The organism is Streptococcus phocae, assembly GCF_001302265.1.
Taxonomy (GTDB): domain Bacteria; phylum Bacillota; class Bacilli; order Lactobacillales; family Streptococcaceae; genus Streptococcus; species Streptococcus phocae.
Genome location: NZ_LHQM01000008.1, coordinates 1 through 56,535 on the forward strand (window position 1 = coordinate 1; position 56,535 = coordinate 56,535).

The window sequence follows — 56,535 nt, forward strand, 5'->3', positions numbered from 1 at the left end:
TTGTCGTTACAGATGGTTTATCGTTCTAAAAGGTCTGTCCAAGAAGAATTGTTCTCATTTGGAGCAATTTCATAACCAAGAACAGCTTTATGATCATCAGGTGTAATCCCCAATGCAATATGGACACATTCTTTACTGACTGTTCCACGTCTAAGAAGAAGATGCGTCCCATCAAGAAACAGTAAAGAATAATTGACTTCCAAAGAACGCTCATGAAAAACAGTGACGTTTTTCTGAGTCACCTTTGATATATTAGAAATAGTGGTTGGGCTATAGTGATGACCATACATCTGTTCGATGGTATCACTAATTTCTCGTGTTGTTACACCAGTCTGTTAGAGCTTAATCACCATTTCTTCTAAATAATCATCACGTCATCCATAAGAAGGCACTATATCTGGGCTAAACTCACCATTTCGATCTCTAGGAATCATCAAATTTACAGGACGATACTTAGTCTCAAAGCGACGAGAATAGGTGACATTAAAGCTATTACCAGTATTGTAACCTTCTTTTTCTAGGGTTCATAGCCTAAAAAAGTTGACAACTCTGCTTGTAATAGCTCATTTATCACTGTCTCTAAAGATGATTTAAAAAAGTCATCTATATCTTGTTTTTGTGCTAGGAAGCGAACTAAATCTGTGGTAAACTGAGTCGTAGGAATAAATCCTTTTCTAGTGAAGTGTCGCAACTCTACTATACAGGTTTTATTCCTTTTTGTGTTTACACAAGATATTTTACACTACCTTAAAAAATTAACAAAAAACTGTATTATAAAATCAAGGAATCTTATCTAGTGACTAGGTATTCTTATCAATTAACTACATGCTCAAAAAAATTTGTGATATAATTTAACTTAATATCATATAGAAGAGAGATATAGTAGGTTTTGACAATTAAAGCAGTTTTTTTCGACATTGATGGTACCCTTCTCAATGATCGTAAAAATGTCCAAAAAACGACTCAAAAAGCCATTCAACAATTAAAAAAACAAGGCATTATGGTTGGTCTAGCGACTGGTCGTGGGCCTGGTTTTGTGCAACCTTTTTTAGAAAATTTTGGATTGGATTTTGCGGTGACCTACAACGGTCAGTACATTTTAACCAGAGATAAGGTCTTGTATCAAAATCAGCTGCCCAAGTCACTGATTTATAAACTCATTCGCTATGCTAGTGATAAAAAACGTGAGGTTTCTTTGGGGACAGCTTCTGGTCTGGCGGGTTCTCGGATTATCGATATGGGAACTAGCCCTTTTGGGCAATTGGTGAGTAGTATTGTGCCTCGGAGCTGGGTTAAAACAGTGGAGAGCAGTTTTAAAAACTTGATTCGACGTTTTAAGCCACAAAGTGTCAGTAATTTGGTGACCATCATGAGAGAGCCGATTTATCAAATTGTTTTGGTGGCTTCTGCAGGAGAAACCGCTAAGATTAAAGAAAAGTTTCCTCACCTAAAAGTGACGCGGAGCAGTCCTTATTCGCTTGATTTGATTTCGATGGGCCAATCAAAGGTTAAGGGCATTGAGCGCCTAGGAGACATGTTTGGTTTCGAACTGTCTGAGGTCATGGCCTTTGGTGACTCAGATAATGACTTGGAAATGTTGTCAGGGGTAGGGATAGGCGTTGCCATGGGCAATGCAGAGACTGTGGTTAAAAACGGTGCTCATTTTACCACGACTACCAATAATAATGATGGCATCTCAAAGGCTTTGGCACACTATGGCTTGATTCATTTTGATGTGGAAAAAAGCTTTAAAAGTCGAGATGAAAACTTTAACAAGGTTAAAGACTTCCATCGTTTGATGGATGGGGATACAATTGAAACCCCTAGGGGCTATTCTCTGGCGGAAGCGTCGCGTCGCACAGACTTTAAGGTTGAAGAGCTGGTGGAATTTTTATACGCGGCAAGTCATGGCGATAAAAACAGCTTTACCCAGTCTTTAATGGATTTGCACGGAGCTATTGATAAGGCGGCTAAAAAGGTTCAGTCAAAACCACATTCAGAGTCACCTTTAGTGGGACAAGTAGATGCCCTGGCTGACCTTCTTTATTTCACCTATGGCTCTTTTGTGCTAATGGGAGTGGACCCACAACCAATTTTTGAAACAGTACATGAAGCTAATATGGGCAAGATATTTCCTGATGGCAAACCCCACTTTGACCCTGTGACACATAAAATTCAAAAACCTGAACATTGGGAAGAACTCTATGCTCCAGAATCTGCCATCAAAAAAGAACTGGATAGGCAATTGCAAAAATCTCTTCAACGTTTAGAGACTTAAAAAAAACCTTTGGTACATGTACCAAAGGTTTTTAGATTAAAGTGTTTTGTCTTGGTCACGAACAACCAGCAAGTCAACCTTGGCATGGCGAAGGATGTACTCAGATGAAGAACCAATCAACAAACGCTCAAAGGTATTGAGTCCTGTTGCCCCAACCATAATCAGGTCGATATGTTCTCTCTCAGGAATCTCGGTTGCAAGTAGAGTTTTAGGATTGCCAAATTCAATCAGTTGTTTGACCTTGCTCAGCCCTGCTTGCCGAGCTTGTTTTTCAAATGCGTCTAAAACCTCTTTGGCTTCTTGGCTGAGTCGATCATAGACGTAAGTGTCAAAAGTAGCGACACTTTGTAGGGCTCGTGTGTCAATAACGTGTGTTAGCAGTAAGCTAGCATCGTTACGCAATGCAATCATGACCCCTTTGTTAAAGGCTAGTTCGGATTCGTAGGAACCGTCAATTGCAACTAGGATGTGTTCGTATTTTTGTGGCATGTGTTTGCCCTCCTTTGAAAAATTGGTGGCATGATGATTATATCTCTATTATACCTTTTTTAGTGTTTTTTTGAAAGCGTTTCAGTGTCTTTTCTGAAATACTTGGTCAGAGCATTTCAGTGGTCTAATTCTTTCTATTTTAAATTTTTTGGTTTATAATATGGGATACGAGGTAAATAAGGACTATGAAAATAATCAATAAATCATCAAAACTGGACCATGTGGCCTATGACATTCGAGGGCCAGTCTTGGATGAAGCTAATCGCATGATAGCAAATGGAGAAAAAATCCTTCGATTAAATACAGGAAATCCAGCAGCCTTTGGCTTTGAAGCGCCAGATGAGGTGATTCGTGACCTTATTTTGAATGCTCGCCATAGCGAAGGTTATTCAGATAGCAGAGGGATCTTTTCAGCACGAAAAGCCATCATGCAATATTGCCAACTCAAGGGGTTTCCCGAGGTCGATATTGATGATATCTATCTAGGAAATGGGGTATCAGAGCTGATTTCAATGTCCCTGCAGGCCTTGCTTGATAACGGAGATGAGGTATTGATTCCGATGCCGGACTATCCACTGTGGACGGCTTGTGTCAGTCTTTGTGGAGGAAATGCCGTGCATTACATGTGCGATGAAGAAGCTGAATGGTATCCTGACATTGCTGATATTAAATCAAAAATCACCAAGCGTACCAAGGCTATTGTTATCATCAACCCTAACAACCCAACCGGTGCCCTTTATCCTAAAGAGGTTCTAGAAGAAATCGTAGCCATCGCAAGAGAGCATCAGCTCATTATTTTTGCAGACGAAATTTATGACCGTTTGGTGATGGATGGCGGTGAGCATGTGGCGATTGCTAGCCTGGCTCCTGATGTCTTTTGCGTTTCCATGAATGGGTTGTCAAAATCCCATCGCATTGCAGGTTTTCGGGTGGGCTGGATGGTCTTGTCAGGACCCAAAGAGCATGTTAAAGGCTATATTGAAGGAATTAATATGCTAGCCAATATGCGCCTTTGCTCAAACGTTTTGGCGCAACAGGTGGTCCAGACATCGCTTGGGGGACGGCAGTCTGTGGACGAATTGCTCTTGCCAGGGGGGCGTATCTTTGAGCAACGTAATTTTATGCACAAGGCGATTAACGACATCCCGGGACTATCAGCAGTTAAACCTAAGGCTGGTCTCTACCTTTTCCCAAAAATTGATCGCAACATGTACCGAATTGATGACGACGAAGAGTTTGTGCTCCAACTCCTAAAACAAGAAAAAGTCATGTTAGTGCATGGACGAGGGTTTAACTGGAAAGAGCCAGACCATTTCCGCATTGTTTACCTGCCAATCATCAAAGAACTAGAAGATGTTCAAGAAAAAATTACCCGAGTGCTCAAACAGTACAAACGCTAAACTGAAGCGTTGAATTAGCTAGATAGGAGGCAGGATATTGTCTCCATCTCTAGGAATTGACGGCTATCGTCAGAATTGTAGAAATAATAGACAATTTTCTGATAATTCCTTGCAAAAACCAGGTCGATTTGGTATAATTGCAGGGCAAATAATCCAAAGGAAACTAAAAACATGCCAAATTTGTTAGAGAAAACTCGCAAAATAACGTCTATCTTGCAGCGTTCTGTAGATAGTTTAGATACTGAATTACCCTATAATGCTATGGCTGCTCGTCTAGCAGATATCATTGATTGCAATGCTTGTATTATCAATGGTGGCGGAACCTTGTTAGGTTACGCGATGAAGTACAAAACCAATACTGACCGCGTCGAAGAATTTTTTGACGCAAAGCAATTTCCAGATACTTATGTCAAGGCTGCTAGCCGTGTTTATGACACTGAAGCCAACTTGTCTGTCGAAAATGAATTAACCATTTTCCCTGTAGAATCAAAAGACATCTATCCCGATGGACTCACGACCATTGCACCTATTTATGGTGGTGGTATGCGCCTAGGTTCATTAATTATTTGGCGAAATGACGAAGAATTTAATGACGATGATTTGATTTTGGTTGAGATATCAAGTACAGTAGTAGGCATTCAATTATTAAACCTTCAAACTGAAAATCTGGAAGAAACCATTCGCAAGCAAACCTCTGTTAACATGGCGATTAGTACCCTGTCATACTCTGAAATGAAAGCTGTAGCAGCTATTCTCGGGGAGCTCGATGGTAATGAAGGGCGTTTAACCGCTTCGATTATTGCTGATCGCATCGGCATTACACGCTCTGTTATTGTCAATGCTTTACGCAAACTGGAAAGTGCAGGCGTTATTGAAAGCCGTTCTCTGGGGATGAAGGGAACTTACCTCAAGGTCATCAATGAAGGTATTTTTGACAAGTTAAAAGAATTTTAATCACATCAGTAGATTTCCTAAAAGGGCAGAGGCTTAGTAGTAGCACTCGCCCTTTTAGGTTTTTTAATAGGTAAAAACATGTGTCTTGACACCTGTAATGTCTATTGATACAATAGACAAATAAAAGCGTTTGTAAGGATGATACCTAAAGGAGAAAAAAGATGAAAGCATTGATTTCGATTGACTATACCCATGATTTTGTAGCTGATGATGGAAAACTGACGGCAGGGGCCTCTGCTCAGGCGATTGCACAAGAAATAGGAGAAATCACAGAAAAAGCTTTTAATAAAGGTTACTATATTTTCTTTACGATTGATGGGCATGAAGAGGGCGATCGTTTTCACCCAGAGACAAAACTTTTTCCACCTCACAACATCAAAGGCACACAAGGGCGTGATTTGTTTGGGCCTTTGGGACAAGTCTATGACACTATCAAAGATGATGACAAGGTTTTTTGGATGGATAAACGTCACTATTCGGCTTTTTCGGGGACAGATCTTGAGATTAGGCTACGAGAGCGCCGTGTTAGCACAATTGTTTTGACAGGTGTTTTGACCGATATCTGTGTCCTTCATACGGCTATTGATGCGTATCATAGAGGTTATGAGATTGAGGTGGTGACCTCAGCGGTTGCTAGTCTTTCCGAAGAGAATCATCAATGGGCTCTTAATCATTTGAAAAACGTCTTGGGTGCTCGTTTAATCACTGAACTAACAAACTAAAAACAGAAATCCTTGGATTTCTGTTTTTGTGTTGCGTCGCTTTTTATTTTTTGATGATTAAATTAATGGCTTGGTTAATGCGCTCTTCTTGGCGTTTGGGATCTGCCTCAGGATTTTCGATAATCTGAGTGATTTTCTGAGCGATGACCAAGCCCATAGTGCTATTGATACTAGATCGAATAGCTGTTAGTTGGGTCATAATATCAAAGCATTCCTGATCTTCTTCAATCATTTTCTGGACGCCACGTAGTTGCCCCTCAGCTCTTTTTAAACGATTAATAATATCTTTTTTATCTTTTTTCATAAGTTACCTCATTTGTGTTGGCTTTATTATACTGAGCGAGGTCGTCTTTGTCAAATATAGTCAATCTTTTTTGTTGACAGCTTACTGGCAGCGTGTTAATCTTTATATACCCATAGGGGTATAAAAGAAAAGGAAAACTGACTATGTTGAAAAAATTATTAGCCTTGTTAGGTGCTAAGCAAGAGAGTATCTCAACTCAAGAATTACAGGAATTAGTGAAACAGAAAAAAATTCAGCTTTTAGATGTTCGCAGTAAGGCAGAGTATCAGGCAGGACATATTAAGCAGGCCAGACATTTTCCGCTTAATCAGATTGGGACCTATAAGAGCCCGAAGGGGGATCCTCTCTATCTGATTTGCCAATCGGGCATGAGAAGTCAAAAAGCTAGTCGAATTTTAAATAAGATGGGATACCAGACTATTAATGTCAAAGGTGGAATGGCTGCTTGGACGGGGCCGGTCAGTCAAGCTAATACTTAGGAGGATGATGACAATGACAACAATTATGATTATCGGTGGTGTAGCTGGGGGTATGTCGGCTGCGACACGTTTGAGACGATTGATGGAAGATGCTCATATTATTGTGGTGGACAAAGGCCCTTATGTTTCTTTTGCCAATTGCGGGCTACCTTTTCACTTATCTGGAGAGATTAGTAGCCGTGATAAACTCTTAGTTCAAAGTGCCGAAGGCTTGACGAATCGATTTGGCTTAGATGTGCGTCCCGAAACTGAGGCGCTGGCTATTGACCTTAAGGGCAAGCAAGTCACTTTAAAGCATGATGGAAAAGTTTACCAAGAAAGCTATGATCAGCTAATTCTATCACCGGGAGCCAAGCCTTTTATTCCTAAGATGGAGGGATTAGAGCAGGCTCGAAATGTTTATACTTTGCGTAATATTCCTGACTTAGATCATATTATGACAGCCTTAGCAGATAAGGATGAGGGGATGGTTACCATCATAGGAGCAGGATTCATCGGACTTGAAATGGCAGAAGCATTGACAAAGAGAGGCTTTCAAGTCACCTTAGTGGAAAAAGCACCACATGTGCTACCGCCTTTAGATCAAGAAATGGCAAGTTTCATTCAAGAAGCATTGAGTCGCAATGGCGTTAAGGTTGTGACAGGACAGTCGGCTAAAGCTTTTAAAGATCAAGGGAAATTGATCATTTTAGAGGATGGCAGTCACCTTCAGTCGGATTTGACCATCTTATCGGTTGGTGTGGAGCCTGAAAACACCTTGGCTAAAGAGGCGGGGTTGGAATTGGGGCTAAGAGGGGGAATAGTAGTAAATCACAATTACCAAACCAGTCAAAAAGACATTTATGCTGTTGGGGATGCGATTATAGTAAAGCAGGAACTAACTGGTCAAGATGCTTTGATTTCTTTAGCTAGTCCAGCTAACCGACAGGGTCGACAAGTAGCAGATGTTATTGCTGGCTTAGCAAGGCCAAATAGAGGCAGTATCGGTACGGCTATTGTCCGTGTCTTTGATTTATCTGCTGCTTCAACTGGTTTGAGTGAGCGACTTGCTCAACAGAATTTTGATGACGTGGCTGTGGTTCATGTTCGTGGAAATGATCATGCCAGCTATTTTCCAGGTGCAAGTCCTATCACTCTAAAACTGATTTTCAATGCTAAAACAGGTGCCCTTTACGGAGCACAAGCAGTTGGGGCCAAAGGTATTGATAAACGCATTGATGTCTTAGCAACAGCTATTAAGGCAGGCTTAACCGTTGCTGATTTGCCAGAACTGGAGCTGACTTATGCCCCGCTATTTGGATCTGCCAAAGATCCTGTCAATATGGTAGGATATGCGGCCATGAATGTGATGGAAGGACTTAGCCGCTCCATTCAATGGTATCAGCTTCAAGATGAATTAGCATCAGGTAAGGTATTGTTAGATGTCAGAACAGATCAAGAGGCTGCACAAGCTCCTTTTGAGGGAGCTCTAACTATTCCGCTAGATGACTTAAGACAAAGAATGGATGAGCTTGATAAGAGCAAAACTTACATTGTGAGTTGTTACAGTGGCTTAAGATCCTATTTGGCAGAGCGACTTCTAAGACAGGCAGGTTTTGATGTTGTTAATTTAGATGGCGCTTATGCCTTATATCGCAGCGTTTATCCAGAAAGGTTTAACTAAAATGAAAACAATCAAAATGACAGCTTTTGAAAAGAGCTGTGAGAAAGAAACTCTATCGATTATTGATGTGAGAGAAGCAGATGAATATGCCTTAGGCCATGTTCCAGGTGCTACTAATATGCCCTTATCTCGGTTTTTACAGGAATATCAGTCTTTAGATAGAACGGTTAAGCATTATATGATTTGTCAATCCGGAGCACGCTCGAATCAAGCAGCAGTTTTCTTAAATGAAAAAGGCTATCAGGTTATCAATGTCCAAGGTGGAACCTCTGCTTGGACTAAAGCGTTGGAAAGGTGAATTTAGAAAGCTTGCTTTGGGCAGGCTTTTTTTATTTTTGAAATAAAAAATTCATTAGTCGTCATTTATCGCTTGAAATAATCATTTTAAGGTTATATAATATATCATATAAAATAAATAGTATATCATAATAAAGGCGGTGACCCTTATCCAATTAAGTAAAAGACAAGAAGCTATTATTGACATCGTTAAGGAAAATGAGCCGATAACTGGCGAGCACATTGCCGATATGTTAGAGGTAACTCGGGCGACCCTACGCTCAGATTTGGTGGTTTTGACTATGCTTGGGATATTAGATGCCAAGCCCAAGGTTGGTTACTGCTATCAGGGAGAAGGAATACTACCAGCTAGCCAGTCGACAATCCGAAACACACGGGTATCTGATGTTATGGGAGTTCCTCTCATAGCCTATCAAGAAGACTCGGTTTATGACGTCATTGTCAGCATCTTTATGGAAGACAGTGGAGGCGTTTTCATTTTAGATAAGGACCATTACCTTTGCGGTATTGTCTCTCGAAAAGATTTGCTCAAAGTCGCTATTGGTGGAGGTGATTTGAATAAAATGCCTGTAGGGATGATTATGACCAGAATGCCAAATTTAACGACGGTTATGGAGTCTGATTTAGTGGTCGATGCAGCTGAGCAGTTGGTCAACCGAGAGGTTGACAGTTTACCTGTAGTACGACTGGACAAACAAGACCCCATGAAAATGACGGTGGTTGGCAAGTTGTCAAAAACAATCATGACACGTCTGTTTTTGGAATTGTAGGAGGGCTATTGACATGGAAGATCAATTATCCATTTTTATCATCTCGGATTCACTAGGTGAAACAGCAAGAGCCCTTGCTAAGGCTTGTATTTACCAATTTCCCAACCACGATCATTGGGACTTCAGGCGGTTTTCTTACATTAACAGCAAGGAACTCTTAGACAAGGTTTTTGAAGAGGCTAGCCAACAGACAGCCTTTATGATGCTAAGTCTTGTCGACGAAGAGCTGACCAACTATGCTGAAAAAAGGTGTCAAGCAGAAGGATTTGCCTATGTTGATTTGTTAACCAATGTGATTAAAACCATGGCTGACCTTTCTGGGGACAAGCCTTTAGGGCAACCTGGTATGCTGCGTAAGCTAGACAACCAGTACTTTAACCGAGTCGATGCTATCGAGTTTGCGGTTAAATATGACGATGGCAAGGATCCAAGAGGCATTTTAAAAGCAGATGTGGTTATCTTGGGAGTATCACGGACCTCAAAGACACCTCTTAGCATGTATTTGGCAGATAAACAAATCAAGGTGGTCAATATTCCCTTGATTCCTGAGGTGCCTATTCCTAAAGAGCTACGCGAGATACCAGCTAAGCGAATTATCGGCTTAACCAATTCACCTGAGAAATTGAATCATATTCGCAGCGAACGCCTTAAAGCGCTAGGGGTTTCAAGCGCAGCGAATTATGCTAAAATGGAGCGCATTTTGAGCGAGTTAGACTACGCTGATCGGGTGATGAAGGACTTGAAATGTCCAGTAATTAATGTGGCCCATAAAGCCATTGAAGAAACAGCAACAATTATTATTGATATTTTGAAATCAAACGGTCTAAGGACCGTCAAAGATTATGACATGTAATTAAGGGGGCAATATCATGGAAATGACATTTGTGTATCGTTTTGACCAAGGCGACAAGAGTATGCGTTCTTTACTTGGAGGTAAGGGAGCCAATTTGGCAGAGATGACGGCTATTGGCTTGCCTGTGCCACAAGGGTTTACAATCACCACAGAAGCCTGTAAGGATTATTATGCCAAAGATGAACAGATGAGCGAGCTTCTTTTGGAGCAGATTGATCAGGCTGTCAAGGACTTGGAAGAGTTGCAGGGCAAGGTGCTAGGAAGTGATCAAAACCCGCTGTTAGTTTCTGTTAGGTCAGGTGCAGTCTTTTCGATGCCTGGAATGATGGACACGATTTTAAATCTAGGGCTTAATGACAAGAGTGTGCTAGGACTCGTATCTGCGACAAACAATCCACGCTTTGCCTATGATAGCTACCGCCGTTTTATCCAAATGTTTGCAGATGTGGCGATGGGAGTTCCTAAATACAAATTTGAGATGGTTCTTGATCGGATCAAAGAAGCCAAAGGGTACCAATTTGATACGGATTTGACCACAGACGATTTGATGGGGATTGTCGAGGAGTACAAGTCTATCTACCTAAGTGAAATTGGCAAGGCTTTTCCTCAGGATCCTAAAGAACAACTCTTGCTATCGGTTGAAGCTGTTTTTCGCTCATGGCACAATCCAAGAGCAAAAGTTTATAGACAGTTAAATGACATTTCAGATACACTGGGGACAGCTGTTAACATTCAAACGATGGTCTTTGGTAATATGGGGCAAGACAGCGGAACAGGGGTTGCCTTTACTCGAAATCCTTCAACTGGAGACCATCAATTGTTTGGCGAATACCTGATCAACGCTCAAGGTGAAGATGTGGTCGCAGGGATTCGTACCCCACAAAACATTAGCTGTCTACAAGAAGATATGCCAGCTATCTATGACCAATTTTTAAAGATTACACAGTTGCTCGAAAAGCATTACAAGGACATGCAAGACGTTGAGTTTACTGTTGAAAAAGGCAAGCTCTACATGCTTCAGACCCGAAATGGGAAGCGTACTGCTAAAGCAGCCATTAAAATTGCAGTAGATTTGGTCAATGAGGGGTTAATCTCCAAAGAAGAAGCCATTATGAGGATTGCGCCAAATCAACTAGACCAGCTCTTGCACCCAACATTTGATGAGAAGGCTTGTCAAGAGGCAACCTTGTTAGCTAAAGGGCTACCAGCATCTCCTGGAGCAGCATCAGGTCGAGTTTATTTCCACGCCGATGATGTTGTTCAACATGCTAAATCAGGAGAAGCGACATTATTAGTGCGACAAGAAACCTCTCCAGAAGACATCGAAGGCATGGTAAGTTCGTCAGGAATCTTGACTGCTAGAGGTGGAATGACCTCACATGCAGCCGTTGTAGCTAGAGGTATGGGCAAGACCTGTGTTGCAGGATGTAGCCAGCTAAGGGTTGATGAGGCTGCAAAGACCATTGAAGTCAACGGCATGGTTATTAAAGAAGGTGACTATCTATCTATTGACGGCAGTAATGGAAGCGTTTACTTAGGTGAAATTGCCATGACTTCTGTCCAGGTGGATCAAGATTATAAGACCTTTATGGATTGGGTTGATGAAGCGCGTGATATCATGGTCAGAAGTAATGCCGATAACCCACGTGATGCACAAAAAGCCATTGAGTTTGGAGCGGAAGGAATCGGCTTGTGTCGTACTGAGCACATGTTCTTTGAAGAAGATCGTATTCCAGCTGTTCGTGAGATGATTTTGGCAGACAGCAAAGAAGCCCGTGTCGTGGCACTTGAAAAACTGTTACCTTTCCAACGTGACGACTTTTATAATATTTTCAAAGTTCTAGACGGAAAAGGTTGCAATATCCGCCTATTAGACCCACCACTCCATGAATTTTTACCACAAGAAGCAGCTGCCATAGAAGCTCTGGCTAGTCAATTGTCTGTATCTGTGGCACATTTGAACAAACGCATTGTGGACTTGGCAGAATTCAATCCAATGCTTGGTCACCGAGGATGCCGTTTGGCAGTAACCTATCCTGAAATTTACCAAATGCAAGCAAGAGCCATTGCTCAAGGAGCTATCCAAGCCATGCAAGAAGGCATTTCCGTTAAGGTTGAAATCATGGTGCCTCTTATTGGAACTGTCAAGGAATTGGCGCTCTTGAGACCGTTGATTGATGATACTGTACAGGCTGAACTGGCTCAGGCAGGGCTTGAGATGGATTATACAATTGGGACAATGATTGAAATCCCAAGAGCTTGTGTCACAGCAGATGAGATTGCCCAACATGCTGATTTCTTCAGTTTTGGTACAAATGATTTGACGCAAATGGGCTTTGGTTTTTCTCGTGATGACGCAGGTAAGTTTTTAGGAGACTATGTAGACCAAGGTATTTTAGAGAAAGATCCTTTCCAAACCCTAGACCAAAAAGGTATTGGCAGGTTATTAGGTATGGCAGTAGAATTGGGACGTTCTGCTAAACCAGACCTCAAACTAGGTATCTGTGGAGAGCACGGCGGTGACCCAGCATCTATTGAATTTTGTTACCGCCAAGGCTTAGACTATGTTTCTTGCTCGCCGTTTAGAGTACCTCTGGCAAGATTATCCGCCGCTCAAGCAAGCATCAAAAAACAAGGCAAAGCCTCATAATCACTAGACCCCATTAATAAGACTCCCCAAAGCTATTGCACCAAGCAAGCTAGGGGAGTTTTTTGTGCCTAGAGCTGGCGGACTTGGTGGCTATACTGTGGTAAATGCGTGCAATTGTGGTATAATAATTTAGACTATGTCAAATTGATATCATGGCTATCTTAGATAGTTATTGAGGCAAATTACTTGCTGATAATCAATTTAATAAACCACTATATCTTGGATGGGAGAATTCATGAAAATTTCTGAAGAAGAAGTTCGCCACGTGGCGACTTTATCAAAACTATCGTTTTCAGAAAGTGAAACAACAGAATTTGCAACGAGTCTATCAAAAATCGTTGACATGGTTGAATTGCTTAATGAAGTTGATACAGAAGGTGTTGCTATTACAACAACAATGGCCGATAAAAAAAACATCATGCGAGCTGATGTTGCTGAGCCAGGAACAGACCGTGATTTGCTCTTTAAAAATGTTTTGGAAAAAGAAAATCATTTTATCAAAGTGCCAGCTATTCTAGATGATGGAGGAGATGCCTAATGTCACTTAACCAAAAAACAATAGAAGAACTGCACCAACTCCTTGTAGCCAAGGAAATTTCTGCAACCGAGTTAACCAAGGCCACTCTTGAGGATATCAAATCCCGCGAAGAAGCTATTGGCTCTTTTATTACGATTGCTGAAGACGCAGCGCTCAAACAAGCAGCGGACATTGATGCTAAGGGCATCGATGCTGAGAACCTCATGTCAGGGATACCTCTAGCAGTCAAGGATAACATTTCGACAAAAGGGATTTTGACCACAGCAGCATCAAAAATGCTATATAACTATGAGCCTATTTTTGATGCGACAGCTGTTGCCAATGCCTATGCTAAAGACATGGTTGTAATCGGAAAAACCAATATGGATGAGTTTGCCATGGGTGGTTCGACAGAGACGTCTTACTTTAAAACAACTCATAACGCATGGGACCAAAGTAAGGTTCCAGGTGGCTCATCAGGTGGTTCAGCCACAGCTGTTGCCTCAGGACAAGTACGTCTGTCCTTGGGTTCAGACACGGGTGGCTCTATCCGACAACCGGCTGCCTTTAATGGTGTGGTAGGACTTAAGCCGACCTATGGAGCAGTATCTCGCTTTGGTTTGATAGCCTTTGGCAGTTCGCTTGACCAAATTGGGCCATTTGCCCCAACGGTTAAGGAAAACGCTCAACTGCTCAATGTCATTGCTAGCAGTGACACCAAAGACGCTACCTCAGCTCCAGTGCAGATTGCTGATTACACGTCAAAAATCGGTCAAGATATCAAAGGCATTAAAATCGCTCTGCCAAAAGAATACTTGGGTGAAGGAATTGATCCAAAAATCAAAGAAACCATCTTAGACGCAGCCAAGCAATTTGAAAAAATGGGTGCCATTGTAGAGGAAGTAAGCCTTCCGCACAGTAAATATGGTGTGGCAGTTTACTATATTATAGCTTCTTCAGAAGCCTCTTCTAACTTGCAACGTTTTGATGGCATTCGCTATGGTTTTAGAGCAGAAGATGCCAATAATTTGGATGACATTTATGTCAAGACCCGTAGCCAAGGCTTTGGGGATGAGGTTAAGCGCCGTATCATGCTAGGAACCTTTAGTTTGTCATCTGGTTATTACGACGCCTACTTCAAAAAAGCAGGTAAAGTCCGTACCTTAATCATTCAGGATTTTGAAAATGTCTTTGCAGACTATGACCTTATTTTAGGTCCAACAACGCCAACGCCTGCTTTTGGCCTAGAAACGCTTAACCATGACCCTGTTGCCATGTATTTAGCTGATTTGTTGACCATTCCTGTTAACTTGGCAGGCTTACCAGGGATTTCGATTCCTGCGGGATTTGTAGATGGCTTGCCTGTTGGCTTGCAGCTAATCGGACCAAAATATTCTGAAGAAACCATTTACCAAGCTGCTGCAGCCTTTGAAGCTGTTACAGATTACCACAAGCAACAACCGATTATTTTTGGAGGTGACAAGTAATGAATTTTGAAACCATTATTGGGCTTGAAGTCCATGTCGAGTTGAATACCAATTCAAAGATTTTCTCACCTTCATCAGCCCACTTTGGCGAAGACCCAAATGCTAACACCAATGTGATTGATTGGTCTTTCCCGGGAGTGCTTCCTGTTATTAACAAGGGAGTGATTGATGCAGGGATTAAAGCGGCCCTAGCCTTGAACATGGCTATCCACAAAAACATGCATTTTGACCGCAAAAACTATTTTTATCCTGATAACCCTAAGGCCTATCAAATTTCACAATTTGACGAGCCAATTGGTTACAATGGCTGGATTGATATTACCCTCGAAGACGGCTCAACCAAGAAAATCCGTATCGAGCGTGCCCACTTAGAAGAAGATGCGGGTAAAAACACTCACGGGACAGATGGTTATTCTTATGTTGACCTCAACCGTCAAGGGGTTCCCCTTATCGAGATTGTTTCCGAAGCAGACATGCGTTCTCCCGAGGAGGCTTATGCTTACCTTACTGCCCTTAAAGAAATCATCCAATACACAGGCATATCGGATGTCAAAATGGAAGAAGGGTCTATGCGTGTAGACGCCAACATCTCACTACGTCCTTACGGTCAAGAGAAGTTTGGAACCAAAACAGAATTGAAAAACCTAAACTCGTTTTCAAATGTTCGCAAAGGGCTTGAATTTGAAGTAGAGCGTCAGGCAAAAATCTTACGCTCAGGTGGTGTGATTCGCCAAGAAACTCGCCGTTACGATGAGGCCAACAAAGGCACCATCTTGATGCGTGTCAAAGAGGGTGCGGCAGACTATCGCTATTTCCCAGAACCAGACCTACCATTATTTGAAATTGATGATGCTTGGATTGACGACATGCGAGCTGAATTACCAGAGTTTCCAAAGGATCGTCGTGCGCGCTACGTCGCTGAGTTGGGGCTATCAGACTATGACGCAGCTCAATTAACAGCAACCAAAGCTCTTTCAGATTTCTTTGAAAAAGTAGTAGCCCTCGGAGGAGATGCCAAGCAAGTCTCAAACTGGCTACAAGGTGAGGTTGCTCAGTTCTTAAACGCTGAATCAAAAACAATCGACCAGATTGCTTTAACCCCTGAAAACCTAGTAGAGATGATTGCGATTATTGCTGATGGCACGATTTCATCTAAGATTGCCAAAAAAGTCTTTGTTCACTTGGCAAAACAGGGTGGCTCAGCGCGTGCCTATGTTGAAAAAGCAGGGCTCGTTCAAATCTCTGATCCAGAGGTCTTGATTCCAATCATTCATCAAGTATTTGCTGATAACGAAGCAGCTGTCGCTGACTTCAAATCTGGAAAACGCAATGCTGACAAAGCCTTTACTGGTTTCTTGATGAAAGCGACGAAAGGTCAAGCAAATCCACAAGTTGCTCAAAAACTATTGGCACAAGAGCTAAAAGGGCTTTTAGAGTAATCTAAGCCTGGCACTAGTGTCACTACAAACAAAACAAGGAGACTCGTATGATTTGGTCATTAATTGTCGGAGCTATCATTGGTATGATAGCAGGTAAAATCACCGAAAAAAGCAACTCTATGGGGTGCTTTACCAATATTGCTGCAGGGCTTATTGGCTCAGCGATTGGTCAACAACTGTTCGGCTATTGGGGTCCTCAACTAGCTGATATGGCAATCTTCCCATCTATTTTGGGAGCAGCTATTGTGATTATTGTTGCATCTGCTATTTTTGGCAGAAATTAACACAAGATGTTGACATAAAAACCTTTAGAGAAGAACTCTAAAGGTTTTTATGCACTATTCAGCTAAAACAATCATTTATTAGAAGTGGACATTGTGGTTCGAGACTGATAATGGCTTTCTTTTTATAGTTGTGATAAGATTTAAGGTGTATGAAGAGGTTTTTCGGGAACGAAACAGCGAAAGAAACCTGTTTTTGCAAGTGTTTTCGTTTAATGCTATAATGATAAGAAGACTTTGGAGGTTAAAATGACAAAAACAAGACTATATATTGCTAGACATGGCAAAACAATGTTTAACACCATTGGTCGTGCGCAAGGTTGGAGTGACACCCCTCTCACCACCAAAGGCGAAGAAGGCATTCGCGAGTTGGGCTTGGGGCTAAAAAAAGCAGGTCTGTCATTTAAATCAGCATTTTCAAGTGATTCGGGTCGTACCATGCAGACAATGGAGATTATACTGCGAGAGTCGGAACATCGATTCATCCCTTACACGAGAGATAAGCGCATCAGAGAATGGTGTTTTGGTAGCCTAGACGGCGCCTATGATTCTGAGTTGTTTTTAGGGGTTTTACCACGGACAAAAGCGTTCCAAAATAGAGACAACATCCGAGATGTCCCTTATCCAGAGCTTGCCCAGAGCATCGTTGATGTTGATACAGCAAATTGGGCTGAACCATGGGACGTGTTGCGCAAGCGCATTTATGAGGGTTTTGAAGACATTGCCTTGTCTCTTCAAAATTCAGGCGGAGGCAATGCCATTGTAGTCAGTCACGGGATGACCATTGGAACCTTTGTTTGGTTGATTGATCCAAATTACGACAAACAATACATTGATAACGGCAGTGTGACGGTTGTTGAATTTGAAGATGGTCAGTTTACCATAAAAGCCGTTGGGGACATGAGTTACCGTTATCAAGGTAGGGAGATTATTGAGTCAATAGCAGATGAAAAATAAAGGATTAAAACTACTACTACAAGGACTTGTTGTCTTATTATTTGTGTCAGGAATCTATTTATTTGTCGCGCCAGAAAGGCCTGCCGCAAAACCAATCACAAAGGCCAAGCCAAGGCAGACCAAAGTGGCAAAAAAAGCCAAAGCCATTGATCGTTTGCCAGATGTGTCTATCGATGATTGGCAACTGGTCTTAGTCAATCGCGACAATACAATAGAAGAAATTTCTCCTGAATTAGCTGATATCAATGGCATTTCTGTTGATAAGCGTATCGAACAAGACGCAGCAGATTTTCTCGCTGCTGCTCAAACGGTGGACCCACAAGAACATTTGATTTCTGGCTACCGATCAGTCGCCTATCAAGAACAACTCTATCAGACTTATATCGATAGAGAGCTTGCGAGTAATCCCAACCTGACCAAAGAAGAAGCTGAAAAGCAGGTGCAAACCTACTCTCAGCCACCAGGAGCCAGTGAACACCACACGGGTCTTGCCATTGATATGAGCAATGTTGACAGCCTCAACGCTAGTGATCCAGCTGTGGCTAAGGAAATCGAGCGCTTGGCACCTCAATTTGGGTTTGTGCTACGTTTCCCAAAAGGTAAAAAAGAAGTCACCGGAGTTGATTACGAGGATTGGCATTACCGCTATGTGGGCAAGGCATCTGCCAAGTACATGGTTGACAACAATCTCACATTAGAAGAGTACGTCGAGCAGTTAAAGGAGAACAAATGAGAAGCCGACTTAAATTATCTTATTTTTTAGGGCTTATGTTCTTCTTTGTTGTCATGATTTTAGCTCCCTTGATTGCCAACGCTAGACCCCTTGTAGCCAACCAAGACATAAAGGTCGGTTATTCTGAAGCGGCTTTCACCGCATTATTAAGCAAAGAGGTTAAGCCACTCGCACAAGCATACGGCATTAAGCCGTCTGTTTTGATGGGACAGGTTATTTTGGAGACAAACTATGGCAAAACCTTGCTCGCATCTAGGTACCATAACCTTTTGACCCTCCCGGCAAGACCTGGTCAAGCTTCAGTGGTTTTGAGGCGGCACAAGGACTCTACTCGGCAAGAAGCTTTTGCGGTATACCGAAATAGAGACGCTGCGCTCAGAGATTATTTGCTGTCATTGCGCCTAGGAAAAGGCGATAACAAAAAACTCTATCAGCACTTAGCAAGAGAAAAAAATTACAAAAAAGCAGCTAATGCTCTGCAAACCTATCGTTATCCAGAAGACACGACTTACGCAAACCGATTGATTCAGGTCATTGAATCAGAAGGGCTAACACGGTACGATTCAAAAAATTAGCACTCTTAAACAAAGAGTGCTAATTTTTTGAGTTTTTCCCTTGACATGTGTCTGTGAAAGGGTATAATAGAATTATCAGTTAGCAGTCTTACACATAGAGTGCTAAAAGAAAGGGAGTGATGAGTTTGTGATTACAGAACGTCAAAACGATATTTTGAACCTAATTGTGGAGCTGTTTACGCAGACTCACGAACCAGTAGGCTCAAAAGCCCTGCAATCACTAATTGCTTCTAGTAGTGCAACGATTAGAAATGATATGGCAAAGCTTGAGAAAATGGGACTTCTCGAAAAAGCCCACACCTCAAGTGGACGTATGCCCAGCCCGGCAGGGTTCAAATATTTTGTAGAACATTCTCTTGATTTGGATAGTATTGATGAGCAAGATGTATATCAGCTGATCAAAGCCTTTGATTTTGAGGCCTTCAAATTAGAGGATATCTTGCTAAAGGCGGGTCGTATCTTGTCAGAGATGACAGGCTATACAGCTGTTATTTTGGATGTTGAGCCTGCTAGACAAAAACTGACTGGTTTTGATATTGTTCAACTGTCTAATCACGACGCTCTAGCTGTCCTCAACATGGACGGTTCAAAACCCCTTACCGTACAATTTGCGGTCCCTAAAAACTTTTTGAGTCGTGATTTATTGGCTCTAAAAGCCATCGTTGATGAGCGGTTAATTGGACGAGCGGTAATTGACATCCACTACAAATTGCGAACAGAAATTCCGCAGATTGTCCAAAAATATTTCACCGTGACAGATAACGTCTTAGATTTATTCGAATATCTCTTTGAGGGGCTCTTTCGAGAAACGGTTTTTGTATCAGGAAAAGTTGCTTCCCTAGATTATGCAGGGTTAGCAACCTATCAATTTCTTGACGACGAAGAGCGCTTAGCTTTGTCCATCAGACAAAGCATGTCTGAAAACGAGATGGCAACTGTACGAGTGGCAGATAGCAGTGAGTCGGCCTTAGCAAATGTCACCTTGCTGACCTATAAGTTTTTAATCCCTTATCGTGGATTTGGTCTATTAAGTTTGATTGGTCCAATTGATATGGATTATCGTCGCAGTGTCAGCTTGATCAATGTTATCGGGCGTATTTTAGCTATCAAGCTAAGGGATTACTACCGCTACCTTAACAGTAATCATTATGAGGTTCACTAATGATTTAACCTCATGGTCACAATATATCAGAAAGAGGTAACATCTTGTCGAAAAAACATGAAGATGATTTAAACAAAGAAACCCTTCACGAAGAAACAGTTTCTGAAACAGTAGCATCAACTGGGGAAACCGTTAGTGAAGCACCAGAAAAAACAGAATTAGAATTAGCAGTTGAGCGTGCCGAAGAATTTGAAAACAAATACCTTCGAGCGCATGCTGAAATGCAAAACATTCAGCGCCGTTCAAACGAAGAGCGCCAAAGCTTGCAACGCTATCGCTCACAGGATTTGGCTAAAAAAATCTTGCCAAGTTTAGATAACCTAGAGCGAGCGCTAGCCGTTGAAGGTTTGACAGAAGATGTCAAAAAAGGCTTAGAAATGGTACGAGAAAGCTTAATTCAAGCCCTCAAAGAAGAAGGCATCGAAGAAGTAGCTATGGAAACCTTTGACCATAATTTGCATATGGCTGTTCAAACCTTGCCAGCAGATGATGACCATCCAGCAGATAGCATCGCAGAAGTTTTCCAAAAAGGCTACAAGTTGCATGAGCGTCTTTTGAGACCAGCTATGGTGGTGGTTTACAACTAGGGCAGCATCAGACAATCATGGTTTGAGGCTAAGATCACATCCCTTTGACATCTGATTAGAACTAACCATTTCATAAAAATGGTCCGAAATGACCTAAAACTATAAACACGAAATAACTTAAAAGCGAAAGGCTTGTCACCATGGTGGCGGTCTAACAAGATATGCATTATAAAAAACGAATATAAAGAGGAAATAAATATGTCTAAAATTATCGGTATTGACTTAGGAACAACTAACTCAGCAGTAGCAGTTCTTGAAGGAACAGAATCAAAAATCATTGCAAACCCAGAAGGTAATCGCACAACTCCTTCAGTAGTGTCATTTAAAAATGGTGAAATCATTGTTGGTGACGCAGCAAAACGCCAAGCAGTTACAAACCCAGATACAATCATTTCTATTAAATCAAAAATGGGAACTTCTGAAAAAGTTGCTGCAAACGGTAAAGAATACACACCACAAGAAATCTCAGCAATGATTCTTCAATACTTGAAAGGCTATGCGGAAGATTATCTTGGTGAAAAAGTAACCAAAGCTGTTATCACAGTTCCAGCTTACTTTAACGACGCACAACGTCAAGCAACAAAAGATGCAGGTAAAATTGCAGGTCTTGAAGTTGAACGTATCGTTAACGAGCCAACAGCAGCAGCGCTTGCTTATGGCATGGACAAAACAGACAAAGACGAAAAAATCTTGGTATTTGACCTTGGTGGTGGTACCTTTGACGTGTCAATCCTTGAATTAGGTGACGGTGTCTTTGATGTTCTTGCAACTGCAGGGGACAACAAACTTGGTGGTGACGACTTCGACCAAAAAATCATTGATTTCTTAGTTGCAGAATTCAAGAAAGAAAACGGTATCGACCTTTCTCAAGATAAAATGGCTCTTCAACGCTTGAAAGATGCGGCTGAAAAAGCTAAAAAAGACCTTTCAGGTGTGACTCAAACACAAATTTCATTGCCATTTATTACTGCTGGTAGCGCAGGCCCTCTTCACTTAGAAATGAGCTTGTCTCGTGCTAAATTTGATGACTTGACACGTGATCTTGTGGAACGTACAAAAACACCAGTTCGTCAAGCCCTTTCAGATGCAGGCTTGTCATTGTCAGAAATTGACGAAGTTATCCTTGTTGGTGGATCAACACGTATCCCAGCTGTTGTTGAAGCGGTTAAGGCTGAAACAGGTAAAGAACCAAATAAATCAGTTAACCCTGACGAAGTTGTAGCGATGGGTGCAGCTATCCAAGGTGGTGTCATCACTGGTGATGTTAAAGACGTTGTTCTTCTAGACGTGACACCATTGTCACTTGGTATCGAAACAATGGGTGGTGTCTTTACCAAATTGATTGAGCGCAACACAACTATTCCAACATCTAAATCACAAGTCTTCTCAACAGCAGCAGACAACCAACCAGCCGTTGATATTCACGTTCTTCAAGGGGAACGCCCAATGGCAGCAGATAATAAAACTCTTGGACGTTTCCAATTGACTGATATCCCAGCTGCTCCTCGTGGTATTCCACAAATCGAAGTGACATTTGACATCGATAAAAACGGTATCGTTTCTGTAAAAGCTAAAGACCTTGGTACACAAAAAGAACAACACATCGTTATCAAGTCTAATGACGGTCTTAGCGAAGAAGAAATCGACCGCATGATGAAAGACGCAGAAGCAAACGCAGAAGCTGATGCAAAACGTAAAGAAGAAGTTGACCTTAAAAACGAAGTTGACCAAGCTATCTTTGCAACTGAAAAAACCATCAAAGAAACTGAAGGCAAAGGTTTTGACACTGAGCGTGACGCTGCACAATCAGCTCTTGACGAGCTTAAAGCAGCCCAAGAAGCTGGCAACCTTGATGACATGAAAGCGAAACTTGAAGCTCTTAACGAAAAAGCTCAAGCACTAGCTGTTAAAATGTATGAACAAGCTGCAGCAGCACAGCAAGCTGCTCAAGGCGCTGAAGGCGACCAAGCAGCTGACTCATCACAAGGTGATGATGTTGTTGATGGCGAATTCACTGAAAAATAACATTAAGATGCAAAGACCGTTACATCGAAACGAGCGTCCTAGCTCCTAAGCAGAAAGCCAGAGGTTGACTCCCAACCTCTGTTTTTCGCTAACAATGACCAGCTAACGGTAACTCAAAGAAACGAAACCTCTATTATATTGTTTTCGTTGACTAATTTTACAGAAAGGAATACAAGTGTTCGCAACCGAACACGGGCTAAGAACACAAGCAATTTTTTTGCTTGTGTTGGCTTAATGCCCTTTGTATCTTGATTTATGAACAATACAGAATTTTATGACCGTCTGGGGGTATCTAAGGATGCCTCTCAAGACCAAATCAAAAAAGCTTACCGCAAAATGTCTAAGAAATACCATCCAGACATTAACAAAGAAGCAGGTGCCGAACAAAAATACAAGGATGTCCAAGAAGCTTACGAAACCTTGAGTGATTCTCAAAAGCGTGCAGCTTATGACCAATATGGCGCAGCCGGAGCTCAAGGTGGCTTTGGCGGTGGTGCCGGCGGTTTTGGTGGCTTTGATGGAGCTGGCTTTGGCGGTTTTGAAGACATCTTTTCTAGCTTCTTTGGTGGAGGCGGTGGTATGCGAAACCCCAATGCCCCTCGCCAAGGAGACGATTTGCAGTACCGTGTCAACCTGTCTTTTGAAGAAGCTGTTTTCGGTGTTGAAAAAGAGGTCAGCTATCACCGTGAAGCGACTTGTTCGACCTGTTCGGGGTCAGGCGCTAAGCCAGGCACTAGTCCAATTACCTGCCGTAAATGTCATGGGTCAGGTGCTATCACTGTTGATACCCAAACCCCTCTTGGCATGATGCGTCGCCAAGTAACCTGTGACGTTTGTCATGGTAGTGGTCAAGAAATCACAGACCCATGCCAAACTTGTCATGGTAGTGGTCACGAAAAGAAAAAACACACAGTATCTGTTAAAATCCCTGCCGGTGTAGAAACAGGGCAACAAATTCGCTTGCAGGGTCAGGGAGAAGCTGGATTTAATGGTGGGCCTTATGGTGACTTGTTTGTCATTTTAAATGTTTTGCCAAGCAAAAAGTTTGAACGTAATGGTTCAACCATTTATTATAGCCTCAACATTTCCTTTGTCCAAGCAGCACTAGGAGATACGGTGGATATTCCAACCGTTCATGGCGATGTTGAAATGTCCATCCCAGCAGGTACTCAAACAGGGAAAATTTTCCGACTCAAAGGAAAAGGGGCTCCAAAACTTCGCGGTGGCGGACAAGGAGATCAACATGTTACGGTAACTGTTGTGACACCTACTAAGTTAAACGATCAGCAAAAAGAAGCCCTTAAGGCCTTTGCCCACGCTGGTGGTGAAAAATTGCATCAACCAAAGAAAAAAGGTTTCTTTGACAAGGTCAAAGATGCCCTAGAAGATATTTAATAACACGTTGTCAAAGGTTAGCTTATGCTAGCCTTTTTTTGAGCTGTTAAGCACAGAAAAACTCCTAAACCAAATGATTTTTTAAAAAATAAGGCTATTTTTTCATTTTTTTCTTGCGCAATTCATCATTCTGTTGTAATATAGTGTCATAATTAATTTGATTATCAAATCATTTCACTATGAAATGATTTTAATGTCAAATAAATTGTCAGAAAAGAGGACAGACATGACATTTCAAAATATCATTTTTAGTGTTGAGGATGATCTTGCAACTGTGACCTTGAATCGCCCTGAAGTCTCTAACGGGTTTAACATTCCAACGTGTTTAGAGCTGTTAGAAGCGATTAAGCGCGTTAGTGAGGATGCCTCTATTCGCTTTTTAATGATACAGGCAAAAGGAAAGGTTTTTTCAGTTGGGGGTGACCTGACTGAGATGCAAGCTGCTGTTGAAAGAGATGACGTGCAATCCTTGGTTAAGATTGCTGAGCTTGTTCAAGAGATTTCATTTGCCATTAAACAGTTACCAAAACCCGTCATTTTATGTGCGGATGGTGCTGTGGCTGGCGCAGCATTTAATATGGCGCTAGCGGTAGATTTTTGCATCGCAAGTTTTCAAACCAAGTTCATTCAAGCCTTTGTTAATGTTGGTTTAGCACCAGATGCTGGAGGGTTATTTTTACTGACACGTGCTGTTGGGTTAAACCGTGCGACGCATCTCGTGATGACCGCAGAAGGCGTTACAGCCGAGAAAGGCTTGGAAGATGGCTTTGTCTACCGAGCTGTTGAGTCAGATAAGTTAGAAAAAACTTGCCTGCAACTCTTAAAACGGTTAAGACGAGGATCGTCAAATTCTTATGCTGGGATGAAGGCCTTAGTTTGGCAGAGCTTTTTCAAAGGTTGGGAAGACTATGCGCACAAAGAACTTCAAATCCAAGAAGAGTTAGCTTTTAAGGAAGATTTTAAAGAAGGTGTCAGAGCCTATGCTGAAAGACGACGACCAAACTTTCAGGGGAAGTAAACAGGTTTGTTTGCAAAATGCTTTGATGTTTGATATGATTTGACTATCAAAGCTTATTGCTAGGAGGTGTTTACTTGGAATATCAAAAGATTAACCAGTATTTAGTTGATATTTTCAACAGGATTTTGGTCATTGAAGAAATGAGTTTAAAGACGAGTCAATTTAACGATGTCTCGTTAAAAGAAATGCACACTATTGAAATTATTGGTGATTATGATCATGTGACGCCAAGCGACATTGCTAGAGAACTCATGGTAACATTAGGGACTGTAACCACTAGTTTGAACAAACTAGAGGCCAAAGGCTACATCAAACGCACCAGATCAAATTCAGACCGCAGAGTTGTCTATTTGTCTCTGACTAAAAAAGGCAGACTCTTAGACCGCCTACATGCTAAATTTCATAAAAACATGGTAGGTCATGTGCTGGCTGATATGACGGAAGCGGAGATGAAAGCTCTGATGGGTGGTCTTGGCAAACTACACCGATTTTTGGAGGATTTGATTTAATGGTTTTTTCAAAAATCAGTCACGTTGCCCACTATGCCCCAAAACAGGTTGTGACAAATGATGACCTGTCACACATCATGGATACCAATCATGACTGGATTTCATCACGAACAGGGATTGAAGAGCGGCGCATTTCTAAAAATGAGCAAACCAGTGATTTAGCCATACGAGTGGCAGAGCAGTTGTTGACCCAGTCGGGACAGACAGCAGAGGCGATTGATTTTATTATCGTGGCGACCATTAGCCCTGATTCTAGTATGCCATCAACAGCTGCCAAGGTGCAAGGAGCCCTGGGGGCTCATCGCGCCTTTGCCTTTGACTTAACTGCTGCATGTAGTGGTTTTGTCTTTGCCTTGGCAACGGCAGATAAGCTTATCTCTTCAGGTACTTATCAAAGGGGCATCGTCATTGGAGCTGAGACCTTGTCCAAGGTCTTAGATTGGTCTGATAGAGGGACTGCAGTTCTATTTGGTGACGGAGCTGGTGGTGTGCTTTTAGAGGCTACCAATGACAAGCACTTTTTAGTGGAGTCCCTGCACACCGATGGGGCTAGAGGTCTCGCCTTAACATCTGGTCAAACCAAACTAGCCTCCCCTTTTTCTGATGAGCAAGAAGAGATAAGCCCTTTTATTCAAATGGACGGGCGAGCGATATTTGATTTTGCCGTCAGAGATGTCACTCAGAGTATTTTAGATGCTATTACAGAGTCAGGTCTTGCCAAAGACGATTTAGACTATTTGTTGTTGCATCAGGCTAATCGTCGCATTTTAGACAAAATGGCTAAAAAAATGAGCATGCCGAGGGAAAAGTTCCTAGAAAACATGATGTTTTACGGAAACACTAGCGCAGCTAGTATTCCTATATTGCTATCAGAAGCCGTTCAAAAAGGCCAACTAAGGCTAGGTTCTGGTCAGCATATTTTATTGTCAGGCTTCGGTGGAGGTTTGACATGGGGCAGTCTAATTGTTAAAATCTAGTTATATTATGTGCTTGGCGCATTTATAAAAAATTATATTTTTTAAGGAGAAATAAAAATGGCAGTATTTGAAAAGGTACAAGAAATTATCGTTGAAGAACTTGGTAAAGATGTTGAAGAAGTGAAATTAGAAACAACTTTTGACGACCTAGATGCAGATTCATTGGACGTGTTCCAAGTGATTTCAGAAATCGAAGATGCCTTTGATATCCAAATCGAAACAGAAGAAGGTTTAAACACTGTCGGCGATTTGGTTTCTTACGTTGAAGGCAAAATCAAATAAGGCCTGAAAAAAACGTATGAAGCGCTTAGTGATTAACGCACCTGCTTGGCTATTGTTAGCCTAGGCAGTAAGTAGCTCATAAGTATTAGTCAAACCACTAGGGTGAGACTAGATCCATTAAGAGGTCTAGCTCGCTCTTTCTTCTTGCTAAGATAGTTTGATTATCAAATTATTCTCCTTATCGCTCACATAGAAGGTTATTATGAAAACACGTATTACAGAATTACTTAATATTGAATACCCCATTTTCCAAGGAGGCATGGCCTGGGTGGCTGATGGTGATTTGGCAGGTGCGGTCTCAAACGCTGGAGGCCTTGGGATTATTGGCGGAGGAAATGCCCCAAAATCCGTTGTCAAAGCTAACATTGACCGAGTTAAAGCCATTACGACGAAACCGTTTGGGGTCAACATCATGCTCTTATCTCCTTTTGCAGATGACATAGTTGACTTGGTCATTGAAGAAGGCGTCAAGGTGGTCACAACAGGTGCTGGAAATCCAGGGAAATACATGGAACGTTTGCACGCGGCTGGTATTATTGTTATTCCTGTAGTGCCAAGTGTGGCTCTGGCAAAGCGCATGGAAAAACTAGGTGTTGATGCCATTATTACCGAAGGGATGGAAGCTGGAGGTCATATTGGTAAATTAACAACCATGACTTTGGTCAGACAAGTCATCGAAGCAGTATCGATTCCTGTCATTGCCGCTGGAGGAATTGCAGATGGTCGTGGTGCCGCTGCCGCCTTTATGCTAGGAGCTGAGGCTGTCCAAGTAGGCACTCGATTTGCAGTGGCCAAAGAATCTAACGCGCATCAAAATTTCAAAGACAAAATTTTGAAGGCAAAAGATATTGACACCGTCATATCTGCTCAAGTTGTGGGGCATCCTGTGCGCTCCATTAAAAACAAGCTGACCTCAGCTTATGCAAAAGCAGAAAAAGAATTTCTAACCGATCAAAAAACCGCTGATGACATTGAAGAAATGGGAGCTGGCTCCTTGCGAAACGCAGTTGTAGATGGTGATGTGGTTAACGGGTCTGTGATGGCTGGGCAAATTGCTGGCCTAATCAAGGCTGAAGAAACGTGCGATGTGATTTTGCGCGATATCTACTACGGTGCAGCAGACATCATTCAAAAAGAAGCCAAGCGTTGGCAAGATGTCTTATCAGACTAAGAAATAATTGAGGACAAGTATGGCTAAAACAGCTTTTTTATTCGCTGGTCAAGGCGCTCAAACAGTAGGCATGACGAGAGATTTGTACGATAACTTTTCTGTTGTACGAGAAACGTTTTCACAGGCTAGTCAAATCCTGGGCTATGATTTACGACACTTGATTGACACTGAACCAGAAAAATTACACCAAACAGCCTACACTCAACCAGCTATTCTGACCAGTTCAGTTGCCATTTATCGCCTGTTAAAAGAGCATCAAAAGACACCAGATATGGTGGCTGGGCTTTCTTTGGGGGAATATTCGGCATTGGTAGCATCAGAAGCTATTTCCTTTGAGGATGCTTTACGACTAGTGGCAAAAAGAGGTCAGTTTATGGCAGAAGCCACCCCAGCTGGTTCAGGTAAAATGGTGGCAGTTATGAATACTGATGCCCAACTCATCGAGCAGGTCTGCCAAGAAGCTTCCGAAAAAGGAGTGGTATCTCCAGCCAACTACAACACACCAGGACAAATTGTCATTGGAGGAGAGACAGAGGCAGTCAATAGAGCTGTTGAGCTCCTAAAAGCCAAAGGCGTCAAACGTTTGATTGCCCTTAATGTGTCTGGTCCATTTCATACGGCTCTTTTAGAAAGTGCCAGTCAAAAATTAGCTGTCGAGCTAACCAAGGTCACTTTTAGCCCGTTTGCCATTCCTTTGGTCGGCAATACTGAAGCTAAGGTCATGGAACATGATCGTATTGCGGATCTATTAGTGAGGCAAGTCATGGAACCTGTTCGCTTTTATGATAGCGTTGCGACCTTGAAAAATAAGGGTGTTGAGCGCATGGTTGAAATTGGACCTGGAAAAGTATTGACAGGATTTGTTAAAAAAATTGATAAGGCTCTGCCTTGCCAAAGTATTGAAGATATGGCAAGTTTACGCTTGTTTTTGGAAAAGTAGAAAGGAACCGTCATGGAAATTAAAGGAAAAAATGTATTTATCACAGGATCGTCGCGAGGAATTGGCCTTGCCATTGCCCATCAATTTGCACGTTTAGGGGCAAATGTTGTTTTAAACGGTCGCTCAGCGATTTCTGAGGAGTTACTAGCTTCTTTTAAGGAGTATGGTGTCAAGGTTATTGCGATTTTAGGTGACGTGTCAGATCATACGGATGCCAAACGCATGATTAGCCAAGCTACTGAAGCCCTTGGTTCTGTTGATGTTTTGATCAATAATGCAGGCATTACAAATGATAAACTGATGCTCAAAATGACCGAAGAAGATTTCGAGCGCGTCTTGAAGATTAATCTGACAGGGGCTTTTAACATGACCCAGTCTGTCTTAAAAGCGATGATAAAAGCGCGTCAAGGTGCAATCATTAATATCTCTAGTGTAGTTGGTCTAGCAGGTAATGTTGGCCAAGCCAACTATGCCGCTTCTAAGGCAGGATTGATTGGATTTACCAAATCAGTTGCTCGTGAAGTGGCTGCGCGTGGCATTTGTGTCAATGCTATTGCACCAGGATTTATTGAATCCGACATGACAGGGGCAGTTTCTGAAAAAATGCAAGAACAGATTCTCAGTCAAATCCCAATGAAGCGTATCGGCAAAGCACAAGAAGTTGCACAGGTAGCAAGTTTCTTGGCTGGACAAGATTACATCACAGGTCAGGTGTTAGCCATTGATGGCGGCATGACCATGCAATAAGATAGAGGTGCTAAAATGACAGTTAATAGAGTAGTTGTAACAGGTTATGGCCTAACATCCCCGATTGGTCACACGCCAGAAGCTTTCTGGTCACATTTAAAAACAGGAAAAATTGGTATTGGTCCGATTACAAAATTTGACACCGCTGATTATGCAGTCAAAAATGCTGCTGAAATCCAAGATTTTCCATTTGACAAATACTTTGTCAAAAAAGATCTTAATCGTTATGACATGTATTCGCTATATGCTTTGTATGCCTCTTTAGAGGCTGTTCAGCATGCAGGTTTAGACATCGACGCCATTGATTCAGATCGCTTTGGTGTGATTGTAGCGTCAGGTATTGGAGGGATTCAAGAAATTGAAGAACAAGTCATCCGCTTGCATGAAAAAGGACCAAAGCGTGTTAAGCCAATGACATTGCCAAAGGCTCTGCCGAATATGGCAGCAGGGAACGTGGCGATGGCCTTAAAGGCTCAAGGCGTCTGCAAATCAATCAATACAGCTTGTGCCTCATCTAATGACGCTATTGGCAATGCCTTTCGTGCCATCAAATTTGGCTTGCAAGACATCATGATGGTGGGTGGTGCGGAGGCAGCTATCACAAAATTTGCCATTGCTGGTTTCCAAAGTTTAACAGCTCTCTCAACCACACAAGACCCTACTCGAAGCTCAATTCCATTTGACAAAGATAGAAACGGCTTCATTATGGGAGAAGGTTCAGGTATGCTAGTATTGGAAAGTTTAGAGCATGCCAAACAGCGTGGTGCTACTATTCTTGCTGAAATTGTTGGCTATGGTAGTACCTGTGACGCATACCACATGACCTCGCCACATCCAGAAGGATTAGGAGCACGCAAGGCCATTAACCTAGCTTTGAAAGAAGCAAGCATCGATGCCAGTGATGTGGGCTATGTTAATGCGCACGGCACCTCAACCTTGGCTAATGAAAAAGGCGAAAGCCAGGCTATTGTAGCAGTTCTTGGCAAGGATGTTCCTGTTTCATCAACCAAATCATTTACAGGTCACTTGCTCGGAGCAGCGGGTGCCATTGAGGCGATTGCAACTATCGAGGCTATTCGCCATCGTTATGTGCCAATGACAGCAGGAACCCAAGTATTATCAGAAGACATCGAAGCCAATGTCATTTTTGGTCAAGGGCAAGAAGCAGATATTCATTATGCGATTTCAAATACATTTGGTTTTGGAGGACATAATGCTGTACTAGCCTTTAAGCGTTGGGAGGATTAGCGTGACAACTCGGGATGTACAAGATTTTATAGCATATATAAATGGTTTAGAAGGTTGCGATTCAACCACTAAGACAGACATCATTGCCTTATATATGAAACAGAAACCTTGCGAGGAAGATTGCTACGCAGCATCTGAACCAATGACGACTGATTTTTTTGACGAAAAATCACCCTTAGATGATGAGTTTAGAGGAACCATGTTAGATTTTGACGATTGGGAGGTTTGAGTTTGGAGATAACACACATAAAGGATTTGATGGCACAGTTTGATGCCTCAAGTCTCAAAGAATTCTCATTTAAATCAAGTGAGGGAGAATTATCGTTCAGCAAGAACGAGTACCATGCAAAAGCTCCGGCTTCCTACCAGGAAAGTCAGTCAGAGCCAGAGAATTCTTCACAAGCCACCCCTATTCAAGAACCTGTTTTAAGCAAACAGACAGAACCCCTTGATGAGCAAGCACCCGAGCCAGTACTCGAGGCTGAGGGAGACTTGGTCAAAAGCCCTCTGGTCGGAGTTGCTTATTTGGCAGCGAGTCCTGATAGTGCCAACTTTGTTTCTGTTGGCGATACGGTGAAAAAGGGTCAGACTTTATTAATTATTGAGGCGATGAAAGTCATGAATGAGGTGCCAGCTCCGTCTGACGGCGTGGTCACTGAAATCTTAGTAGATAATGAAACGGTCATCGAGTTTGGACAAGGATTGGTACGAATCAAATGATAGAGATAACAGATATTCAAGCAGCCCTTCCTCATCGCTACCCCATGCTACTTGTTGACCGAGTGCTGGAAGTATCAGAGGATCGCATTGTTGCGCTAAAAAATGTAACGATTAATGAACCCTTCTTCAACGGGCATTTCCCTCAATACCCTGTCATGCCAGGGGTCTTAATTATGGAGGCTTTAGCCCAAACGGCAGGAGTTTTGGAATTATCAAAAGAAGAAAACAAAGGGAAACTAGTGTTTTATGCTGGCATGGATAAGGTCAAATTCAAAAAGCAAGTGGTCCCAGGTGATCAATTAGTGATGACTGCTACCTTTATCAAGCGCCGAGGAAGCATGGCAGTTGTTGAAGCAAAGGCAGAAGTCGATGGCAAATTAGCAGCTAGTGGGATATTAACCTTTGCTTTTGGTCAGTAGACAACTCATATTCTGTGGAGGAAGAAAACTTTATGTTTAACAAAATCTTAATTGCCAATCGTGGTGAAATAGCCGTGCGGATTATCCGTGCCGCTCGAGAACTGGGCATTTCCACAGTTGCTGTCTATTCCGAGGCTGACAAAGAAGCCCTGCACACGATATTGGCTGACGAGGCGGTTTGTATTGGACCAGCTAGGTCAAAAGAATCTTACCTCAATATGAATTCGGTGTTATCAGCGGCTGTTGTCACAGGGGCTCAGGCCATCCATCCTGGATTTGGTTTTTTGAGTGAAAACTCAAAATTTGCAACCATGTGCGAAGAAATGAACATTAAATTCATAGGCCCTTCGGCATCAGTAATGGACAAGATGGGAGATAAAATCAATGCCCGATCAGAAATGATCAAGGCTGGTGTGCCTGTTATTCCAGGATCAGATGGGGAGGTTTACAGCGTCAAGGAAGCCTTGGACATAGCTGATCGTATCGGCTATCCTGTCATGCTAAAAGCCTCTGCTGGGGGCGGAGGCAAAGGGATTCGAAAAGTAACCTCTAAAGATGACCTAGAAGCGGCCTTTAATGCCGCTAGCCAAGAGGCACGAGGAGCATTTGGCAATGGGGCCATGTACCTCGAAAAAGTAATTTATCCAGCTAGACATATCGAAGTCCAGATTTTAGGCGATAGTCAGGGCACAATCATCCACCTTGGAGAGAGAGATTGTTCCTTGCAGCGAAATAATCAAAAGGTGTTAGAAGAAAGCCCATCTATCGCTATTGGCAATACTTTACGCAGTCAAATGGGAGAAGCAGCTGTGCGTGCGGCTAAGGCTGTGTCATATGAAAATGCAGGGACGATTGAGTTTTTGCTAGACGAAGCCAGTGGAGACTTTTACTTCATGGAAATGAACACACGCGTCCAGGTCGAACATCCTGTAACGGAGTTTGTGACAGGAATTGACATTGTCAAAGAACAACTCAGAATTGCAGCAGGCTTGCCTTTATCAGTTGCCCAGGATGACATCACAATCACAGGACATGCGATTGAGTGTCGTATCAATGCTGAGAACCCTTCTTTTAACTTTGCACCAAGTCCTGGAACAATCACAGATTTGTATTTTCCAAGCGGCGGCGTAGGGTTACGGGTGGATTCTGCGGTTTACAGCGGTTACACGATTCCTCCTTATTATGACAGCATGATTGCTAAAATCATTGTGCATGGGGAGAATCGCTTTGACGCTTTGATGAAAATGCAACGAGCCTTGTTTGAATTAGAAATTGAAGGGATCATGACCAACAGTGATTTTCAAATGGACTTGATTTCAAACAAGCAAGTCATAGCGGGTGATTACGATACTTCCTTTTTGATGGAAACCTTTTTACCCAACTATAATGAAGAGTAGGAGGCAGTATGGCCTTATTTAGCAAAAAAGACAAATACATCCGTATTACCCCAAACAATTCTTTGAGGGGGTCAGTCAGCCATAACGTGCCAGAGGTTCCAGATGAACTCTTTGCCAAGTGCCCTGCTTGCAAGCACATGATTTACAAAAAAGATTTAGGGTTAGCTAAGATTTGTCCGACCTGTTCTTATAATTTTAGGATTTCTGCTAAGGAACGCTTGGCACTGACGGTAGATGAAGGATCGTTTCAAGAATATTTCACAGATATTGAAACCACAGATCCGCTAAATTTCCCAGGCTATCTAGACAAATTGGCTAAGGCCAAGGCTGCAACGGGGCTAGACGAGGCAGTTTTGACAGGCAAGGCCCTTATTAAACAGCAAGCCGTAGCCTTAGGCATTATGGATTCGCACTTTATCATGGCTAGTATGGGGACGGTAGTTGGTGAAAAGCTAACGCGCTTATTTGAGTTAGCTACTCAAGAAAAGCTACCAGTTGTTATTTTTACAGCCTCAGGAGGCGCCAGGATGCAAGAAGGCATCATGAGCCTTATGCAAATGGCCAAGGTGTCAGCAGCTGTAAAACGGCATTCTAATGCTGGCTTGTTTTACTTGACCATTTTGACGGACCCAACAACTGGTGGGGTGACGGCTAGTTTTGCCATGGAGGGTGATATTATTATTGCGGAGCCACAATCCTTAGTGGGATTTGCAGGGCGCCGTGTCATCGAAACGACTGTTCGGCAAAATCTTCCAGATGATTTTCAAAAAGCAGAATTTCTCAAAGACCATGGTTTTGTGGATGCCATTGTTAAACGCACAGACTTACGAGATAAGATTGCCTATTTAGTGGCTTTTCATGGGAGGAAATCATGACAGATGTCGCACGAGTATTAAAAGAAGCACGCGACCAAGGGCGTCTAACGGCTTTGGATTATGCTGATCTGATTTTTGATGATTTTATGGAGTTGCATGGAGATCGTCACTTTGCAGATGATGGGGCTGCTGTCGGAGGTATTGCTTACCTTGGTAACCAGGCAGTTACTGTTATTGGCATCCAAAAAGGAAAGAACCTTCAGGATAATTTGGCTAGGAATTTTGGTCAACCTAATCCCGAAGGATATCGTAAAGCCTTACGCTTGATGAAACAGGCAGAAAAATTTGGTCGACCAGTCATTACCTTTATCAATACCGCAGGCGCTTATCCAGGAATTGGAGCTGAAGAGAGAGGTCAGGGCGAGGCAATCGCTAGAAACCTCATGGACATGAGTGATTTAAAGGTCCCTATTATCGCCATTATTATTGGTGAAGGAGGGTCAGGTGGTGCTTTGGCACTTGCAGTGGCTGACCAGGTTTGGATGCTAGAGAACACGATTTATGCTGTTCTTAGCCCAGAAGGCTTTGCCTCGATTTTATGGAAGGATGGCTCTAGAGCGACCGAAGCAGCAGAGCTGATGAAAATAACAGCAGGTCAGCTCTATCACATGGGCGTTATCGACCGCATTATTCCTGAGCGAGGTTATTTTTCAAGTGAAATCATTACCATGATGAAGTCACAGCTTATCAAAGAAATCAAAGCCTTGCAAGCCAAGTCAGAAACAGAGCTACTAGCAGATCGCTATCAGCGTTTTCGAAACTATTAAAAAAATCCTCCTGAGAGGATTTTTTTGTTGTTGAAAATTTTTATTTTGGAGTGATGATTTCAACGCCTCTCATGTATGGGCGAAGCGCTTCAGGAATAGTGACAGAGCCATCTTCATTTTGATAATTTTCCAAGATTGCTGCCACTGTGCGACCAACAGCCAAGCCAGAACCATTTAAGGTGTGAAGCAGTTTGACCTTGCCATCAGCCTCATCACGGTAGCGGATTTGAGCGCGACGTGCTTGGAAATCTTCGGTATTTGAACAGCTAGAGATTTCACGATAAGTGTTTTGAGCAGGAATCCAAACTTCTAGGTCATAGGTCTTAGCTGCTGAGAAGCCCATGTCCCCAGTACAAAGAGTAATGACACGGTATGGCAAGTTCAACTTTTGTAAAATGTTTTCAGCGTTGGCTGTCATTTTTTCCAATTCATCATAAGATTGCTCTGGCTTAGCAAATTTGACCATCTCAACTTTATGGAATTGATGGAGACGAATCAAACCGCGTGTATCACGGCCGGCAGATCCTGCCTCAGAACGAAATGATGGGCTCATAGCCGTAAATGAAATCGGTAATTCTTTGCCGTCAACAATCTCATCACGGTAAAAGTTAGTCAAAGGCACTTCAGCAGTTGGGATGAGCACAAAGTTTGTTCCGTCCAACTCAAAAGTATCTTCTTTGAATTTAGGGTATTGCCCTGTCCCAAACATTGACTCGTGGTTAACGATATAAGGAGGAATCATTTCTTGGTAGCCTTCTTTGATATGCTCATCAAGCATAAAGTTATAGACGGCACGCTCTAGTCTTGCTCCTAATTTTTTATAGAATAAGAAACGCGCTCCAGTTACTTTTGCCCCGCGTTCCCAGTCTAAAATGTCAAGGTCTTCTCCTAAATCCCAGTGAGCCTTGATGTCAAAATCAAACTGACGAGGAGTTCCCCAACGGCGAACTTCGACATTATCATCTTCGTCAGCTCCGATAGGCACAGAATCATGAGGTGTATTTGGCAAAACAGTGATAATATCGGTAACTTTTTGGTCAATATCTGCCAGATCAGCATCAATGGCCTTGATTTTGGCAGAAACAGCTTGCATGTCTGCGATTTGTTGGTCGGCATCTTCTTTTTGACGCTTAGCTTGTGCGATGGCAGCAGAAGCAATATTACGTTTAGCTTTGAGTTCTTCTGTTTCAACCAGCAAAGCACGGCGTTTTTCATCAAGTTCTCTAAGCGTTGCAAGGGTTTCAGCTGAAACCCCACGGTTTTTAAGTTTGTTTGCGATAGTGTCAAAGTCAGTACGAATACGTTTAAGATCTAACATAGGAGCTCCTTTTTTCTCATAATAATTATTGGGTCATCTCAAGTGTCTGTCACAACACGATTCGATGGAACTAAAAAAGCACAGATTATGATACTGCTGGAGCGCTTAGGCGCGGTTCCATCCAGCTTCACAATCTGTGCACTTAATTAGTATACAATTGAAACACGGTAGAATTTCATATCAGTACCCTATCTGTTCACAGCAACCACAGACTCTCTGAAAGGGTAAAAAATATTACTTATCCGTTAGGACTATTATAACAAAAATATTTTAAAAGTAAACGTAAAAATGAAGCCTCTCTAAATTATTGTCAGTAATCCGTATCCTGACTGATAGCATAGTGAAATAAAGAAAGTTATGGTAAACTAATACCATGTTTAAAAATAAAAAAATAACACAAAGCCACCACTATGGACTGGATTTGTTACGTATTATTGCGATGTTTATGATTGTCATCACGCATGTCCTCGGTAAGGGAGGCCTGCGCTCAACCGTTGAAGGACATACCGACCCCTACTTTATCACGACTTGGCTGATTCAGGTTATGGTCTATGGGGCTGTCAATTGTTATGCGCTGATGAGTGGTTATGTAGGTGTGCACTCGACTTTTAAATACTCCAAATTACTCGGTATCTGGCTTCAAGTTTTCTTTTATAGCTTTATGGTCACCTTGCTATTTGCTATTTTTGGCTTCCCGATTAGCATGGACAATTGGCGACAAGCGTTTTTCCCGATTGTAAGTGGTAATTATTGGTACATTACGGCCTATTTTGGCTTGCTGATTTTTATGCCGATTATCAATGGTGGCTTAAATGCCCTCACGACAAGCCAACTTAAACAGCTCAGCCTCTTGATTTTCACAGTCTTTTCAGTCATGCCAGCAGTGATGAATAACAGGGTACCCGAATTTTCGCTCAGCAAGGGCTTTGAAATGACTTGGCTGATTATTCTTTATATCATTGGGGCCTATCTAAAAAGAATAGATCTGACGATTTTTAAAGATAAGATACTAATAGCTGTTTACTTACTTTCAGTGGCAGTCACTTATCTCATGAAATTTGTGGTTGGTGACATTTGGTATTGGTACATTTCTCCTAGCTTGACGATTGGAGCGATAGCTTTATTTATTTTATTTGCCAAAATGACTATTTCTCCAACTACTCACCTAGCAAGTTTTATTAAGCTAGTTGCTCCAGCGACGTTAGGGGTTTATTTGGGACACTTGCATCCCTTATTGGTGAAATTTGTGATTCGAGACTTTGCAGAACCTTTGGTTAATAGTCCTATTATCCTATACCCTTTCTTAATCATATTGGTTAGCGTTGTGATTTATGGCTTGGCCTTTCTCGTGGAAAAAGCCAGAATAGCTTTCTTTAAGCAACTTGGCATTCCTCGTTGGTTGGGTTGGGTAGACCGTCACCTTCCGTTTGTATAAACAAAAAAAGCCAAGAGGCATGGGGCTTCACAAACCTTCAGCAGGTCAAGTGAGTACTCATAACTCTAGGCTTTTTGCTATTTACGAAATAGTTTTTTGATGATTAGTTGAATCAAGGTTGGTAATTTGACGACCTTGTCATTTCCGATATGGTCACGAGCAATTTTGAGAATTTTCCCAGAGTGTTTTGAGGCAAATAAAAACTTACCTTGAGGGGTCAAAATTTCAAAGTGACGACTGACCTTATGACGAGAAACGTTGGCACCAATTTGATTAATAGTGTTCCAAGGAATTTGGATGTAATCGTTAGGATTAGTGTCGTTGTAGAACTCAATCGCCTGATCACCAACGAGAAACTTACCAACTTTTCCTCCGATGCCTAAAAATGAGACACCAGGAACAGTGATAAAAACAGTTGTGTTTAATGATTGTACCATATTCTGATCCTTTGTCGTGATAACGGTTTTAGTTGAAAATAGCATAATGATAGAGAAAAAAGAAGTGGAAGCCCACTTCTTTTTCTGGTACTATTTGCGATTACATGATGTTTGCAAGGTGAGCAAGAATACCAATGACAAATAGTCCAAGGATCATGGCAATAGGAGATACTTTTTTCTTAAGTAACCACATACAAGTGAATGTTAACACAAGTCCCATAAGTCCTGGAATTAGCATATCCAAGTTTTGTTGGAAAGAAGTCACTTTCACTGGTGATTGTGACAAACCTTGACCAACTTGTTCAAAGGCTTGACGAACGCCTTCGCCGCCATCTGGCAACTTGTCCCAATGGATGTAGGCTTTTTCATCTAGTTGCACTTTTGATACATCAAAGGTAAATTTAATAGATACCCAACGCTGTACCAAAACAGCCAAGATAAACATCCCAAGGATAGAAGCTCCTTTAGTGATGTCTTGTAAGATACCACCAGACATGTCTTTTGTAATCTCTGAACCAGCTTTGTAACCAAATTCTTGAGTGTACCATAGGAAGCCCATACGGATAACGTTCCAAGCTACGAAGAAAATGATTGGACCTAAAACATTTCCAGAAAGAGCTAGTGAAGCACCAAGTGCACCAAGGATTGGGCGCAATGTAAACCAGAAGACTGGGTCTCCGATACCAGCAAGAGGTCCCATCATACCAATCTTAACCCCTTGGATAGCGGCATCTTCGATTGGAGCACCATTGGCACGTTCTTCTTCCAAAGCAAGGGTAACACCCATGATTGGAGCAGCAACATAAGGATGCGTGTTAAAGAATTCTAAGTGACGCTCAAGAGCGGCAGCGCGATCTTCTTTTGAGGTGTAAAGTCTTTTGATTGCAGGAATTAGAGCATAAGCCCAACCTAAGTTTTGCATACGTTCATAGTTCCAAGAACCTTGAAGGAAGGTTGAACGCAACCAAACTTTTTGACGATCAGCTTTTGTTAATTTAATTTGTTCAGTCATTGATCTTACCCCTTTCTAATAGTCTTCTAGGATGTCGCCGATAGGGTCACCTGAAGCTGAACCTACGCCACCGTTGCCCCCTTTTTTAGAAAGGTTTAGGTAGATGAAGGCCATAGCCACACCGATGATACCAAAAGCGATAAGTGTTAAGTCTAAAACAGCTGCAAGAGCAAATCCTAGGGCAAAGAATGGCCAAACTTCACGAGTAGCCATCATATTGATAACCATGGCATAACCAACAGCTACAACCATACCACCACCGATAGACATACCGTCTTTCAACCAATCAGGCATAGCATTTAGTACCGCTTGAACAGCCTCTGTTGGAATAGCAAGAAGAAGGGCTGCTGGAATAGCAATACGCAAACCTTGAAGAAGAAGAGCGAATAAGTGGTAGCGCTCAACAGCAGCAATGTTACCAGTTTTAGCAGATGTGTCTGCCCCATGTACAAGACCTACAGAAATGGTACGAACGATCATTGTAAGGAAAAGACCAGCAACGGCAAGAGGGATAGCAGTTGTTTGTGCCACACCAATAGCTTGACGAGAGAAATCTCCACCTTTAACAAGAATGATAGCAGCAGCAACAGAAGCAAGTGCAGCATCAGGTGCTACAGCAGCACCGATGTTAGCCCAACCAAGTGCGAGAAGTTGAAGTGATCCACCCAACATAACCCCTGCTTCTAAATGACCAGTCACAAGACCGATTAAGGTACATGCAACAAGTGGTTGGTGGAATTGGAATTGGTCAAGGATACCTTCAAGACCAGCAATGAAGGCAATGATAACGACCAAAACTGCAGAAATAATTGAAATATCTGACATGTTGTTATCCTTTCGAAGTATTGTGAATAGAGATGAAATGAGAAAAGATATTTTTCACCTCTTTTTGAGACATCAGGTAGTTGAATTTATTTAACATCAGCCTTTTTGATGAGCTCAAACAAGTTTTTCTTAGAGTCGTTTGGTACTTTACGAACGTCGAATTCAACGCCTAGGTCACGCAACTTTTCAAATGCAGCAACATCATCTTTGTCCATAGACAAAACATTGTTGACCATTGTTTTACCAGTTGAGTGAGCCATTGAACCGATGTTTAATTCAGTGATTTCAACGCCACCTTCAATTGCACGTAGTGCATCTTGAACAGTTTCAAAAAGAATAAGAGCGTGAGTATTGCCAAAACGAGGGTCTTTAGAAGCTTCAATCAATTTGTTGATTGGAACAACGTTAGCTTTGACCCCACCAGGAGCAGCTTGCTTGATGAGTTGTTTACGAAGGTCATCTTTAGCAACCATGTCTGAAGCAACGATGATACGATTTGCTTTAGAAGCTGGTGTCCATGCCGTAGCAACTTGACCATGAAGTAGACGCGTGTCAACACGAGCAAGGTTAATTTTTAATTTACCATCTCCGATGACAGTTCCTGCAGGGATTTCTCCTTGAAGTGCTGAAACAACTTTTTCTGTTGCTTCAGCAGCTTCAACGGGATTTAAGTCTTCAGGAAGGGCTTTGATACCGTCCTTAGATTCTTTAATAATATTTGCTGCAACTTGTTCAACCCCAGCACCAGCATCCATAAGACGCTCAGTGTAAGCTTGAATAAGCATTGGCAAGTTAAGACCTGTGATGATTGCCATTTTGCGGTCAGGATTTTCTCCTGCCACACGACTAGCTTGATTAAATGGAGACCCACTCCAAAGGTCAGCTAGCACAAGGATTTCATCATCAGCATCAAATTGAGCGATAGCATTGTTGAAGTGTGCATACAAATCATCAGGTCCTTCGTTTGGCATGAAAGTTACAACTTGAACTTTCTCTTGTTCACCAAAAATCATAGAACCAGATTGATGAATACCTTCAGCAAATTTACCGTGGCTGGCAATAATAATACCGATACCCATTCTTGTTCTTCCTCCTTATAAAATATTTTTCGCTGAAATGAAAAAGAATAATCTCCTTCCAAATAACTATTTGGCAATTCTTTTGCATTTAAACGAAATTCAAGAACGTCTCTATTTTAAAACGTTTTCACTAAAAAATCAAGCCCTTTCGGAAAAATATTCCAAAATATGAAAAAAATTTTCAGAATGCTATATTATATATGTAGAATAAGATCATTAAATCGATAATTATACTGTATAAAAAGAAAAAATGTGGAAAAAATGAAAAAGAAAAAAAATTTTTTCAGATTGAATAAGAGATAAGCTATGAAAAAACCACTATTAAATGATTAATAGTGGTTTCGTTTTGCTTTACAAGAAAAGCTCTTCTAACTTTCGAGCTACCCCATCTTCTTCGTTAGAGTAGGATAATTGTTGGTCAGCATAAGGCAATAAGATAGGACTTGCGTTCTTCATGGCATAGCCAGTGCCTGCAAAGGCGAGCATTTCAGTATCGTTGTGCTCATCGCCAAAAGCAATCAAATTGCTCTTATCTTGATTTAAAACACCTAAAAGATACTCTAGTGCGTAGGCTTTGTTGATGTTTTTAGGAGAGACTTCTAAAATATTGAGTGGTCCACCCCATGAGTCAACCTCAATTTCATCCTTGAAGAAGCTTTGCATGCTTTTTGCCAAAGCGTATTTATCTTCGTGATGGGTTTGTGTGAGCAAGGCGTTTGGATTTCGAGTGATTTTTGCAATTTCGAGTGCCATTTGTTGAGTGATTGCTTCCACACCAAAAAGCTGAGGGTTAATGGTCTCAGGTCTGTTCATGGTGATGTAGAAATTTTTTCGATATTCGCTAGCGATAAAATCCATCTGAAAATCATCTTGATGCTTCAACAATTCTAGCAGATAACGTTTGTCCAAGGTCACATTGTGCTCATAGGCCCATTTTTGTTCGGGCATATGTGTCAGAGAGCCGTTAAACGTAATAATTGGTGTGGTTAAGCCTAGCTGAAGGTAGTAGTCCAAGGCCATTCGGTAGGGTCTCCCAGTCGAGATGACAACCTGATGTCCCTTGTTCTGAACAGCTTTAATGGTTTTTTCAGTATACTCTGATATGGTATTATCTTGGCGTAGCAGAGTCCCATCTAAATCAATGGCAATTATTTTCTTAGTCATAGTTAGATTATACCACTTTACAATTCTAAAATAAATACATCGACTTAGAATATTGATTTTACAGTGTTTTTGATTTTGTTGTTTAGTTATAAAACGAAATAAAATCATTAAAAGTAATACTTAGTCGGGGAAAAGTCGGGGAATTATTTTACACTATTCATAAACATATCTGTAACATTCCCTGCGACTTCATCTTTGATATGCGTGTATTTGCTAGTCATATAACTTGTAGAGTGACCTAACGCCGCAGACATATGTTGTATCGGAACTCCAGCTATCTGTCCTTGTGTAGCAAAGAAGTGTCTCATCATGTGCGGGGTAAAGTAGACTTCGCATTTTTTGTTTACTTTTCCAAAAAGGTAGTAGATGTATTCGTTGTAGATTGGCTTGCCTGCGAGGGACGACTTTACTTTTTTATCGTCTCCTAAAAACAAAAAATCTGTTTTGTTTAAAATGCGATTGTGATTTAAAGCTATTTTTATAGATGTATCAATCGCTTTTTTTAATAAGCGTGATGTGTCGATATCTAAATACACATATCTTTCAGACGATGCTGTTTTTAGACCTCCTCCATTTTGCCTGGCCCTTGTTCTTGACTCGTCTATCTTTAAGACTGCGCGACCATCGTTGTTATAGGATATGCTACCTAGTTTTATACCTGCAACCTCACTTTTACGTAGTCCGAGGTAAGTTATCCTAACCATCACATAATCATAATCATCGAGCGTTTGCCTAGCAACTTTATCCCAAGCTTTGAACTCATCTATAGACCTGCGTTTGTCGATGGGTTTTATCTTACTAGTGCCAATATCGATAAACTCAATATTATTATCATCAAGCATTTTATTTTTGACAGCGTGATTTAACATGATGCTAAAAATGTCATGTAAGTGTTTTACTGTGCTTTTTGCATGTGTATTGAGTAAATCGTTGATATAGTTTTCGTAGTCTATGCGATTAATAGCGTCCATTTTTTTATTGCCGAATTTGGGGCCGATATGCTTGCTAAAGTTATTGATACGCTCTCTGTATGTGTCAGGAGACCACGATCCGGTCTTTAATCTGTTGTCCACATATATGTCCCAATACTCATTAACTGTCAGATTTTTATTATAGGCAAATTCATTGTTTTCTATTTTGTGTTCGATTTCAGCAAGTGCGATTCTTGCTTCCTGCAACGTTTTTAGATTGCTCTTAGTAGCTTCTCTTTTTTTGCCGTCTATCAAAAAGCTCCTACGGACATAGTAGCGCTTGCCTTTCTTTGTATCATAGGTGAAAATATTTGGGTATTTTGTTTTATTGTATTTCATTTTTAAATCCTTTCGTCATTTTGACTTTTGGACGAGGTCGTTTGAAAGGATGTTGGCATCACCTCCTAAAAATGATATAATTAAGTACAAGAAAACGAGCCATTTAATGCTTTTTTTCTTATGCAGTTTTGCCTCACGCTCAGACTCGCCAAAGTTTGAGAGCGTGGGGCTTTTTTATTTAAAGAAATTATTAACATTTACGTACTGAGCCTGCGTAAGCTTAGTTTTTAAGGTTTTAACTTCTCCGGTTTGTATATTTCTTAAGGCTACCGCTGCTTTTCCAGGTATTTCTTCAGAAGTGGTTGTGGCAGTAGTGTTAATGGTTCCTTTTTTCTTTCTAGCCCCACCAGCCATTCCACCGATAATGGTTCCAACACCTGGCGCCAAAACTGTACCTATTGCTGCCCCTCCTAGAACACTACCAGAACGCCCTTTTTGAGTAGTTTTCCCTTTTGTTACTGTTTTTTCAATAATTCGTGAACCATCAAATTGAAGGTTAACAAACTCATAAAGCTCAGGAGTTTCAGAATAAAAACCAATATAATATTTTCCATCTATGGTTTTTCGTATGGTCGTTGGTGCTCCTAGTCCTAAATTTAGGGCAGGGGGTAGAATTGTTTTGCTTTCTTGTGAGGCTTTTTTTCTTAGTTCGTTAGCTTTAATTGCACCCTCTTTAGCTTTCCCTACAGCTGTTATGGCAAATTCTTTTAACTTAGCTATATCCATGCTTGTCTCCTTAACTAATTAAAAACTCTAATTCTTTCTTGATCATCACTTCGTCAGCGATTGAGGTCAGTTCATACTTTTCCATGAATTGGATGTAGTTGAAATCCTCCATATTATCCCAATAGTATAGCTCTTCTTTTAAGAGATGGTGTATCATACATCTATCTGCTTGTAGCTCTGCTTTTTCTTTATTTAGTTTGTAATAACTCGCAGTATGTTCTCTATGTCCTAGTTCATGATAGATGACTTTGTGCTTGTATACGCCGTCAAGATAAGTGTCAATCGCAATGACGTTGTGTTTTTTATTAAACATTCCAGGGGTGTTTGTACCCCTACCGTCAAAGTACACTAAATCGATTCCTTTTTCCTGACAGACTGTTTCTGGTGTCATCATAGAGCTGTCCTCTCTATTTTCTATTTTTGATGCGCGTTTCCAATATAGATGTGATAAGATCTATATCCTCGTCGTTGAGTTCGTGGCCGTCGAAGAAGAAGGTTTCTTCTGCATCTTTTTTCAGATCAATTGCAGACGGGGTATGGCCACTTTGTGCAATCTTAGGATTATCTGTCCTGCCAAGTAAATAGTCGGTAGAAACATTAAAGTAGTTAGCTATTTTTTCTATTGGGTCTGTATTAGCCGTTTTTTTACTTTTTAAATTATAAATGTAGTTTTCACTCAGCCCTATATCAGTTGCGACCTTTTGGAGAGATACTCCTCTTTTTTTAGCTAAGGCTTCAATTCTTGAATACACCTCAAACATTGTCATATCAACCTTTCTGAAAGTATGACAAAAAATATTTAACTTTTTCGAGTAAAAACTATTGACTTAGTTCACACGATAGAGTAAAATAGTTTTTGTAAGATAGTTAGTAAAAAACGAAGTTAAACTTTTTACAAATCTTTTTTAAAGTAGTTGGGGAACTGCGCAATATAAAAGAGTTATAAAGGTTATAACTAGGTTTTTCTTATGCCTTCATTTTACATTAACGTGTAAAATAAGTCAACACAAAAATGTTATTTTTTACTAACTTTCTTACTTACAAAAATAAAACACCACCTAGCTGCTATCTAGATGGTGCTACGGAAATTATTCTGCTCAAACTAATAGCAGTAGTCAACAACACTTCGCCGGTATCGTCCCCGGCACTGGAGTAGAAAATGATTCTCGATTTTGATTTCCTATTCTTCGTCGCTTTTGCGAGCGACAGCCAGTTTGCAATTTCTGTGGTCGTCCGGCCAGGACGCCAATGAAGATATAGGAACCCCTATTGAATCTTGCTAGTCAAGTGCGGTAGGCAAAAGGAAAACCTACAAACGAATCCATCTTCTACTGAGACACAGTCTCCTTCAAAAACTCGGACAAATAATACGTCCTCCTTTCATATAAAGGGTACCTACATTATATATTTGTAAGTCAAAAAATCAAGATGGATACTGTTTAAATTGAGCAGAATAACGTTTCCGTTAAGTTGTTTTAAATAAATCTACTTACTAGAAAGGAGTCTAACGCATGTCAGACAACACAGTCGCTGTTGAAAAAATTAAGAAGTATCTGCTTGACAACAAGCTAAAACAAGTTGACTTAGCGGTTACCTATAATAAAGAACCGCAAGATGTGGCGAATATCTTAGCTGGAAGAAAAAAAGATCCAGCATCAAATCGTTTTGTCTTGAAAGTTATTTCAGATTTAAAAATTAGATAGAAGAGAATTATATGAACCAATTGCTTAACGCAATACTAGAAAGGAACCTTATGACAGACGCAGAAAAACAAAACTATGATGCCCTTTTCATTAACATTTTTGAACGTTTAGAAAAACTGGAGGAAGGCTATGATTTTAGCTCCGTAGTTACAACTACGGAGGTCCAAAATAGCGGCGGTGTTCAATATCGTGAATGCCAAGAAGACGGAACTGTAGTCAAAACAGTATCCAAGAGGAGCTTAGGCTACTGATGATTACAACAAAAAAAGTCCGACGGCAATCGGACTCAAAACAAATAATATTTACTTAAATTATAACACAAAGGAGAAAGTTATGGACAAAATTTTGATAAGTTTGTCCGACTGGATAAGAGACACCATAGAAAAAACAGTTAACAATTTAGTCCAAATGAAATTAGACGAACTCAACGCCGAGTTATGGACAAGAGAAAAAGTAGCAGACAGGCTTAACATGAGCCCTGGCACTTTTGACAAATACTACAGATACGACAAAAATTTTCCAAAGGAATTGCCAGCTGTCCGTTGGAAAAAAGCTGAAATAATCGCATGGCTAAATAATAAATGAGACTTTTGGACGAGGTCGATCAGGAGAATAACATGAACAAACTAGAAATATTTTTATTAGCAACAACAATTATCTTAGCAATCATTGCTAGGGTGCAACACGAAATCATTAGAAAGCATAACTCGGTGGAAAACAGAAAGAAAATCTTCAGGGAAGTGGCTTTAGAAAACAGCAAGAAATGGAGTGCAGAACGTTATGTCTAAATGGGAATTACAAAAACAACTACTGGAAAATGCGACAGATTTTGAGAGCACAGTTGAGGCTTTACTTGACTTAAACGAGTCTGGCGAAATATCTGATCTGGAACTCTTACTGAATTTAAAGGATAAATTCAGAAGCTATTCCAAAGAAAAAATACGTATCCTTAATGAAATTCTCAAGCTAGGAGGCGCAGAATGATGACAACTTTTGAAAAGATTATTAAGAACCTTAATCGGATTGAGGGGGAGTTAGTTAAACCTGAAGCTGAAAGACGAGATAGCTTACCTATCCTATCTGCTCAGTTGAGTGCTATCAAGCAAGATTTAAAATTGATGCTTTGGATTGAACTACCGACGTTAAACGACGGAGAAAAATATGAAGCTCTTTATCAAGGGAATGATTTTAAATTCAGTGAAACTTTCTTAGAGCGCCAAGCGACGAGAAAAGCCTTTTGGAGACGATTAGCTAAAGAAACTTTTAAAGAGGATCAGGATAAGAGGAACTTTGTTAAGTTGGCTGAGAAAGAATTTAAAGATGCAACTTTGTCATGGCAAGAATTTTTGTGGGGTAAAAAAGAATGAATATATTTCTAAAATTCATCGATGAAACCCGAGCTGGTCTAAATGATATTTTACAAAAAAAGGGCTCTCTTGTTCCCAAAGCCAAGCCTTGGCAGACGCAGTTTTTATACTAACAGCTTTAAAACAAGTAATTGAGGAGAGAAAATGAACTATTTAGAATATGCACTAGCTTATCTTGAACGTGAGTTAGAAATTATTGATAACGAAGTTATTGAAGTTGAGCTGCCTGACGGAGATTGGGAATTTGTACCTAACCCATGCTACGAGGAAGGCTTGCATGACAGTCCCTATTATCGTAGCCAGGTTGCTAAAGACATTCTTGATATTAAAGGACTTTTGGGGAGGTGAGGCTATTGATTGCATTAAAAAAGACGGCTTAGGAAACCGTCAACAATTATACACACTTAAATTATAACACAGAAAGAGAGAAACACAATGATTGAAGTAACTTTTAAAGCAGAGAGCATGGCAGGTGTTTTTGATGCTATGCGTGAAGCTCTGGATATGCCGAAGACAGTAACCAAGGATGTTGTTGAAGAAAAATCAGCCCCTGAAAAGAAAGAAGAATCTGCAACTTTGACATTAGCTGATATCAAGAAAATGGCTAAAGCCAAGGTTGAAGAAGGGAAGTCAAAGGACATCAAGGAAGTCTTGAAAGAGATGGACGTCGCAAAAGTCGGCGAACTTGAAGAAAACCAGTTTGCGGAGTTTGTTGAGAAGTTGGAGGCTCTCTAATGCCAGTAGAAAATCACGCACTACTGTCTGCCTCTAGTGCTCACAGATGGCTCTATTGCCCTATGCTGCCGAGGCTTGAAGCAGGCTATTCTAGCCGGGATACAGTATATACCAAAGAGGGCACAAACGCCCATGAGCTTTCAGAAATCAAACTGATGTACAAGTCTGGTAAAATCACCAAGCGTAAATTTAATGCACTGATTAAGTCTTTTAAGGAAAACTCAGACTTCTACAACGAAGAGATGGAAGAAATGACGGAGCTTTACACAGATATTGTTATGGAGCACCTAAATGCTTATGAGGATGCCGAAATTGAACTTGAAAAACGGGTTGATTTTAGCGATTGGGTTCCTGGCGGTTTTGGGACTTCAGATGTTGTCATTTTAGCGGATGGAGTCATTGAAATTATTGATCTTAAGTATGGTAAAGGAATGGCTGTGTCTGCTAACCAAAACCCGCAGATGGGTTTGTACGCTCTGGGAGCTTATGCTTTCTACGATATGGTTTATGACTTTGACCGTATCAAGATGACAATTATTCAGCCGCGTTTAGATTCGGTTAGTTCTGTTGACATTTACGTGGAGGAGTTACTCTACTGGGCAGATAATGTCGTCTTGCCTATGGCAGCTCAAGCAGACGCAGGGATTGGTGACTGGAACCTAAGTGAAAAAGTATTACAGTGGTCTCCTGTCGCGGCTAAGTTGGTTCCAAGAGCGCAAGAAAACTGGGAATTGATCGATAAATATGATTATCAAGACCCTATCTATTTATCAGACGAAGCTATCGCAGAGATCCTTGATAAAGCCTCAGCTATCAAGAAGTGGATTGAGTCGGTTGAAGCTTATGCCCTGAAAGAAGCACTCTCAGGAAAAGAAGTTCCAGGCTATAAGATTGTTGAAGGTAGAAGCAACCGTGTACTTACTAATAAGGAGGCAGCTGCCGCAATACTTGAGAAAAATGGTTTTGAAGACATCTACAAACCTAAAGAGTTACTAGCGATGGGAGCGCTAGAGAAGATGGTCGGTAAGAAGCGTTTTGAGGATATGATGGCCTTTATCATTGATAAGCCACAGGGCAAACCTGTCCTTGTTAAAAACAGCGACAAGAGACCTGCGTTAAATAGTTTAGAACAAGCAATTAAAGATTTTGAATAGGAGAAATATATTATGGTAAACACACCCAACACAACTAAAGTAGTGACAGGCAAAGTACGCTTAAGCTATGTAGCTTTGCTGGAACCTAAGGCATTTGAAGGTCAAGAGGCTAAGTATTCAACAGTTATCTTAATTCCAAAAACAGACAAAGTCACAATCAAGAAAATTAAAGACGCGCAGAAAGCTGCTTATGAAGCTGCCAAGGACAATAAACTCAAAGGGGTTAAATGGGAGCGCGTTAAAACAACGCTTCGTGACGGTGATGAAGAAATGGATACCGAAGAGCACCCAGAGTACGCTGGACACATGTTCATGTCAGTGTCAAGTAAAACTAAACCTCAAATCATTGATAAGTATAAAAACTTTGTTGATTCCGCAGAAGAAGTCTACTCTGGTGTCTATGCTCGTGTATCACTTAATGCCTATGCTTACAACACAGCAGGAAATAAAGGCATCTCTTGTGGTCTGAATAATGTTCAGATTGTTGCTAAAGGAGACTACCTTGGCGGTCGTTCGTCAGCTGATGCAGACTTTGACGAGTGGGACGAAGAAGAGGAAGAAGACGACATTTTATAGTAGAGGGCCTCTTTAGAGGCTCCTCATTTTTAAAGGAGAGACATGAGACATTTAAATATTGATATTGAAACCTATAGTTCGAATGACATCAAAAATGGGGTTTACAAGTACGCTGACGCAGAAGATTTTGAGATTTTACTTTTCGCTTACTCTATAGATGGCGGAGAAGTAGAGTGCTTTGATTTGACCAGGCAGTCTCTACCTGAAGACATCAAAGATATGTTATTTGATGATAAGGTCAGAAAGCACGCCTTTAATGCCCAATTCGAAAGAGTTTGTCTCAGTCGTTACCTCGGCCTACCTTACTATCTAGATCCTTGCCAATGGCAATGCACCATGGTACTGGCCCAAGAGTTGGGCTTGCCTTCAAGCTTGGAAAAGTGCGCGCTGTATTTAAAATTAGCGCAGGAAAAAGATACCTCGGGTAAAAACTTAATCAGATACTTTTCCCTGCCTTGCAAACCAAGTAAAGCTAACGGTGGGAGAACTAGAAATTTACCAGAACACGCCCCCGAAAAGTGGCAAATGTTTATTGACTACTGCATACAAGACGTTGTTGTTGAGATGGCAATTGCCGAAAAACTAGAGTCAGTTCCTGTGCACGACCGTGAATGGGATTACTACGCCTGTGACCAGAGAATTAACGACAGAGGTGTGGCGCTTGATAAAGAGTTAGTTGCTTCGGCTTTGTATTGCAAAGATGTTAAGATGGAAAGTTTGTCTGGTGAGCTAAAAGCTATAACAGGGCTTGCTAACCCTAACAGTAGGGCGCAGCTGTTACCGTGGCTAAAAGAACATGGCTATTCGGCTAATGGGTTGACTAAAGCAGATGTTGAGCAGGAACTTAAGACGGCCGAAGGAGAACTTAAGAGAGTCTTAGAGCTGAAATTACAGACCGCTATGTCAAGTCTAAAAAAATATGAGGCCATGGAAAGAGCTATGTGCTCAGACGGGCGAGTTCATGGGCTACTTCAATTTTATGGGGCTAGTCGGACAGGAAGATGGGCGGGTAGGGTTGTCCAAGTACAGAACTTAGCTAGGAATTATATAAAGGACCTAGATGATGCCAGAGAGTATGTTAAAAAGCGTGATATTGATGCTGTGGAGATTTTATACGATAGCCTTAACGACACTTTAAAGCAGCTCGTACGAACGGCGCTCGTGGCTAAAGGTGGTTGTACCTTCTACGTCTCTGACTTCTCAGCGATTGAGGCTAGAGTGATTGCGTGGTTTGCTGAAGAGCAGTGGAGGCTTGACGTGTTTTCAACGCATGGGAAAATCTACGAGGCGTCCGCTAGTCAGATGTTCGGAATTCCAATTGAGAAGATTGACAAGGAACTGCGCCAAAAAGGCAAAATCTCGGAGCTAGCCCTTGGCTACCAAGGAGGTCCTGGAGCGCTTAAGCAGATGGGAGCTCTTAACATGGGAGTTAAGGAAGAGGAACTCCAAGGGCTAGTTGATGACTGGCGCAGGGCTAATAAAAAGATTGTCCAATTTTGGAAAGATGTGCAGAGAGCTGCTATCAAAGCCATTAAATCGAGAGCACCAATAAAACTGAGGAAACTAAGATTTAGATACCGTAAAGGTTTCCTCTTTATAACATTGCCTAGCGGTAGGAATTTAGCTTATGCAAGAGCTAAGGTTGAGCCGGGCGACTATGGAGACAAAATCGTCTATGAGGGCCAAGGAGATAAGGCCTACTTCACAGCGCAAGAGACTTACGGCGGTAAGCTTGTCGAAAATATCGTTCAGGCGACAGCTAGGGATATTCTAGCCGAAGCGCTTCTGAGAATTGAAGCTGCAGGCCATGGTGTTGTTTTCCACGTTCATGATGAGGCTATTATCGAAGGATCAGGCCTGACAATCGAAGAAGTTAATGAATTGATGGCGCAGGCTCCTGAATGGGCGGAAGGTCTTCCTTTAAATAGTGAGGGCTACATAACAAAGTATTATATGAAGGATTAGAGATGAAGCAAGAAAAACTAACAGTAAAGTATTCTCCCCTGCAAGAGCTTCATATCGCAACAGGTAGTTCACGAACAGCTAAGACGTGGAAAAACATCACGTTAACTTGGCAGGAGCTTATTGAGAGGTTAGAGAAACCTACAGTCACCCAAGAAACGTTTGCGGAGTACCAGAAGATGTCTCGGGCGGAAAAAGGGCAAGCAAAAGACGTAGGGGGCTTTGTCGGTGGGTGGCTAAAGCAAGGTAAACGGAAAAATGAAAACGTTCAAAGTAGGTCCTTGGTTGCGCTTGACGCAGATAGTCCAAGTAAAGATTTCCTAGATAGACTAGACCTGCTTGCGGATTATGCCTACGTACTCTACAGTACCCACAGCCATTCAAAAAAAGCTGCTAAGTACCGCCTTATTATTCCTACAGACCGTTTAATGATGCCTGATGAGTATGAGCCAGTCGCTAGATATTTGGCTAATCAACTAGGCATGTCAAACTTTGATGACACGACTTATCAAAGTGTACGCTTGATGTTCTGGCCGAGCCACTCAAGGGACGCTGATTTTATATTTAAATATAACGACGAGGCCTTTTTAAGCGTTGATGAGGTGCTTGATACCTACCCGGACTGGCATGGCTCAAGCTTCTGGCCAGAAAGTCCGACGCACGCTGTTAAAAGACAGCGTGAAGCTAAAAAACAAGGTGACCCGCTTAGTAAAAAAGGGCTTATTGGAGCCTTTTGTCGTAACTATGACATTAGGCAAGCCATTGCAACGTTCTTACCTGAGGTTTATGAAGAAGGAACAACCCCTGATAGGTACACATACACTGAGGGCTCAACCGCAAATGGCTTAGTCATCTATGATGATGTCTTCGCTTATAGCCATCACGGGACAGATCCCGTGGGGGATACGCTTGTAAATGCATACGACCTTGTTCGTATCCATAAATTTGGAGAGCAAGATAGCGATGCTAAAGATAATACCCCTACTAATAAGCTGCCATCAAGTAAAGCGATGAATGCTTTTGTCTCTGACTTACCCGAAATTAAAGACTATTTAATGGCTGAGGCTTTAGGCGATTTCGACGAAGAGTTACCAGTCGAAGATGACAGAAGTTGGCTTAAGATTGACGAGAGGGGCGAACCTGAGGTCAATAGCTATTTGCTAGCAACACAGATTATTAAGGAGGTTCCGATTTATTGGGATGGTTTAGAATTTCTACGCTATGACGCTAAAAAAGGCATCTGGCTACCAAACGCAGAGGAGTATCTGAAGAGCTATATCTCAACTAAGAAACTCGGTAAAATCACTAAGATTAGGCACATTAGCGAAACCGTTGTAGCGATTAAAGCACAGGCTTTCTCAAGCGAAGTGTTTACCGAGAGTGATCTTAATAAGATAGTGTTAGCGAACGGAGTCTATGACCTGAGGGATAACAGTTTTAAGACTAAGTTTGATCCAGAATTGCATGCAAGGTCAAGCCATCCCGTTACCTATGATCCCGAGGCAACCTGTGAAACTTTTGAGGGTTTTCTTAAGGAGACCGTCGGAGCTGAAAATATAGATTTCATCTTTGAGTGGTTCGGCTATAACTTTTATCGTGAATATGCTATTCAAAAAATGCTATTCATCTACGGCAGCGGCGGTACGGGTAAATCAACACTGATTAATATTTTACGTGAAATGATAGGTGCTGATAATTATTCAGCCGTGACACTGCAGTACCTGATGCAAGAACGCTTTGCAAAAATCGGCTTATATCGCAAGACCGCCAACTTCGACACCGATGCTAAACCTCAATACTTAGCAGATGGTGCAACGCTTAAAATGTTGACGGGAGAAGATACTATTCACGCAGACCGTAAGAATAAAGAGCCGATTAACTTTTACAATTATGCTAAGCTGTCTTTTGCCATGAATGAGCTCCCACCTATGCGAGATTTCAGCGGGGGACTTAAGCGCCGTATGATGATCCTCGAGATGAACAAGGTTTTAACGCAGGAGGTTAAGGTAAAATACCCACTAGATAAGATTATGAGTGAGGTGCCCGGTATCTTTAACAGAGCGATGGAGGGGCTTAGAAAGGCCTTAAGTAAGAGAGATTTCAGTATTAGTGCCAGCATGAGGTCAAGTGTCGAGAAATGGGAAAAAGGCAACGATGTCGTGGCTATGTTCCTTGAAGACGAGTGTGAACTTGGTGAAGACTTCAAGGTTCCTGTTAGGGACGTCTATCCAGCCTATAGGTTCTATTGTCAGGATTCAGGCTACAAACCTTTGGCAAAAAATGCATTTAACCACCGGCTAAGAGAGCTAAATTATGAAAATAAAAACGTTAAATCAGGTGGAAAGCAAGCCAAAAATTGGGTCGGTTTTAAGTTAAAAAGTGAGCTTTAGGGGTTACTTTTTTGGGATTAGAGTTTGGTAACCCTAGAAAAAAGTTACCAAGTTACCGGTTTTTCAAACTTTAAAAATAAAAAATTTAAAAATAATTTTAAAAAAACCAAAACTAAATTGGAAAAATCGGTAACTTAGTAACTCGACCCTTAGAAATGGGTTCGAAAAGTAGCCCTGGTAGCTTTTTGGTAGCCCTAAGAAGCCTTTCATAGCAATATCTTAGCCCCTATGGTTACCAATCTACCACTTTTCTTCTATTAACTTAAATATAAATATAAAAAATAAATATATATAAAATAAGGCATATATAAAACACATATATAAAAAAGAGAAAGTAAGTTGAAAAAAACGGTAACCCTGACCTTTATTGACTAAAGGAGGAAAGATGAGGACTGAAAAAGACATTGAAAATTATTTGAAAAAGAAAACAAAAGGGCTGTGTTTAAAATTCACCAGTCCGGGGGCGATAGGAGTGCCTGATAGAATTGTTGTCATGAATACGGGAACTTTTTTTGTAGAGGTCAAAGCTCCAGGTAAAAAACCAAGACCCAGCCAAGTTGCAATGCACAAAAAAATAAAAGAGGCCGGTCAACATGTTTGGGTTGTTGACTCCTACGAATCAGTTGATCAAGCTTTACGAGAAATGGAGAATTGGGTGTGAGACTGCACGAATACCAAGAATACGCTAAGACATGGATAGTAGAGCACCCCTATTGTGGGCTTTTACTTGACATGGGCCTTGGTAAAACGCTGACAACACTATCAGCGATAGATGAGATTCAAAATATTTTTTCCGAGGATCATAAGATTTTAATCATAGCCCCTAAAAAAGTGGCGGAAGAAACGTGGTCAACGGAGATTGAGAAATGGCATTTTGATTTCACCTACTCTAAAGTTTTGGGGAGTGAGGGAAAACGAATTGAAGCCTTAGAAACAGAAGCCGATATCTATTTGATTAATCGTGAGAATGTTACCTGGCTTGTTGAATACTACAAGACTAAATGGCCGTTTACCTTTGTGGTTATTGATGAGCTGTCAAGCTTTAAGTCTAGTAAGTCAAAACGGTTTAGGGCTTTGCGAAAAGTTAGACCGAAAGTCCAACGCCTTGTAGGACTAACAGGAACCCCAGCGCCTAACAGTTTGATTGATTTGTGGCCGCAGATCTATCTGATGGACAGAGGCGATAGACTTGAGACGAGCCAGACTCGATTTAAAGACAAGTATTTTGTTCCTGATAAGCGTAATGGTCCAATCATTTACAGCTGGGCACTTAGGGATGGTGCAGAAGCAGAAATCTATAACAAGATTGAGGATATCTGTATCAGCATGAAAGCTAAAGACTATCTCAAGATACCACCACGAATCAACAACGTTGTATCGGTTAAGTTGTCTGATATGAAAGCCTACAAACAACTTGAAGCTGATTTGGTTCTGGAGTTTAGGGATAAGGAAATATCTGCGGCCAACTCTGCGGTTTTGGCCAATAAATTACTTCAAATGGCTAATGGCGCTATCTATGATGATGATAAAACAACAGTTGCTATACACGACGACAAACTTGACGCGCTTGAGAATGTCGTTGAAGAAAGCCAAGGCCAGCCAATCTTAGTTTTTTTCCAGTATCAACATGATCTTGAAAGACTTAAGAAACGATTCCCTCAGGCTGAAGAGTTGACGTCAGTTGACAAGTGGAATTCCGGAAAAATACCAATTCTTCTGTGTCACCCACAGTCAGCCGGACATGGGCTTAATCTGCAAAAAGGCGGGCATATTATTGTTTGGTTTGGGCTAACATGGAGTCTTGAATATTATCAACAAGCTAATGCCAGATTAGATAGACAAGGGCAGACAGAACCCGTTATTGTGCACCACATTATTGCAGAAAATACAGTTGATGAAAAAGTACTTAGGCTTTTACAAGGCAAAGAAAAAAACAAAATGCACTGCTTGAAGCAGTCAAGGCGCAGTTAGGAGTCTAGATGAAAAAAGAATATGTCGTTAGAATCTACACAGGTAGAGAAAAGAATTTTGAATAGAAAACCTTTACGCGAAAAGCGGACATGTTGAAGTTTTGGAATTCTTGCGAAGCAACAGTTAAAGAAAAATATACTAGGGAGTGGAAAAAATGAAGATTGAAGTTTTTTTAAAAAAAGGTCCTACTAAGAGCATTTTTAATTATGCTGATGAAATTGATGTCGATGAAGTAATTGGTGCAATAGAAAATAACGATGTCATTGCTCTAGATGGAAAAAACA

Annotated in this window: 62 protein-coding genes and 2 pseudogenes (1 of these 64 only partly in view); 51 read left to right on the plus strand and 13 right to left on the minus strand. The window is 41.4% G+C overall.

The window, feature by feature from the left end; translation table 11 throughout:
• Nucleotides 1–20 precede the first annotated feature (20 nt).
• Nucleotides 21–664 (minus strand): annotated as a pseudogene (locus tag AKK44_RS08605) (IS256 family transposase); the annotation flags it as partial.
• A gap of 225 nt (nucleotides 665–889) precedes the next feature.
• Here AKK44_RS08605 and AKK44_RS02200 point away from each other — a divergent pair.
• A complete protein-coding gene (locus AKK44_RS02200) occupies nucleotides 890–2,278 on the plus strand; it encodes a Cof-type HAD-IIB family hydrolase (RefSeq protein WP_054278328.1) in 1,389 nt (462 codons plus the stop codon).
• A gap of 36 nt (nucleotides 2,279–2,314) precedes the next feature.
• Here AKK44_RS02200 and AKK44_RS02205 read toward each other — a convergent pair whose 3' ends face one another.
• Nucleotides 2,315–2,767 (minus strand): universal stress protein, encoded by a 453-nt coding sequence (locus AKK44_RS02205; protein WP_037595183.1) that lies wholly within the window; start codon nucleotides 2,765–2,767, stop codon nucleotides 2,315–2,317.
• A 185-nt stretch (nucleotides 2,768–2,952) separates the two neighbouring features.
• Between AKK44_RS02205 and AKK44_RS02210 the strand changes: the two genes are divergently transcribed.
• The 3 genes from AKK44_RS02210 (at nucleotide 2,953) to AKK44_RS02220 (ending at nucleotide 5,843) form a co-directional block, all read left to right on the plus strand.
• Nucleotides 2,953–4,167: a pyridoxal phosphate-dependent aminotransferase gene (locus AKK44_RS02210; protein WP_054278329.1), complete on the plus strand. Its 1,215-nt coding sequence runs from the start codon at nucleotides 2,953–2,955 to the stop codon at nucleotides 4,165–4,167.
• A 171-nt stretch (nucleotides 4,168–4,338) separates the two neighbouring features.
• The gene (codY, locus tag AKK44_RS02215) at nucleotides 4,339–5,121 is read left to right on the plus strand and encodes a GTP-sensing pleiotropic transcriptional regulator CodY (protein ID WP_037595187.1); all 783 of its coding nucleotides are present in this window, start codon (nucleotides 4,339–4,341) and stop codon (nucleotides 5,119–5,121) included.
• A 161-nt stretch (nucleotides 5,122–5,282) separates the two neighbouring features.
• Nucleotides 5,283–5,843 (plus strand): cysteine hydrolase family protein, encoded by a 561-nt coding sequence (locus AKK44_RS02220; protein ID WP_054278330.1) that lies wholly within the window; start codon nucleotides 5,283–5,285, stop codon nucleotides 5,841–5,843.
• Between the two features lie 43 nt (nucleotides 5,844–5,886).
• Here the strand turns inward: AKK44_RS02220 and AKK44_RS02225 are convergent, their stop codons facing one another.
• Nucleotides 5,887–6,147, minus strand: a complete 261-nt coding sequence (locus AKK44_RS02225) for a metal-sensitive transcriptional regulator (RefSeq protein ID WP_037595191.1) — start codon at nucleotides 6,145–6,147, stop codon at nucleotides 5,887–5,889.
• A gap of 143 nt (nucleotides 6,148–6,290) precedes the next feature.
• Between AKK44_RS02225 and AKK44_RS02230 the strand changes: the two genes are divergently transcribed.
• The 31 genes from AKK44_RS02230 (at nucleotide 6,291) to AKK44_RS02380 (ending at nucleotide 35,087) form a co-directional block, all read left to right on the plus strand.
• Entirely contained in the window at nucleotides 6,291–6,626 is a 336-nt protein-coding gene (locus AKK44_RS02230) for a rhodanese-like domain-containing protein (protein WP_054278331.1), read from the plus strand.
• 13 nt (nucleotides 6,627–6,639) lie between these two features.
• Nucleotides 6,640–8,289: an FAD-dependent oxidoreductase gene (locus AKK44_RS02235; protein ID WP_054278393.1), complete on the plus strand. Its 1,650-nt coding sequence runs from the start codon at nucleotides 6,640–6,642 to the stop codon at nucleotides 8,287–8,289.
• A 1-nt stretch (nucleotide 8,290) separates the two neighbouring features.
• Nucleotides 8,291–8,587: a rhodanese-like domain-containing protein gene (locus AKK44_RS02240; RefSeq protein ID WP_054278332.1), complete on the plus strand. Its 297-nt coding sequence runs from the start codon at nucleotides 8,291–8,293 to the stop codon at nucleotides 8,585–8,587.
• A gap of 139 nt (nucleotides 8,588–8,726) precedes the next feature.
• Nucleotides 8,727–9,356, plus strand: a complete 630-nt coding sequence (locus AKK44_RS02245) for a helix-turn-helix transcriptional regulator (protein WP_054278333.1) — start codon at nucleotides 8,727–8,729, stop codon at nucleotides 9,354–9,356.
• Nucleotides 9,357–9,369: 13 nt separating this feature from the next.
• On the plus strand, nucleotides 9,370–10,209 hold the full coding sequence (locus AKK44_RS02250; RefSeq protein ID WP_037595195.1) for a pyruvate, water dikinase regulatory protein: 840 nt from the start codon (nucleotides 9,370–9,372) through the stop codon (nucleotides 10,207–10,209).
• A 16-nt stretch (nucleotides 10,210–10,225) separates the two neighbouring features.
• On the plus strand, nucleotides 10,226–12,859 hold the full coding sequence (gene ppdK / locus AKK44_RS02255; protein WP_054278334.1) for a pyruvate, phosphate dikinase: 2,634 nt from the start codon (nucleotides 10,226–10,228) through the stop codon (nucleotides 12,857–12,859).
• Nucleotides 12,860–13,094: 235 nt separating this feature from the next.
• Nucleotides 13,095–13,397: an Asp-tRNA(Asn)/Glu-tRNA(Gln) amidotransferase subunit GatC gene (gene gatC, locus AKK44_RS02260; RefSeq protein ID WP_054278335.1), complete on the plus strand. Its 303-nt coding sequence runs from the start codon at nucleotides 13,095–13,097 to the stop codon at nucleotides 13,395–13,397.
• Nucleotides 13,397–14,863, plus strand: a complete 1,467-nt coding sequence (gene gatA, locus AKK44_RS02265; protein WP_054278336.1) for an Asp-tRNA(Asn)/Glu-tRNA(Gln) amidotransferase subunit GatA — start codon at nucleotides 13,397–13,399, stop codon at nucleotides 14,861–14,863. Before gatC ends, gatA begins: the two co-directional genes overlap by 1 nt.
• Complete coding sequence (gene gatB, locus AKK44_RS02270) at nucleotides 14,863–16,302, plus strand: Asp-tRNA(Asn)/Glu-tRNA(Gln) amidotransferase subunit GatB (protein ID WP_054278337.1); 1,440 nt, start codon at nucleotides 14,863–14,865, stop codon at nucleotides 16,300–16,302. The genes gatA and gatB overlap by 1 nt, the downstream gene beginning before the upstream one ends.
• 47 nt (nucleotides 16,303–16,349) lie before the next feature.
• Complete coding sequence (locus AKK44_RS02275) at nucleotides 16,350–16,586, plus strand: GlsB/YeaQ/YmgE family stress response membrane protein (protein WP_037595202.1); 237 nt, start codon at nucleotides 16,350–16,352, stop codon at nucleotides 16,584–16,586.
• 246 nt (nucleotides 16,587–16,832) lie between these two features.
• Nucleotides 16,833–17,540 (plus strand): histidine phosphatase family protein, encoded by a 708-nt coding sequence (locus AKK44_RS02280; protein ID WP_054278338.1) that lies wholly within the window; start codon nucleotides 16,833–16,835, stop codon nucleotides 17,538–17,540.
• Nucleotides 17,530–18,273: a M15 family metallopeptidase gene (locus AKK44_RS02285; protein ID WP_054278339.1), complete on the plus strand. Its 744-nt coding sequence runs from the start codon at nucleotides 17,530–17,532 to the stop codon at nucleotides 18,271–18,273. The genes AKK44_RS02280 and AKK44_RS02285 overlap by 11 nt, the downstream gene beginning before the upstream one ends.
• On the plus strand, nucleotides 18,270–18,848 hold the full coding sequence (locus AKK44_RS02290) for a glycoside hydrolase family 73 protein (RefSeq protein ID WP_054278340.1): 579 nt from the start codon (nucleotides 18,270–18,272) through the stop codon (nucleotides 18,846–18,848). The genes AKK44_RS02285 and AKK44_RS02290 overlap by 4 nt, the downstream gene beginning before the upstream one ends.
• Nucleotides 18,849–18,975: 127 nt before the next feature.
• Nucleotides 18,976–20,010, plus strand: coding sequence for a heat-inducible transcriptional repressor HrcA (gene hrcA, locus AKK44_RS02295; protein WP_054278341.1), 1,035 nt, complete (start codon nucleotides 18,976–18,978; stop codon nucleotides 20,008–20,010).
• A 44-nt stretch (nucleotides 20,011–20,054) separates the two neighbouring features.
• Entirely contained in the window at nucleotides 20,055–20,597 is a 543-nt protein-coding gene (grpE, locus tag AKK44_RS02300; RefSeq protein WP_054278342.1) for a nucleotide exchange factor GrpE, read from the plus strand.
• Between the two features lie 198 nt (nucleotides 20,598–20,795).
• Nucleotides 20,796–22,622: a molecular chaperone DnaK gene (dnaK, locus tag AKK44_RS02305; RefSeq protein WP_037595212.1), complete on the plus strand. Its 1,827-nt coding sequence runs from the start codon at nucleotides 20,796–20,798 to the stop codon at nucleotides 22,620–22,622.
• A gap of 255 nt (nucleotides 22,623–22,877) precedes the next feature.
• Nucleotides 22,878–24,017, plus strand: a complete 1,140-nt coding sequence (gene dnaJ, locus AKK44_RS02310; protein WP_054278343.1) for a molecular chaperone DnaJ — start codon at nucleotides 22,878–22,880, stop codon at nucleotides 24,015–24,017.
• Between the two features lie 226 nt (nucleotides 24,018–24,243).
• A complete protein-coding gene (locus AKK44_RS02315) occupies nucleotides 24,244–25,035 on the plus strand; it encodes an enoyl-CoA hydratase (protein ID WP_054278344.1) in 792 nt (263 codons plus the stop codon).
• A 74-nt stretch (nucleotides 25,036–25,109) separates the two neighbouring features.
• The gene (gene fabT / locus AKK44_RS02320; protein ID WP_037595215.1) at nucleotides 25,110–25,544 is read left to right on the plus strand and encodes a fatty acid biosynthesis transcriptional regulator FabT; all 435 of its coding nucleotides are present in this window, start codon (nucleotides 25,110–25,112) and stop codon (nucleotides 25,542–25,544) included.
• Nucleotides 25,544–26,521 (plus strand): beta-ketoacyl-ACP synthase III, encoded by a 978-nt coding sequence (locus tag AKK44_RS02325; protein WP_054278345.1) that lies wholly within the window; start codon nucleotides 25,544–25,546, stop codon nucleotides 26,519–26,521. Before fabT ends, AKK44_RS02325 begins: the two co-directional genes overlap by 1 nt.
• Before the next feature lie 57 nt (nucleotides 26,522–26,578).
• Nucleotides 26,579–26,803, plus strand: coding sequence for an acyl carrier protein (locus tag AKK44_RS02330; protein ID WP_054278346.1), 225 nt, complete (start codon nucleotides 26,579–26,581; stop codon nucleotides 26,801–26,803).
• Between the two features lie 202 nt (nucleotides 26,804–27,005).
• Complete coding sequence (gene fabK, locus AKK44_RS02335) at nucleotides 27,006–27,974, plus strand: enoyl-[acyl-carrier-protein] reductase FabK (protein WP_037595222.1); 969 nt, start codon at nucleotides 27,006–27,008, stop codon at nucleotides 27,972–27,974.
• A gap of 19 nt (nucleotides 27,975–27,993) precedes the next feature.
• Nucleotides 27,994–28,914 carry an ACP S-malonyltransferase gene (gene fabD, locus AKK44_RS02340; RefSeq protein WP_054278347.1) on the plus strand — a complete coding sequence of 307 codons (921 nt, stop codon included), beginning with the start codon at nucleotides 27,994–27,996 and terminating at the stop codon, nucleotides 28,912–28,914.
• Nucleotides 28,915–28,926: 12 nt separating this feature from the next.
• Nucleotides 28,927–29,661, plus strand: coding sequence for a 3-oxoacyl-[acyl-carrier-protein] reductase (gene fabG, locus AKK44_RS02345; RefSeq protein WP_054278348.1), 735 nt, complete (start codon nucleotides 28,927–28,929; stop codon nucleotides 29,659–29,661).
• A gap of 15 nt (nucleotides 29,662–29,676) precedes the next feature.
• A complete protein-coding gene (gene fabF, locus AKK44_RS02350; protein ID WP_054278349.1) occupies nucleotides 29,677–30,909 on the plus strand; it encodes a beta-ketoacyl-ACP synthase II in 1,233 nt (410 codons plus the stop codon).
• Nucleotide 30,910: 1 nt separating this feature from the next.
• The gene (locus AKK44_RS02355) at nucleotides 30,911–31,138 is read left to right on the plus strand and encodes a hypothetical protein (RefSeq protein WP_037595228.1); all 228 of its coding nucleotides are present in this window, start codon (nucleotides 30,911–30,913) and stop codon (nucleotides 31,136–31,138) included.
• Nucleotides 31,139–31,167: 29 nt separating this feature from the next.
• The gene (locus tag AKK44_RS02360) at nucleotides 31,168–31,629 is read left to right on the plus strand and encodes an acetyl-CoA carboxylase biotin carboxyl carrier protein (protein ID WP_408022488.1); all 462 of its coding nucleotides are present in this window, start codon (nucleotides 31,168–31,170) and stop codon (nucleotides 31,627–31,629) included.
• The gene (fabZ, locus tag AKK44_RS02365) at nucleotides 31,626–32,048 is read left to right on the plus strand and encodes a 3-hydroxyacyl-ACP dehydratase FabZ (protein WP_054278351.1); all 423 of its coding nucleotides are present in this window, start codon (nucleotides 31,626–31,628) and stop codon (nucleotides 32,046–32,048) included. Before AKK44_RS02360 ends, fabZ begins: the two co-directional genes overlap by 4 nt.
• Before the next feature lie 32 nt (nucleotides 32,049–32,080).
• Nucleotides 32,081–33,445, plus strand: coding sequence for an acetyl-CoA carboxylase biotin carboxylase subunit (locus AKK44_RS02370; protein WP_054278352.1), 1,365 nt, complete (start codon nucleotides 32,081–32,083; stop codon nucleotides 33,443–33,445).
• A gap of 8 nt (nucleotides 33,446–33,453) precedes the next feature.
• Nucleotides 33,454–34,320: an acetyl-CoA carboxylase, carboxyltransferase subunit beta gene (gene accD, locus AKK44_RS02375; protein ID WP_054278353.1), complete on the plus strand. Its 867-nt coding sequence runs from the start codon at nucleotides 33,454–33,456 to the stop codon at nucleotides 34,318–34,320.
• Entirely contained in the window at nucleotides 34,317–35,087 is a 771-nt protein-coding gene (locus AKK44_RS02380) for an acetyl-CoA carboxylase carboxyl transferase subunit alpha (RefSeq protein WP_054278354.1), read from the plus strand. The genes accD and AKK44_RS02380 overlap by 4 nt, the downstream gene beginning before the upstream one ends.
• A gap of 40 nt (nucleotides 35,088–35,127) precedes the next feature.
• Here the strand turns inward: AKK44_RS02380 and serS are convergent, their stop codons facing one another.
• Complete coding sequence (serS, locus tag AKK44_RS02385) at nucleotides 35,128–36,405, minus strand: serine--tRNA ligase (RefSeq protein WP_054278355.1); 1,278 nt, start codon at nucleotides 36,403–36,405, stop codon at nucleotides 35,128–35,130.
• A 373-nt stretch (nucleotides 36,406–36,778) separates the two neighbouring features.
• Here serS and AKK44_RS02390 point away from each other — a divergent pair, with 373 nt between their 5' ends.
• Nucleotides 36,779–37,840, plus strand: a complete 1,062-nt coding sequence (locus AKK44_RS02390; RefSeq protein ID WP_054278356.1) for an acyltransferase — start codon at nucleotides 36,779–36,781, stop codon at nucleotides 37,838–37,840.
• 77 nt (nucleotides 37,841–37,917) lie between these two features.
• Here the strand turns inward: AKK44_RS02390 and AKK44_RS02395 are convergent, their stop codons facing one another.
• The 9 genes from AKK44_RS02395 to AKK44_RS02435 all read right to left on the minus strand — a co-directional run bounded on the left by AKK44_RS02395 (nucleotide 37,918) and on the right by AKK44_RS02435 (nucleotide 45,154).
• On the minus strand, nucleotides 37,918–38,277 hold the full coding sequence (locus AKK44_RS02395) for a DUF956 family protein (protein ID WP_054278357.1): 360 nt from the start codon (nucleotides 38,275–38,277) through the stop codon (nucleotides 37,918–37,920).
• A gap of 100 nt (nucleotides 38,278–38,377) precedes the next feature.
• On the minus strand, nucleotides 38,378–39,289 hold the full coding sequence (locus AKK44_RS02400) for a PTS system mannose/fructose/sorbose family transporter subunit IID (protein WP_054278358.1): 912 nt from the start codon (nucleotides 39,287–39,289) through the stop codon (nucleotides 38,378–38,380).
• A gap of 15 nt (nucleotides 39,290–39,304) precedes the next feature.
• On the minus strand, nucleotides 39,305–40,114 hold the full coding sequence (locus tag AKK44_RS02405) for a PTS mannose/fructose/sorbose transporter subunit IIC (protein WP_054278359.1): 810 nt from the start codon (nucleotides 40,112–40,114) through the stop codon (nucleotides 39,305–39,307).
• Between the two features lie 86 nt (nucleotides 40,115–40,200).
• Entirely contained in the window at nucleotides 40,201–41,193 is a 993-nt protein-coding gene (locus AKK44_RS02410; RefSeq protein ID WP_054278360.1) for a PTS sugar transporter subunit IIB, read from the minus strand.
• A gap of 351 nt (nucleotides 41,194–41,544) precedes the next feature.
• Entirely contained in the window at nucleotides 41,545–42,357 is an 813-nt protein-coding gene (locus tag AKK44_RS02415) for a Cof-type HAD-IIB family hydrolase (RefSeq protein WP_054278361.1), read from the minus strand.
• 143 nt (nucleotides 42,358–42,500) lie between these two features.
• Nucleotides 42,501–43,667: a tyrosine-type recombinase/integrase gene (locus tag AKK44_RS02420; RefSeq protein ID WP_054278362.1), complete on the minus strand. Its 1,167-nt coding sequence runs from the start codon at nucleotides 43,665–43,667 to the stop codon at nucleotides 42,501–42,503.
• Nucleotides 43,668–43,841: 174 nt separating this feature from the next.
• A complete protein-coding gene (locus AKK44_RS02425) occupies nucleotides 43,842–44,393 on the minus strand; it encodes a hypothetical protein (protein ID WP_054278363.1) in 552 nt (183 codons plus the stop codon).
• Nucleotides 44,394–44,403: 10 nt separating this feature from the next.
• Entirely contained in the window at nucleotides 44,404–44,787 is a 384-nt protein-coding gene (locus tag AKK44_RS02430; RefSeq protein ID WP_054278364.1) for an ImmA/IrrE family metallo-endopeptidase, read from the minus strand.
• A gap of 13 nt (nucleotides 44,788–44,800) precedes the next feature.
• Nucleotides 44,801–45,154 (minus strand): helix-turn-helix domain-containing protein, encoded by a 354-nt coding sequence (locus tag AKK44_RS02435; protein ID WP_456293378.1) that lies wholly within the window; start codon nucleotides 45,152–45,154, stop codon nucleotides 44,801–44,803.
• A gap of 750 nt (nucleotides 45,155–45,904) precedes the next feature.
• On the opposite strand from AKK44_RS02435, the gene AKK44_RS02440 reads away from it, so the two are divergent.
• The 15 genes and pseudogenes from AKK44_RS02440 to AKK44_RS02505 form a co-directional block, all read left to right on the plus strand.
• A complete protein-coding gene (locus AKK44_RS02440; protein WP_001283052.1) occupies nucleotides 45,905–46,096 on the plus strand; it encodes a hypothetical protein in 192 nt (63 codons plus the stop codon).
• 50 nt (nucleotides 46,097–46,146) lie between these two features.
• Nucleotides 46,147–46,347: a hypothetical protein gene (locus AKK44_RS02445; RefSeq protein ID WP_231149277.1), complete on the plus strand. Its 201-nt coding sequence runs from the start codon at nucleotides 46,147–46,149 to the stop codon at nucleotides 46,345–46,347.
• Nucleotides 46,348–46,429: 82 nt separating this feature from the next.
• Nucleotides 46,430–46,681 (plus strand): helix-turn-helix transcriptional regulator, encoded by a 252-nt coding sequence (locus tag AKK44_RS02450; RefSeq protein ID WP_054278367.1) that lies wholly within the window; start codon nucleotides 46,430–46,432, stop codon nucleotides 46,679–46,681.
• 32 nt (nucleotides 46,682–46,713) lie between these two features.
• The gene (locus tag AKK44_RS09075) at nucleotides 46,714–46,884 is read left to right on the plus strand and encodes a hypothetical protein (protein ID WP_152911050.1); all 171 of its coding nucleotides are present in this window, start codon (nucleotides 46,714–46,716) and stop codon (nucleotides 46,882–46,884) included.
• Complete coding sequence (locus AKK44_RS02455) at nucleotides 46,877–47,080, plus strand: hypothetical protein (RefSeq protein ID WP_000049475.1); 204 nt, start codon at nucleotides 46,877–46,879, stop codon at nucleotides 47,078–47,080. Before AKK44_RS09075 ends, AKK44_RS02455 begins: the two co-directional genes overlap by 8 nt.
• Entirely contained in the window at nucleotides 47,077–47,463 is a 387-nt protein-coding gene (locus AKK44_RS02460) for a hypothetical protein (RefSeq protein ID WP_054278368.1), read from the plus strand. The genes AKK44_RS02455 and AKK44_RS02460 overlap by 4 nt, the downstream gene beginning before the upstream one ends.
• A 144-nt stretch (nucleotides 47,464–47,607) precedes the next feature.
• Complete coding sequence (locus AKK44_RS02465) at nucleotides 47,608–47,811, plus strand: hypothetical protein (RefSeq protein WP_054278369.1); 204 nt, start codon at nucleotides 47,608–47,610, stop codon at nucleotides 47,809–47,811.
• An 87-nt stretch (nucleotides 47,812–47,898) separates the two neighbouring features.
• On the plus strand, nucleotides 47,899–48,198 hold the full coding sequence (locus AKK44_RS02470) for a hypothetical protein (RefSeq protein WP_054278370.1): 300 nt from the start codon (nucleotides 47,899–47,901) through the stop codon (nucleotides 48,196–48,198).
• Nucleotides 48,198–49,352 carry a DUF2800 domain-containing protein gene (locus tag AKK44_RS02475; RefSeq protein WP_054278371.1) on the plus strand — a complete coding sequence of 385 codons (1,155 nt, stop codon included), beginning with the start codon at nucleotides 48,198–48,200 and terminating at the stop codon, nucleotides 49,350–49,352. Before AKK44_RS02470 ends, AKK44_RS02475 begins: the two co-directional genes overlap by 1 nt.
• 12 nt (nucleotides 49,353–49,364) lie before the next feature.
• Complete coding sequence (locus AKK44_RS02480; RefSeq protein WP_054278372.1) at nucleotides 49,365–49,928, plus strand: DUF2815 family protein; 564 nt, start codon at nucleotides 49,365–49,367, stop codon at nucleotides 49,926–49,928.
• A 42-nt stretch (nucleotides 49,929–49,970) separates the two neighbouring features.
• On the plus strand, nucleotides 49,971–51,893 hold the full coding sequence (locus AKK44_RS02485; RefSeq protein ID WP_054278373.1) for a DNA polymerase: 1,923 nt from the start codon (nucleotides 49,971–49,973) through the stop codon (nucleotides 51,891–51,893).
• A 2-nt stretch (nucleotides 51,894–51,895) separates the two neighbouring features.
• A complete protein-coding gene (locus AKK44_RS02490) occupies nucleotides 51,896–54,280 on the plus strand; it encodes a phage/plasmid primase, P4 family (protein ID WP_054278374.1) in 2,385 nt (794 codons plus the stop codon).
• Nucleotides 54,281–54,665: 385 nt separating this feature from the next.
• Nucleotides 54,666–54,941 (plus strand): VRR-NUC domain-containing protein, encoded by a 276-nt coding sequence (locus tag AKK44_RS02495; protein ID WP_054278375.1) that lies wholly within the window; start codon nucleotides 54,666–54,668, stop codon nucleotides 54,939–54,941.
• Nucleotides 54,938–56,259 (plus strand): annotated as a pseudogene (locus tag AKK44_RS02500) (SNF2-related protein). Before AKK44_RS02495 ends, AKK44_RS02500 begins: the two are co-directional and overlap by 4 nt.
• Before the next feature lie 146 nt (nucleotides 56,260–56,405).
• Nucleotides 56,406–56,535 carry the 5' portion of a hypothetical protein gene (locus AKK44_RS02505; protein ID WP_054278376.1) on the plus strand. The gene runs 65 nt beyond the window's last position, so only the first 130 of its 195 coding nucleotides appear in the window; the start codon lies at nucleotides 56,406–56,408; its stop codon lies beyond the right edge, outside the window.

Bases quoted from the DNA above. Each gene is read 5' to 3' on its own strand.
- AKK44_RS02205 (WP_037595183.1), bottom strand. From the start codon at position 2,767: ATGCCACAAAAATACGAACACATCCTAGTTGCAATTGACGGTTCCTAC.
- AKK44_RS02210 (WP_054278329.1), top strand. From the start codon at position 2,953: ATGAAAATAATCAATAAATCATCAAAACTGGACCATGTGGCCTATGAC.
- codY (WP_037595187.1), top strand. From the start codon at position 4,339: ATGCCAAATTTGTTAGAGAAAACTCGCAAAATAACGTCTATCTTGCAG.
- AKK44_RS02220 (WP_054278330.1), top strand. From the start codon at position 5,283: ATGAAAGCATTGATTTCGATTGACTATACCCATGATTTTGTAGCTGAT.
- AKK44_RS02225 (WP_037595191.1), bottom strand. From the start codon at position 6,147: ATGAAAAAAGATAAAAAAGATATTATTAATCGTTTAAAAAGAGCTGAG.
- AKK44_RS02230 (WP_054278331.1), top strand. From the start codon at position 6,291: ATGTTGAAAAAATTATTAGCCTTGTTAGGTGCTAAGCAAGAGAGTATC.
- AKK44_RS02235 (WP_054278393.1), top strand. From the start codon at position 6,640: ATGACAACAATTATGATTATCGGTGGTGTAGCTGGGGGTATGTCGGCT.
- AKK44_RS02240 (WP_054278332.1), top strand. From the start codon at position 8,291: ATGAAAACAATCAAAATGACAGCTTTTGAAAAGAGCTGTGAGAAAGAA.
- AKK44_RS02250 (WP_037595195.1), top strand. From the start codon at position 9,370: ATGGAAGATCAATTATCCATTTTTATCATCTCGGATTCACTAGGTGAA.
- ppdK (WP_054278334.1), top strand. From the start codon at position 10,226: ATGGAAATGACATTTGTGTATCGTTTTGACCAAGGCGACAAGAGTATG.
- gatC (WP_054278335.1), top strand. From the start codon at position 13,095: ATGAAAATTTCTGAAGAAGAAGTTCGCCACGTGGCGACTTTATCAAAA.
- gatA (WP_054278336.1), top strand. From the start codon at position 13,397: ATGTCACTTAACCAAAAAACAATAGAAGAACTGCACCAACTCCTTGTA.
- gatB (WP_054278337.1), top strand. From the start codon at position 14,863: ATGAATTTTGAAACCATTATTGGGCTTGAAGTCCATGTCGAGTTGAAT.
- AKK44_RS02275 (WP_037595202.1), top strand. From the start codon at position 16,350: ATGATTTGGTCATTAATTGTCGGAGCTATCATTGGTATGATAGCAGGT.
- AKK44_RS02280 (WP_054278338.1), top strand. From the start codon at position 16,833: ATGACAAAAACAAGACTATATATTGCTAGACATGGCAAAACAATGTTT.
- AKK44_RS02285 (WP_054278339.1), top strand. From the start codon at position 17,530: ATGAAAAATAAAGGATTAAAACTACTACTACAAGGACTTGTTGTCTTA.
- AKK44_RS02290 (WP_054278340.1), top strand. From the start codon at position 18,270: ATGAGAAGCCGACTTAAATTATCTTATTTTTTAGGGCTTATGTTCTTC.
- dnaK (WP_037595212.1), top strand. From the start codon at position 20,796: ATGTCTAAAATTATCGGTATTGACTTAGGAACAACTAACTCAGCAGTA.
- dnaJ (WP_054278343.1), top strand. From the start codon at position 22,878: ATGAACAATACAGAATTTTATGACCGTCTGGGGGTATCTAAGGATGCC.
- AKK44_RS02315 (WP_054278344.1), top strand. From the start codon at position 24,244: ATGACATTTCAAAATATCATTTTTAGTGTTGAGGATGATCTTGCAACT.
- AKK44_RS02325 (WP_054278345.1), top strand. From the start codon at position 25,544: ATGGTTTTTTCAAAAATCAGTCACGTTGCCCACTATGCCCCAAAACAG.
- AKK44_RS02330 (WP_054278346.1), top strand. From the start codon at position 26,579: ATGGCAGTATTTGAAAAGGTACAAGAAATTATCGTTGAAGAACTTGGT.
- fabK (WP_037595222.1), top strand. From the start codon at position 27,006: ATGAAAACACGTATTACAGAATTACTTAATATTGAATACCCCATTTTC.
- fabD (WP_054278347.1), top strand. From the start codon at position 27,994: ATGGCTAAAACAGCTTTTTTATTCGCTGGTCAAGGCGCTCAAACAGTA.
- fabG (WP_054278348.1), top strand. From the start codon at position 28,927: ATGGAAATTAAAGGAAAAAATGTATTTATCACAGGATCGTCGCGAGGA.
- fabF (WP_054278349.1), top strand. From the start codon at position 29,677: ATGACAGTTAATAGAGTAGTTGTAACAGGTTATGGCCTAACATCCCCG.
- AKK44_RS02360 (WP_408022488.1), top strand. From the start codon at position 31,168: ATGGCACAGTTTGATGCCTCAAGTCTCAAAGAATTCTCATTTAAATCA.
- fabZ (WP_054278351.1), top strand. From the start codon at position 31,626: ATGATAGAGATAACAGATATTCAAGCAGCCCTTCCTCATCGCTACCCC.
- AKK44_RS02370 (WP_054278352.1), top strand. From the start codon at position 32,081: ATGTTTAACAAAATCTTAATTGCCAATCGTGGTGAAATAGCCGTGCGG.
- accD (WP_054278353.1), top strand. From the start codon at position 33,454: ATGGCCTTATTTAGCAAAAAAGACAAATACATCCGTATTACCCCAAAC.
- AKK44_RS02380 (WP_054278354.1), top strand. From the start codon at position 34,317: ATGACAGATGTCGCACGAGTATTAAAAGAAGCACGCGACCAAGGGCGT.
- serS (WP_054278355.1), bottom strand. From the start codon at position 36,405: ATGTTAGATCTTAAACGTATTCGTACTGACTTTGACACTATCGCAAAC.
- AKK44_RS02390 (WP_054278356.1), top strand. From the start codon at position 36,779: ATGTTTAAAAATAAAAAAATAACACAAAGCCACCACTATGGACTGGAT.
- AKK44_RS02395 (WP_054278357.1), bottom strand. From the start codon at position 38,277: ATGGTACAATCATTAAACACAACTGTTTTTATCACTGTTCCTGGTGTC.
- AKK44_RS02400 (WP_054278358.1), bottom strand. From the start codon at position 39,289: ATGACTGAACAAATTAAATTAACAAAAGCTGATCGTCAAAAAGTTTGG.
- AKK44_RS02405 (WP_054278359.1), bottom strand. From the start codon at position 40,114: ATGTCAGATATTTCAATTATTTCTGCAGTTTTGGTCGTTATCATTGCC.
- AKK44_RS02410 (WP_054278360.1), bottom strand. From the start codon at position 41,193: ATGGGTATCGGTATTATTATTGCCAGCCACGGTAAATTTGCTGAAGGT.
- AKK44_RS02415 (WP_054278361.1), bottom strand. From the start codon at position 42,357: ATGACTAAGAAAATAATTGCCATTGATTTAGATGGGACTCTGCTACGC.
- AKK44_RS02420 (WP_054278362.1), bottom strand. From the start codon at position 43,667: ATGAAATACAATAAAACAAAATACCCAAATATTTTCACCTATGATACA.
- AKK44_RS02425 (WP_054278363.1), bottom strand. From the start codon at position 44,393: ATGGATATAGCTAAGTTAAAAGAATTTGCCATAACAGCTGTAGGGAAA.
- AKK44_RS02430 (WP_054278364.1), bottom strand. From the start codon at position 44,787: ATGATGACACCAGAAACAGTCTGTCAGGAAAAAGGAATCGATTTAGTG.
- AKK44_RS02435 (WP_456293378.1), bottom strand. From the start codon at position 45,154: ATGTTTGAGGTGTATTCAAGAATTGAAGCCTTAGCTAAAAAAAGAGGA.
- AKK44_RS02440 (WP_001283052.1), top strand. From the start codon at position 45,905: ATGTCAGACAACACAGTCGCTGTTGAAAAAATTAAGAAGTATCTGCTT.
- AKK44_RS02445 (WP_231149277.1), top strand. From the start codon at position 46,147: ATGACAGACGCAGAAAAACAAAACTATGATGCCCTTTTCATTAACATT.
- AKK44_RS02450 (WP_054278367.1), top strand. From the start codon at position 46,430: ATGGACAAAATTTTGATAAGTTTGTCCGACTGGATAAGAGACACCATA.
- AKK44_RS09075 (WP_152911050.1), top strand. From the start codon at position 46,714: ATGAACAAACTAGAAATATTTTTATTAGCAACAACAATTATCTTAGCA.
- AKK44_RS02455 (WP_000049475.1), top strand. From the start codon at position 46,877: ATGTCTAAATGGGAATTACAAAAACAACTACTGGAAAATGCGACAGAT.
- AKK44_RS02460 (WP_054278368.1), top strand. From the start codon at position 47,077: ATGATGACAACTTTTGAAAAGATTATTAAGAACCTTAATCGGATTGAG.
- AKK44_RS02465 (WP_054278369.1), top strand. From the start codon at position 47,608: ATGAACTATTTAGAATATGCACTAGCTTATCTTGAACGTGAGTTAGAA.
- AKK44_RS02470 (WP_054278370.1), top strand. From the start codon at position 47,899: ATGATTGAAGTAACTTTTAAAGCAGAGAGCATGGCAGGTGTTTTTGAT.
- AKK44_RS02475 (WP_054278371.1), top strand. From the start codon at position 48,198: ATGCCAGTAGAAAATCACGCACTACTGTCTGCCTCTAGTGCTCACAGA.
- AKK44_RS02480 (WP_054278372.1), top strand. From the start codon at position 49,365: ATGGTAAACACACCCAACACAACTAAAGTAGTGACAGGCAAAGTACGC.
- AKK44_RS02485 (WP_054278373.1), top strand. From the start codon at position 49,971: ATGAGACATTTAAATATTGATATTGAAACCTATAGTTCGAATGACATC.
- AKK44_RS02490 (WP_054278374.1), top strand. From the start codon at position 51,896: ATGAAGCAAGAAAAACTAACAGTAAAGTATTCTCCCCTGCAAGAGCTT.
- AKK44_RS02495 (WP_054278375.1), top strand. From the start codon at position 54,666: ATGAGGACTGAAAAAGACATTGAAAATTATTTGAAAAAGAAAACAAAA.